Source organism: Mucilaginibacter sp. PPCGB 2223 (assembly GCF_001705515.1).
Taxonomy (GTDB): Bacteria; Bacteroidota; Bacteroidia; order Sphingobacteriales; family Sphingobacteriaceae; genus Mucilaginibacter.
The window spans coordinates 230,686-288,356 of the sequence record NZ_MDJS01000003.1; the positions used below are offsets into that span (position 1 = coordinate 230,686).

The 57,671-nt window shown below is 46.7% G+C and carries 54 protein-coding genes (2 of these 54 only partly in view); 24 read left to right on the plus strand and 30 right to left on the minus strand.

What is annotated here, in order from left to right:
- The 4 genes from BEL04_RS15805 to pgk form a co-directional block, all read right to left on the minus strand.
- Positions 1-218, minus strand: the start of a protein-coding gene (locus BEL04_RS15805) for a glycoside hydrolase family 10 protein (RefSeq protein WP_066005756.1). It extends 1,330 nt beyond the left edge of the window; only the first 218 of its 1,548 coding nucleotides appear in the window; the start codon lies at positions 216-218; its stop codon lies beyond the left edge, outside the window.
- A 114-nt stretch (positions 219-332) separates the two neighbouring features.
- Entirely contained in the window at positions 333-2,201 is a 1,869-nt protein-coding gene (locus BEL04_RS15810; protein ID WP_066006241.1) for a CocE/NonD family hydrolase, read from the minus strand.
- 73 nt (positions 2,202-2,274) lie between these two features.
- Complete coding sequence (locus tag BEL04_RS15815) at positions 2,275-2,805, minus strand: GNAT family N-acetyltransferase (protein ID WP_066005757.1); 531 nt, start codon at positions 2,803-2,805, stop codon at positions 2,275-2,277.
- 62 nt (positions 2,806-2,867) lie between these two features.
- The gene (gene pgk / locus BEL04_RS15820; RefSeq protein WP_066005758.1) at positions 2,868-4,058 is read right to left on the minus strand and encodes a phosphoglycerate kinase; all 1,191 of its coding nucleotides are present in this window, start codon (positions 4,056-4,058) and stop codon (positions 2,868-2,870) included.
- A 129-nt stretch (positions 4,059-4,187) separates the two neighbouring features.
- Here pgk and BEL04_RS15825 point away from each other — a divergent pair, with 129 nt between their 5' ends.
- Positions 4,188-4,877: a hypothetical protein gene (locus BEL04_RS15825; protein ID WP_066005759.1), complete on the plus strand. Its 690-nt coding sequence runs from the start codon at positions 4,188-4,190 to the stop codon at positions 4,875-4,877.
- Positions 4,878-4,964: 87 nt separating this feature from the next.
- On the opposite strand, the gene BEL04_RS15830 is transcribed toward BEL04_RS15825, so the two are convergent.
- The 7 genes from BEL04_RS15830 to BEL04_RS15860 all read right to left on the minus strand — a co-directional run bounded on the left by BEL04_RS15830 (position 4,965) and on the right by BEL04_RS15860 (position 10,408).
- Entirely contained in the window at positions 4,965-5,399 is a 435-nt protein-coding gene (locus tag BEL04_RS15830; protein WP_066005760.1) for a GNAT family N-acetyltransferase, read from the minus strand.
- Positions 5,396-6,391 (minus strand): type I glyceraldehyde-3-phosphate dehydrogenase, encoded by a 996-nt coding sequence (gap, locus tag BEL04_RS15835; protein WP_066005761.1) that lies wholly within the window; start codon positions 6,389-6,391, stop codon positions 5,396-5,398. The genes BEL04_RS15830 and gap overlap by 4 nt, the downstream gene beginning before the upstream one ends.
- 86 nt (positions 6,392-6,477) lie before the next feature.
- Positions 6,478-6,999 carry a hypothetical protein gene (locus tag BEL04_RS15840; RefSeq protein ID WP_066005762.1) on the minus strand — a complete coding sequence of 174 codons (522 nt, stop codon included), beginning with the start codon at positions 6,997-6,999 and terminating at the stop codon, positions 6,478-6,480.
- Positions 7,000-7,111: 112 nt separating this feature from the next.
- On the minus strand, positions 7,112-8,368 hold the full coding sequence (locus tag BEL04_RS15845) for an aspartate kinase (protein ID WP_066005763.1): 1,257 nt from the start codon (positions 8,366-8,368) through the stop codon (positions 7,112-7,114).
- Positions 8,368-9,168 (minus strand): DUF3298 and DUF4163 domain-containing protein, encoded by an 801-nt coding sequence (locus BEL04_RS15850; protein WP_066005764.1) that lies wholly within the window; start codon positions 9,166-9,168, stop codon positions 8,368-8,370. Before BEL04_RS15850 ends, BEL04_RS15845 begins: the two co-directional genes overlap by 1 nt.
- Positions 9,165-9,632 (minus strand): GNAT family N-acetyltransferase, encoded by a 468-nt coding sequence (locus tag BEL04_RS15855; protein WP_066005765.1) that lies wholly within the window; start codon positions 9,630-9,632, stop codon positions 9,165-9,167. Before BEL04_RS15855 ends, BEL04_RS15850 begins: the two co-directional genes overlap by 4 nt.
- Positions 9,633-9,718: 86 nt before the next feature.
- Positions 9,719-10,408 carry a YggS family pyridoxal phosphate-dependent enzyme gene (locus BEL04_RS15860; protein WP_066005766.1) on the minus strand — a complete coding sequence of 230 codons (690 nt, stop codon included), beginning with the start codon at positions 10,406-10,408 and terminating at the stop codon, positions 9,719-9,721.
- An 86-nt stretch (positions 10,409-10,494) separates the two neighbouring features.
- Here BEL04_RS15860 and BEL04_RS15865 point away from each other — a divergent pair, with 86 nt between their 5' ends.
- From BEL04_RS15865 to BEL04_RS15880, 4 genes are all read left to right on the plus strand, one after another.
- Positions 10,495-11,010 (plus strand): DUF4296 domain-containing protein, encoded by a 516-nt coding sequence (locus BEL04_RS15865; RefSeq protein WP_175404095.1) that lies wholly within the window; start codon positions 10,495-10,497, stop codon positions 11,008-11,010.
- The gene (locus BEL04_RS15870; RefSeq protein WP_066005768.1) at positions 11,011-13,365 is read left to right on the plus strand and encodes an endonuclease MutS2; all 2,355 of its coding nucleotides are present in this window, start codon (positions 11,011-11,013) and stop codon (positions 13,363-13,365) included.
- Between the two features lie 122 nt (positions 13,366-13,487).
- Complete coding sequence (locus BEL04_RS15875; protein WP_066005769.1) at positions 13,488-13,817, plus strand: hypothetical protein; 330 nt, start codon at positions 13,488-13,490, stop codon at positions 13,815-13,817.
- 99 nt (positions 13,818-13,916) lie between these two features.
- Complete coding sequence (locus tag BEL04_RS15880; RefSeq protein WP_066005770.1) at positions 13,917-14,492, plus strand: transposase; 576 nt, start codon at positions 13,917-13,919, stop codon at positions 14,490-14,492.
- 111 nt (positions 14,493-14,603) lie between these two features.
- Here BEL04_RS15880 and BEL04_RS15885 read toward each other — a convergent pair whose 3' ends face one another.
- Both BEL04_RS15885 and BEL04_RS15890 read right to left on the minus strand, forming a co-directional pair.
- Positions 14,604-15,797, minus strand: coding sequence for a hypothetical protein (locus BEL04_RS15885; protein WP_066005771.1), 1,194 nt, complete (start codon positions 15,795-15,797; stop codon positions 14,604-14,606).
- A gap of 13 nt (positions 15,798-15,810) precedes the next feature.
- Entirely contained in the window at positions 15,811-16,422 is a 612-nt protein-coding gene (locus BEL04_RS15890) for an RNA polymerase sigma factor (protein WP_066005772.1), read from the minus strand.
- Between the two features lie 475 nt (positions 16,423-16,897).
- On the opposite strand from BEL04_RS15890, the gene BEL04_RS15895 reads away from it, so the two are divergent.
- Positions 16,898-17,968: an SGNH/GDSL hydrolase family protein gene (locus BEL04_RS15895; protein ID WP_066005773.1), complete on the plus strand. Its 1,071-nt coding sequence runs from the start codon at positions 16,898-16,900 to the stop codon at positions 17,966-17,968.
- Between the two features lie 89 nt (positions 17,969-18,057).
- Here the strand turns inward: BEL04_RS15895 and BEL04_RS15900 are convergent, their stop codons facing one another.
- Positions 18,058-18,450 carry a hypothetical protein gene (locus BEL04_RS15900; RefSeq protein ID WP_066005774.1) on the minus strand — a complete coding sequence of 131 codons (393 nt, stop codon included), beginning with the start codon at positions 18,448-18,450 and terminating at the stop codon, positions 18,058-18,060.
- 123 nt (positions 18,451-18,573) lie between these two features.
- Between BEL04_RS15900 and BEL04_RS15905 the strand changes: the two genes are divergently transcribed.
- From BEL04_RS15905 to rnhA, 4 genes are all read left to right on the plus strand, one after another.
- Entirely contained in the window at positions 18,574-19,290 is a 717-nt protein-coding gene (locus BEL04_RS15905) for a CoA transferase subunit A (protein ID WP_066005775.1), read from the plus strand.
- Between the two features lie 132 nt (positions 19,291-19,422).
- Positions 19,423-20,046 (plus strand): hypothetical protein, encoded by a 624-nt coding sequence (locus BEL04_RS15910; RefSeq protein WP_066005776.1) that lies wholly within the window; start codon positions 19,423-19,425, stop codon positions 20,044-20,046.
- A 101-nt stretch (positions 20,047-20,147) separates the two neighbouring features.
- The gene (locus BEL04_RS15915) at positions 20,148-21,041 is read left to right on the plus strand and encodes an MBL fold metallo-hydrolase (RefSeq protein ID WP_066005777.1); all 894 of its coding nucleotides are present in this window, start codon (positions 20,148-20,150) and stop codon (positions 21,039-21,041) included.
- A 138-nt stretch (positions 21,042-21,179) separates the two neighbouring features.
- Positions 21,180-21,650 (plus strand): ribonuclease HI, encoded by a 471-nt coding sequence (gene rnhA, locus BEL04_RS15920; protein ID WP_066005778.1) that lies wholly within the window; start codon positions 21,180-21,182, stop codon positions 21,648-21,650.
- Between the two features lie 218 nt (positions 21,651-21,868).
- Here rnhA and fbp read toward each other — a convergent pair whose 3' ends face one another.
- The 6 genes from fbp to BEL04_RS15950 all read right to left on the minus strand — a co-directional run bounded on the left by fbp (position 21,869) and on the right by BEL04_RS15950 (position 27,939).
- A complete protein-coding gene (fbp, locus tag BEL04_RS15925; protein ID WP_066005779.1) occupies positions 21,869-22,918 on the minus strand; it encodes a class 1 fructose-bisphosphatase in 1,050 nt (349 codons plus the stop codon).
- Between the two features lie 21 nt (positions 22,919-22,939).
- The gene (locus tag BEL04_RS15930; protein WP_066005780.1) at positions 22,940-23,434 is read right to left on the minus strand and encodes a metallophosphoesterase; all 495 of its coding nucleotides are present in this window, start codon (positions 23,432-23,434) and stop codon (positions 22,940-22,942) included.
- Between the two features lie 48 nt (positions 23,435-23,482).
- Entirely contained in the window at positions 23,483-24,190 is a 708-nt protein-coding gene (locus BEL04_RS15935; protein ID WP_066005781.1) for a tRNA1(Val) (adenine(37)-N6)-methyltransferase, read from the minus strand.
- A 103-nt stretch (positions 24,191-24,293) separates the two neighbouring features.
- Positions 24,294-24,683 (minus strand): VOC family protein, encoded by a 390-nt coding sequence (locus BEL04_RS15940; protein WP_066005782.1) that lies wholly within the window; start codon positions 24,681-24,683, stop codon positions 24,294-24,296.
- 47 nt (positions 24,684-24,730) lie between these two features.
- Entirely contained in the window at positions 24,731-26,950 is a 2,220-nt protein-coding gene (gene purL, locus BEL04_RS15945; RefSeq protein WP_066005783.1) for a phosphoribosylformylglycinamidine synthase subunit PurL, read from the minus strand.
- 221 nt (positions 26,951-27,171) lie between these two features.
- Positions 27,172-27,939 carry an energy transducer TonB gene (locus tag BEL04_RS15950; RefSeq protein ID WP_066005784.1) on the minus strand — a complete coding sequence of 256 codons (768 nt, stop codon included), beginning with the start codon at positions 27,937-27,939 and terminating at the stop codon, positions 27,172-27,174.
- A 146-nt stretch (positions 27,940-28,085) separates the two neighbouring features.
- On the opposite strand from BEL04_RS15950, the gene BEL04_RS15955 reads away from it, so the two are divergent.
- Entirely contained in the window at positions 28,086-29,666 is a 1,581-nt protein-coding gene (locus BEL04_RS15955) for a M12 family metallopeptidase (RefSeq protein WP_066005785.1), read from the plus strand.
- Between the two features lie 53 nt (positions 29,667-29,719).
- Here the strand turns inward: BEL04_RS15955 and BEL04_RS15960 are convergent, their stop codons facing one another.
- The 3 genes from BEL04_RS15960 to BEL04_RS15970 form a co-directional block, all read right to left on the minus strand.
- Positions 29,720-30,310 carry a DUF4468 domain-containing protein gene (locus tag BEL04_RS15960; protein ID WP_066005786.1) on the minus strand — a complete coding sequence of 197 codons (591 nt, stop codon included), beginning with the start codon at positions 30,308-30,310 and terminating at the stop codon, positions 29,720-29,722.
- Between the two features lie 64 nt (positions 30,311-30,374).
- The gene (locus BEL04_RS15965) at positions 30,375-31,460 is read right to left on the minus strand and encodes a porin (RefSeq protein ID WP_066005787.1); all 1,086 of its coding nucleotides are present in this window, start codon (positions 31,458-31,460) and stop codon (positions 30,375-30,377) included.
- Between the two features lie 240 nt (positions 31,461-31,700).
- Entirely contained in the window at positions 31,701-33,320 is a 1,620-nt protein-coding gene (locus tag BEL04_RS15970) for an ammonium transporter (RefSeq protein ID WP_139113071.1), read from the minus strand.
- A gap of 376 nt (positions 33,321-33,696) precedes the next feature.
- On the opposite strand from BEL04_RS15970, the gene BEL04_RS15975 reads away from it, so the two are divergent.
- Positions 33,697-35,883 (plus strand): glutamine synthetase III, encoded by a 2,187-nt coding sequence (locus tag BEL04_RS15975; RefSeq protein WP_066005789.1) that lies wholly within the window; start codon positions 33,697-33,699, stop codon positions 35,881-35,883.
- A 330-nt stretch (positions 35,884-36,213) separates the two neighbouring features.
- On the opposite strand, the gene BEL04_RS15980 is transcribed toward BEL04_RS15975, so the two are convergent.
- Complete coding sequence (locus BEL04_RS15980) at positions 36,214-38,013, minus strand: chloride channel protein (RefSeq protein ID WP_066006242.1); 1,800 nt, start codon at positions 38,011-38,013, stop codon at positions 36,214-36,216.
- 155 nt (positions 38,014-38,168) lie between these two features.
- Here BEL04_RS15980 and BEL04_RS15985 point away from each other — a divergent pair, with 155 nt between their 5' ends.
- Complete coding sequence (locus BEL04_RS15985; RefSeq protein WP_066005790.1) at positions 38,169-39,350, plus strand: AIR synthase related protein; 1,182 nt, start codon at positions 38,169-38,171, stop codon at positions 39,348-39,350.
- A 152-nt stretch (positions 39,351-39,502) separates the two neighbouring features.
- Here BEL04_RS15985 and BEL04_RS15990 read toward each other — a convergent pair whose 3' ends face one another.
- A complete protein-coding gene (locus tag BEL04_RS15990) occupies positions 39,503-40,744 on the minus strand; it encodes a sodium:proton antiporter (RefSeq protein WP_066005791.1) in 1,242 nt (413 codons plus the stop codon).
- Between the two features lie 102 nt (positions 40,745-40,846).
- Between BEL04_RS15990 and BEL04_RS15995 the strand changes: the two genes are divergently transcribed.
- Positions 40,847-42,685 (plus strand): UbiD family decarboxylase, encoded by a 1,839-nt coding sequence (locus BEL04_RS15995; RefSeq protein ID WP_066005792.1) that lies wholly within the window; start codon positions 40,847-40,849, stop codon positions 42,683-42,685.
- A 75-nt stretch (positions 42,686-42,760) separates the two neighbouring features.
- Entirely contained in the window at positions 42,761-44,674 is a 1,914-nt protein-coding gene (locus BEL04_RS16000) for a gliding motility-associated C-terminal domain-containing protein (protein ID WP_066005793.1), read from the plus strand.
- A 6-nt stretch (positions 44,675-44,680) separates the two neighbouring features.
- On the opposite strand, the gene dprA is transcribed toward BEL04_RS16000, so the two are convergent.
- On the minus strand, positions 44,681-45,784 hold the full coding sequence (gene dprA, locus BEL04_RS16005) for a DNA-processing protein DprA (RefSeq protein WP_066005794.1): 1,104 nt from the start codon (positions 45,782-45,784) through the stop codon (positions 44,681-44,683).
- A 162-nt stretch (positions 45,785-45,946) separates the two neighbouring features.
- Between dprA and BEL04_RS16010 the strand changes: the two genes are divergently transcribed.
- Both BEL04_RS16010 and BEL04_RS16015 read left to right on the plus strand, forming a co-directional pair.
- Complete coding sequence (locus tag BEL04_RS16010; RefSeq protein WP_066005795.1) at positions 45,947-46,327, plus strand: BlaI/MecI/CopY family transcriptional regulator; 381 nt, start codon at positions 45,947-45,949, stop codon at positions 46,325-46,327.
- On the plus strand, positions 46,324-48,510 hold the full coding sequence (locus BEL04_RS16015; protein WP_066005796.1) for a M56 family metallopeptidase: 2,187 nt from the start codon (positions 46,324-46,326) through the stop codon (positions 48,508-48,510). The genes BEL04_RS16010 and BEL04_RS16015 overlap by 4 nt, the downstream gene beginning before the upstream one ends.
- 88 nt (positions 48,511-48,598) lie before the next feature.
- On the opposite strand, the gene rsmG is transcribed toward BEL04_RS16015, so the two are convergent.
- The 3 genes from rsmG to BEL04_RS16030 are packed head-to-tail and all read right to left on the minus strand — an operon-like array spanning position 48,599 to position 50,929.
- Positions 48,599-49,225 (minus strand): 16S rRNA (guanine(527)-N(7))-methyltransferase RsmG, encoded by a 627-nt coding sequence (gene rsmG, locus BEL04_RS16020; RefSeq protein ID WP_066005797.1) that lies wholly within the window; start codon positions 49,223-49,225, stop codon positions 48,599-48,601.
- Positions 49,215-49,820 carry an RNA polymerase sigma factor gene (locus BEL04_RS16025; RefSeq protein ID WP_066005798.1) on the minus strand — a complete coding sequence of 202 codons (606 nt, stop codon included), beginning with the start codon at positions 49,818-49,820 and terminating at the stop codon, positions 49,215-49,217. The genes rsmG and BEL04_RS16025 overlap by 11 nt, the downstream gene beginning before the upstream one ends.
- Positions 49,811-50,929 carry a glycosyltransferase gene (locus BEL04_RS16030; RefSeq protein WP_066005799.1) on the minus strand — a complete coding sequence of 373 codons (1,119 nt, stop codon included), beginning with the start codon at positions 50,927-50,929 and terminating at the stop codon, positions 49,811-49,813. The genes BEL04_RS16025 and BEL04_RS16030 overlap by 10 nt, the downstream gene beginning before the upstream one ends.
- A 116-nt stretch (positions 50,930-51,045) precedes the next feature.
- Between BEL04_RS16030 and tgt the strand changes: the two genes are divergently transcribed.
- The 6 genes from tgt to BEL04_RS16055 all read left to right on the plus strand — a co-directional run bounded on the left by tgt (position 51,046) and on the right by BEL04_RS16055 (position 56,235).
- Positions 51,046-52,176 (plus strand): tRNA guanosine(34) transglycosylase Tgt, encoded by a 1,131-nt coding sequence (tgt, locus tag BEL04_RS16035; protein WP_066005800.1) that lies wholly within the window; start codon positions 51,046-51,048, stop codon positions 52,174-52,176.
- A 5-nt stretch (positions 52,177-52,181) separates the two neighbouring features.
- Positions 52,182-53,273, plus strand: coding sequence for an LptF/LptG family permease (locus BEL04_RS16040; RefSeq protein WP_066005801.1), 1,092 nt, complete (start codon positions 52,182-52,184; stop codon positions 53,271-53,273).
- Positions 53,273-54,175, plus strand: a complete 903-nt coding sequence (locus BEL04_RS16045; protein WP_066005802.1) for a DMT family transporter — start codon at positions 53,273-53,275, stop codon at positions 54,173-54,175. The genes BEL04_RS16040 and BEL04_RS16045 overlap by 1 nt, the downstream gene beginning before the upstream one ends.
- Before the next feature lie 605 nt (positions 54,176-54,780).
- Entirely contained in the window at positions 54,781-54,921 is a 141-nt protein-coding gene (locus BEL04_RS24410; protein ID WP_175404097.1) for a hypothetical protein, read from the plus strand.
- A gap of 51 nt (positions 54,922-54,972) precedes the next feature.
- Positions 54,973-55,251, plus strand: coding sequence for a lipopolysaccharide assembly protein LapA domain-containing protein (locus tag BEL04_RS16050; protein ID WP_066005803.1), 279 nt, complete (start codon positions 54,973-54,975; stop codon positions 55,249-55,251).
- Between the two features lie 93 nt (positions 55,252-55,344).
- Positions 55,345-56,235 carry an NAD(P)-dependent oxidoreductase gene (locus BEL04_RS16055; protein WP_305777643.1) on the plus strand — a complete coding sequence of 297 codons (891 nt, stop codon included), beginning with the start codon at positions 55,345-55,347 and terminating at the stop codon, positions 56,233-56,235.
- A 207-nt stretch (positions 56,236-56,442) separates the two neighbouring features.
- Here BEL04_RS16055 and ispE read toward each other — a convergent pair whose 3' ends face one another.
- The gene (gene ispE / locus BEL04_RS16060; RefSeq protein WP_066005805.1) at positions 56,443-57,246 is read right to left on the minus strand and encodes a 4-(cytidine 5'-diphospho)-2-C-methyl-D-erythritol kinase; all 804 of its coding nucleotides are present in this window, start codon (positions 57,244-57,246) and stop codon (positions 56,443-56,445) included.
- Positions 57,247-57,413: 167 nt separating this feature from the next.
- Between ispE and BEL04_RS16065 the strand changes: the two genes are divergently transcribed.
- Positions 57,414-57,671: the 5' end (the start) of a thymidylate synthase gene (locus tag BEL04_RS16065; protein WP_066005806.1), read on the plus strand. It continues 564 nt past the right edge of the window; only the first 258 of its 822 coding nucleotides appear in the window; it begins with the start codon at positions 57,414-57,416; the stop codon falls past the right edge of the window.

Below are 57,671 nucleotides of genomic sequence, written 5' to 3' on the forward strand. Positions count from 1 at the left end.
TGATGTTCATCTAAAATCGAAACCAGTTCCTGTTGCTGCTCGTCTGATGTTTCATTCTGCTTTTTCGGCCAGTCGATATTCTCGACAGTCGCTATCCAGACACCACGGAACTCACGTTTGGGCTGGATGGGGTTTTCGGGCGGGATGATGACCTGGGCAGCGGTATTGCAGGAGCTTAACAGGCTTAGGATAAGTATACCGAATAAGAATTTGTGCATCGCGGTTAAAATAAAAATGTCATCCCGACATAGTGAGGGACCTTCTGTTCTATACTTATCTACAGCAGAAGATCTCTCCCGTTGGTCGAGATGACAAAACTAATAAAGTATTCTTTACAACACCCTCACTTTAATAAAGCTTGGGTTTGCACCCGATGTATACACCCGTTCGGTAGCTTTGACAAAATCCGAATCCTTAGCTTTCATGATATCCAGGAACTGTTGCGGGTTACGATCGATGAGGGGGAACCAGGTGCTTTGTACCTGTACCATAATGCGGTGCCCTTTTTTAAAGGTGTGCAGCACATCCTGCAGTTCCCATTTAACTTCGGTTACCTTGCCGGGGACGAATGGCTCAGGCTTGCTGATGTTGTTGCGGTACTTACCACGGATAGGCTCGCTGCGCACCATTTGCTGGTAGCCCGCCATTTTTACATCCTTACCTGTAAACTTATTGTTTGATGCGGTATCGGGGTAAACATCCAGCACCTTTACCACAAAATCCGCGTCGGTACCGGTGGTGGATACATGCAGGTTTGCCCAGATATTACCGGCGATGGTGACATCATGATCGAGCACATCGGTTTGATAGCTCAGTACATCTTTACGACCGGCCAGAAAGCGTTGATCGGCGGTCATGTATTCGCGCTGCATATCCATCGTCTGGTTACGGTCGGCAATGAACGGAACCGGGTTAGCCGGGTCGGATACATATTCATCGTAACTATCTTTACCTTTTTTATCAGGAGCGCTGAAAGACAGCTTTCCGCCCGGTAACAGGTAAAGGTTTTTCTCGGTAAAGGGGGCCGGCGGCCAAACGTTGTAGGTTTTCCAGGTATTGGTGCCGGTTTCAAAAGTATTTACCGGGGCAAGGGCTAATGGTGTTTCCTTCAGGTAATGGCTAAAAAAGTTAAACTCGATGTCGTTGCGGTAATGCGGGCCGGTCGGGCCGCCAAAATCAATATCGCCTAGATGATCGCCCGCACCGCGTGCCCAGCCGCCATGCACCCACGGCCCCATCGTAAAATAGATCGGCGTATGCGGATTGTTTTTGACAAGGGTTTTATAGGTATTGATAGCGCCATACAGATCCTCGGCATCGTACCAGCCGCCTGTAACCAGTACCGCTGTTTTGATGTCGTGGAGGTGATAAAGCACGTTACGGGCCTTCCAGTGATCGTCATAATCGGGGTGATCCATCATTTCGTTCCACAAACGGATGGTATCTTTATAATACTTATCGTTGGTGTTTTTCATCGGGCCCATCTTCATAAAAAAGTCGTAACCGTCTTCGGTACCCGGGTCAAACCTGCCGCCGCGGCGCTGGGTAGGCTTATCATCCTGACGGTTGGTAAAGCCCGGATAAAAACCAAAGTTGGCCACCAAAAAGAAAGCGCCGTTGTGCCAGCCGTCATCGCGCCATAAATCGGCAATCGGGGCCTGTGGCGATGCTGCAACTAAAGCCGGATGGCGGCTCAGCAACGCAGTGGTAGTATAAAAGCCCGGGTACGAGATGCCCCATACCCCTACCTTGCCGTTGTTGTTCGGGATATTTTTGAGCAGCCAGTCGATGGTATCGTAAGTATCGGTCCCCTCATCGATTTTTTTTGGCGATGAATGATCTTCCAGTTCGGGCGTCATCTCTTCGTAAATACCCTCGCTCATCCAGCGGCCGCGTACATCCTGGTAGACAAAAATGTATCCATCGTGCACAAAGGCTGATGACGGGCCAAGCGCACTTTTATAACCTGCACCATAAGGCGCAACGCTGTAGCAGGTGCGGTCCATCATAAAGGGATATTTCTTCGATTGATCCTTAGGCACGTATACCGATGTGAACAGCTTTTTGCCATCGCGCATGGGTATCTGGTATTCGGTTTTGGTATAGTTGTCTTTGATGTATTGTGCATCGGGCGCGGTAAAGCCCTGGGCGAAAGCACCGGTAGTTGCAAGGCCGAGAATAAAAACAAAGAGTTTTTTCATGAAATGATATTGAATGAATTCAGTATAATGGTAAAAATAAGAAAAGTATTGGTAACCCAAAGCTGCCGGCAGATCAATACCGGTACAGTACATGTGGCCTTAAAGGATGGCCTTCGGCAATATCCGGATGATCGAAAGTGCCCTGGTATTGCATCCCTATCTTTTGCATTACTCGTTCGGAGCGTTTGTTAAGTACCGCCGTGAAAGAATAGATATCCTTGATCTTTAGTATCTTTTTATTATAGTCAAGGCAGGCCAAAGCTGCCTCAGTGGCAAATCCCTGCCCCCAATCGTCAACGCTGTAACGCCAGCCTATTTCGACACAGGGCGTAAAATGGCTTTCGAAACAGGTAAGGTAAAAACCCGTAAAACCGATAAAACGGCCATCATCCTTACGCTGTACTGCATATAAACCGTAACCGAGATCATCCATCTGCGTGGCTATCCTGCCGATACTGGCCAGGGTTTCTTCATCATTCAGTACCGAAGGGAAGAATTCCATTACCCGTTCGTCCTTATTCATATCAATAAAAACCTGGTGATCAGACAGGATCCAATCGCGCAGCAATAACCGGGGTGTTTCGATGTAAATACGTGGTTCCATAACAATAACAAAGGCTGTACGGCATCAAAACCATACAGCCTTTACTGCTAAATATTGTTTCTTTATTCGTTGATGGCTTTAACGCCGGGTAGTTCTTTACCTTCCATATACTCGAGCAAAGCGCCGCCGCCGGTAGATACGTAGCTTACCTCATCGGTAAGGCCGAACTTGGCAACCGCAGCAGCCGAATCTCCGCCACCGATCAGCGAGAAGGCGCCTGCTTCGGTAGCTTTTACTACCGCATCGGCAATAGCTTTGGTGCCTACCAGGAAGCTTTCCATTTCGAAAACGCCCATAGGGCCGTTCCACAAAATAGTTTTCGATTCTTCAACCACCTTGCTAAAAGCCCTGGCAGTTTCGGGGCCGATATCCAGGCCCATCCAATCGTCTTTAATGGCCTTGGTTGGCGCTACTTCTTTGTTGGCATCGTTGGCAAAGGCATCGGCAATCACTGTATCGGTAGGCAGGTATAATTTAACGCCTTTCTCTTTTGCTTTTTGTACGATGGATGTTGCCAGGTCGAGTTTATCTAACTCCACCAGCGATTTACCGATCGTGCCGCCATCCGCTTTAGCAAAAGTATAAGCCATACCGCCGCCGATAATGAGGTTATCTACTTTATCCAGCAAACGCTCAATGAGTAATATCTTATCCGAAACTTTGGAACCGCCCATGATAGCCGTGAAAGGTTTTGCAGCGCCGTTCAATACCTTTTCGGCATTGTCAAGCTCAGCAGCCATCAGGTAACCGAAGTATTTGGCATCAGGGAAGAACTGCGCGATAACCGCCGTTGAGGCATGTGCGCGGTGTGCGGTGCCAAAGGCATCGTTTACATAAACATCGCCCAATTTCGAGAGCTTTTCGGCAAAAGCCACATCGCCTTTTTCTTCTTCTTTATAAAAACGCAGGTTTTCCAGCAATAAAACCTCGCCAGGCTGTAATGCCTTTGCTTTTTCTATGGCCTGTTCACCGATGCAATCGTCAGCAAATTCGACCTGCTGACCTAACAGGTCCGACAAGTGTTTCACCACGTGTCTCAGCGAGTATTTATCTGTCGGGCCGTCTTTAGGCCTGCCCAGGTGCGACATCAGGATAACCGAACCACCATCTTTCAATATTTTGTTAATGGTTGGCAACGCGGCCGTCATCCGGTTATCGTCGGTAATATTAAAGTTTTCATCGAGGGGTACGTTAAAATCAACCCTGATTAAAGCTTTTTTTCCCGCAAATTTTATCTGATCTATCGTTTTCATAGTTTATGTTGCCAATTAAAGTGAACGGGAGCCAAATTCTGAAATTATTACTAAAGCCGGTAATAAAACGTTAAAAAAATTACCCGGCACACCTGTTTATTCACAGTTAGGTAACACCTGCATAAATATATGGTACAACAATTGCCTTATTCTGCGCAGACGATAACCACCGGTATGAGAAACCTGTTGCTTTTTTCTTTTATTGTTTTGGCACTGGCAAGCTGCAAAAAACAAGTATATGATATTGATGGCCCCAATACACGCGATACGACATCAACCACGGCAACCCACACTGAAACAGGAAGCAATAACCAGCAGCAAGCACCCGCTGCCGGGCAGTTTACCGGCGCAAACGCCGTTATGCCCGATCAGCACCTCAGTATATCGCTTACCGGTGCTACTTTAAACATTGTGTATAACGAGGACGTGGTACTGCTGACGCAGACTGAAAGCCTGAGAAAATCGTATGCGGTACATTTTAAAGAAGATTTTTCGGCAAGTTACCTTAAAAACATGGATTTCCATTCGATGACTGCCGGCGGGGTAAACGCTTATAACTGGGTCGACGACAATTTGAACAACATCAACAAAACCATGAAAGATACGGTGATTAACCATGTTGCCGTGACCAAAATTGAGATTGTACGCAGCTTTAATTTTGAACACACTTTTGATAGTGCCGAAGCTGCGCTGGCCCAATACAATTTACTGCTGGCCGATAAAACACAATCCATCAGTTTTTCGGCTTATTACGATCCGACCAACCCTGGTACCATTACTATCGTTGGCAAATCAGGCATTGTATACGAGGGGAAGTAAACAATCCCGGTTATAACAAGCGGGGATTTATTTTCCCAATTCTGCAGTAATTTCCACAATACGGAATTGAAGCTAAAATCCCGGAGATTACTGGATCTTGAGGTACATTACATAATGTGGGCCGATACCCGGCACTTCAAACTCGGGCGAGATAACTTCGAAGCCGATATTCTGATAAAAACGCAAAGCTTTTTTACGGGCATTGCACCAGATATAGTTGGCCTTTTGCCCGCGCAGGTAAACGATGGCAAAATTGAGGAGCTGGTTTCCGAAATTTTTACCCTGGTACTCTTCTAAAGTAGCCATGCCACGCAGTTGGTAACCTACACCCTGATAGGGTTCGCGTGCTTCGGGGTGAAATGATGCCACACAAGCCAACGTATCACCTGCAAAATAGCCGAGGTGAAAGGCGCCTTCTACATCGTCGGACGGGAAACGCGGCTGGCCCGGTGGTAACTTTCCTTCGCGCAGTACGATGTTGCGGATATCGAAAACGTCGTCGAGAGGTATAAATTTTATCATTTCAGCAGACTTATTTCTTCTACCAAATTAGCCAAACGGCTCGAATATCCCATCTCGTTATCGTACCATCCCACAACCTTTACGAGGCCGCCTACTACCGAGGTGAGTTTTGAATCGAATATACAACTGTGCGGGTTATCCAGTATGTCGACAGATACGATCGGGTCTTCGGTATATTCCAGTATATCTTGCATCGGCCCCTGCGAAGCTTGCTTAAAAGCCGCGTTGATCTCTTCAACGGTGGGCGTGGTTTTCAGGCTGCAGGTAAAGTCGGTAAGCGAGCCATTCAATACCGGCACGCGGATGCCTGCCCCGCCTAACCTGCCTTTTAAATGCGGAAAGATGGAGGTGATGGCCTTGGCCGCACCTGTTGTTGTAGGTATGATAGATGCCGAAGCCGCACGCGCACGACGAAGATCTTTATGCGGGGCGTCGTGCAGGTTTTGGTCGCCCGTCATGGAGTGTACGGTGGTGATATAACCATCGATGATACCCCAGTTATCATCTAAAACCTTCACCATGGTAGCTACGTTATTGGTAGTACATGATGCGTTTGATAAGATAGACGAACGCAGATCAACCAGCCCGTCGTTCACACCTAAAACTACCGTAGGCACATCTTTATCGCCGGAAGGGGCTGAAATAATAACCTGCTTAGCGCCTGCCGCCAGGTGCTGGCCGGCAGCAGCCAGTGAAGTGAATTTGCCTGTCGATTCGACCACCAGGTCAATCCCCATTTTACCCCAGGGGAGTTGTGCCGGGTCTTTTTCGGCAATAACACGGATGCGTTTACCATTAATGATCAGGTTATCGGCGTCAAAATCAACCCCGCCTTTAAAACCGCGATGCACCGAATCGTACTTAAATAAATGCGCAAGGGTAGCGGTATCCGTCAGATCGTTAATGGCCACGACCTCAATATTCTGGTGTTGCAGTATCTGCCTTAGAAATATGCGGCCTATCCTGCCAAAACCGTTTATAGCTATTTTCATGGAGGGCAAAGGTATGAAACCCCCTCTAAATCTCCCCCTAAAAGGGGAGACTTTTAAAGCCGTTTTATATTCCCCCCTTTAGGGGGTTAGGGGGTAAACACAATACTGGCGCTTAGCCACGAGCCTTTCGGCCTGAATTTGTGTGGGTTGGCTGCATTGTTTAAAAACGGCACCTTATAATCTTCCAGGTTCATAGGGATGTCTTCTTCTATGCGCTCGCCATCGTCCCAAACCTGGTACTTGTATTCATATTTAGCTATCTTTTCGCGCTCGCCGTTTTCGAGTACGCTGTGTGTATGTGTGCAATAAGCCAGGGTGTTTTCGTTCAGTTCGGCCTGCCAGGCAATCCAGAATACGCCGGGTTCGGTATCGAGGCCGGTATCCTTGCCATAGTTATATATCTTGATAATTACATCAAACATAAAGCCTTGCGGCAGTACGTCGGGTATGTTTTCGAGGTATTGCAATAATGCATAGCCGTTATCGACAGAGCTCCGGCTCATTTCAGGCCGCACCATTGCTATTTTAATAAAATGTGTCAGGAAGCCACGGCTTGCCTTTAATTTTCCGGCCAGTAAACGCCGTTCGTTTTCGGTCAATTGGGTCATCTGGTTTTAATAACCCATTTACAAGCGATATGTTTCAGCCCCTCTACCCCCTAAGGGGAGACTTTCCCAATCTTTAAAAGCCTTTCCCTTTGGAGACGGTTGGGTGGGGCTATTATTTCACCACCATTTGCACCGTATTACGGCTCAGTTGCTCTAATAAAACTACTTTACCCGCGGTGAGGCCTTTCAGTAATTCCTGTTTATAGTGCCTCACGGTTATCAGCGTAAGCCCGTTGTTGTATTTGATGCGAAAATCCTGCTCAAACATTTTTAGAAGCTTTTCAAAACGTTCGGCGTCATAATCAAAACATACCGAAAAGCTACGCGCCGAGTTTTGCATGGTATTTACCTTAATATGGCATTGTGCAAACGCCCTGAAGATATCGCTCAAATGGTTTTCGGATATAAAGGAGTAGTCTTTTGTAGAGATTGACAGCAGCACCTGGTTAGGCTTTACAATGATTACCGGGGTGTCAAAAGTAATAAAATCGCTTTCGCGGATGATGGTACCGGCTTCATCGGGATGCATAAAGGGTTTTACCAGCAAAGGTATATTGGCGTTTTGCAGCGGTTTGATGGTTTTGGGATGAATTACGCTGGCGCCATAATAAGTCATCTCGATAGCCTCGGCGTAGGACAGTTCATCGTATTTTTTAGTGTCGGCGAATAATTTAGGGTCGGCATTCAATACGCCGGGCACATCCTTCCAGATGGTAACCGATTCGGCCTTCAGGCAAGCCGCAAATATCGAAGCAGTATAATCCGAGCCTTCGCGGCCAAGGGTGGTAGTGAAATTTTCGGATGTGCCGCCAACAAAGCCCGGGGTGATTACAACGCCTTTTTCCAACAGCTTCGGCAACTGCTGCTGTATACTTTTACAGGTATTGTCCCAGTCAACCATACCCTCGCGATAGGTGTTATCGGTATGGATACAGCCACGGGCATCCAGCCAGTGGCTTTTAATGCCGCAATGGTTTAAGTAAGCGTTGACGATCCGTGTTGATACCAGCTCGCCGATGGATACGATCTGATCGTAAATAAAATCGAAATCATCGTGAGGCTCTTCCTCTATCGCCCATTCTATCTCCACGAAAGTGTTATTCACCTCATCAAATACCGGGTGATTGGGTGCAAATAATTTGGCCATGATATCGTGGTGATATTGTTTGATCCCGTCGAACATCTCGTGCATCTCCTCGTTTTGCTCCACATAAGCGCGGGTGAGCTTCTCGAGTGCGTTAGTGGTTTTACCCATGGCCGATACCACGATGAGTAATTGTTTATCCTTGTTTTTGCGGATGATCTCGGCCAGGTTAATGATACCGGCAGCATCCTTTACCGATGCGCCTCCGAATTTGTATACCTGCATTATTTAATATATTGGCTAACAACCGTATGTGGTTTCAGCAAGGTTTTGATTGTTATGTATGGGATGAACAAGTTAGTCGTCCCGGCAGCATAAGGTTTGATCTCATACTCGTTGTATAAAAACCTGATACCAAGAGGTGTGATCAGGAAGTTATTGTTAAGCGAGAATTTATTACCCTTAAAAAAGTAATCGCGCGCAAGCGATGATGTATCCTTGAGGTTCTCGTTCTTGCGAAAGATACTATCGGCAATTTTTGTAAGCTTAGACAAATAGCCTCTAATAAAAATATCGTCCAGGTCTATCTGTTTTTGCGCGGCCGTGTTCCAATTGGTAAATATGGTTTGTTCGATCGGGTGCGCGTTGCCCGAAAAGGTTGACCCACCGGTTTCTAACGTAAGCAGGCTCGAATCCTGCCTTACAACCTGGCCATACAGGTTAAGGCTAAAAGGCAGAAGCGAATGTTTCTTTGTTTTTTTAAATGCCACATATTCGCCGATAAAACGTTTGGCGCGGGTTTGCAGGTCTTTATCGGGATGGGCATCGAACAGGGTCAATATCTTTTGGGTTACAGAATCGTTTAAAACATCCTGGTTATTAAACACAGGATATTTAATCATAGCCACGCTGCAGCCGCTGTCGGGCTTGTTACCGCAATCCTCGGCACGTTCTTTAATAACATGATAGGTATAATGCAACGTATCCGCAGTAATATTGGGTACAATCTTTGGCGGGTTGGGATGAAAGCATGCCGAAAATATCATCGCACAAAGCAAAACCGATATCAAGCTTTTTATTTTCATGCCTTGTGTACCTGTTGTTTGGTTAACGACGCGTTGAGCCAGCCGGCTTCGATACCTGCTTCGTATTTTTTGTAGAAATCGATGGCGGGCTGGTTCCAGTCCAGCACCTGCCAAACCATACCGCTAAAGCCCAGCTCTTTGGTTTCCTGTACGATGCGGTCGAACAGCAGTTTGCCCAGGCCTTTGCCGCGCATGTTCTCGGTAACGATCAGGTCTTCGAGGTACACGCGCCTGCCTTTCCAGGTTGAGTAACGGATGTAGTATAGTGCAAAGCCTGCAATGTAACCCTCTGCCTCAACCACAAAAGCTTTCCAAACGGGTTTGGCGCCAAAGCCGGCATCTTCAAATTCTTCAAGGCTTACCTCAACTTCGTGCGGAGCTTTTTCGAATACGGCCAGTTCGTGTACCAGTTCGAGCAGCCTTGGGCAATCTTCTCTTCTCGCTTCGCGTAGGTTTATTTGCATATAATTTTATCGTTTTACAATTTTTTCTCGCAAAGGCGCATAAGCCGCTAAGAAAAACTTTGCGCCTTCCCGCCTTAGCGTGCTTATTAATTATTTTTCCAATGCTTAATTACCCGCTGACCAAAAATGGTACTGCCTAAACGCACCATGGTGCTGCCCTGTTCAATGGCCAGCTTATAGTCGGACGACATGCCCATCGATACTTCTTTAAAATAATCATCCTTACGGAAGAAACTTACTTTAATGCCATCGAACAACGTCTTCAGCTCGTAAAATTCATCCTTGATCTGCTTCTCGTTTTCGGTATTGGTGGCAATACCCATCAGGCCAATAATGCGCACATTCTCCATCGCACGAAACTCGTCCGACCGCAACAATTCGATAAGCTCGTCATGGCCCAAACCAAACTTCGTATCCTCGTCGGCAATATAAACCTGCAGCAGGCAGTTAATTACCCGGGCGTTCTTTAATGCCTGCTTATTGATCTCCTGCAAAAGTTTCAGGCTGTCTACCGATTCGATCAGGCTGATAAAAGGCGCTATATATTTTACCTTGTTGGTTTGCAGGTGGCCTATCAGGTGCCATTGAATATCTTTTGGCAGCTTTTCGTGCTTTTCAACCAGTTCCTGCACTTGGTTTTCGCCAAAAATGCGCTGGCCGGCGGCATAAGCTTCCTCAATATCCTCAACCGGTTTTGTTTTGGATACCGCTACTAATTTCACCCCGACACGGCCTGTTTCGGCATTTAAATTTTTTATATTATCTGCAATACTCATTAATGCGTAATTTTACCTTTTAAATGGTGCTAAATTACAGAATGCGTTTTTATATCATCTTGTTTTTTTGTGCAGGATGTTTTTTTATGAGCTGCAACGAGAGCAGCGACTATCCCGGCGGACTGACCATGCCCCAGACAGCCGAGGTACTGACCGATATCCATATCGTCAACGGAAGCTTGTATAATATTAGCAATCAGCCAGATAGCATATTAAAACATGGCATGGGGCTGTATTCGGATGTTTTTAAACTGCACCATACCGATAGCGCTACCTTCAGGCGCAGCCTGCTTTATTATTCGCAGCATCCTGATGTTTTGTATGTGATATACGAGGGCGTGCAGCGACGTTTAAACAAAAAGCTCGATTCGCTGAAAAAGATCAAAGCGCACCTGGACGCCATCAAACACAAGGATCCGAACTTTGTGGCCGACTCGATCAAAGCTAAAAAGAAAGCCGACTCGCTTGCTGCAGCCAGGGCAAAACATATCCAGGATTCGATCATGGCTGCCAACAGGAAAAGTGCCGACGAGGCGAAGAAACTGCAACAGTTTCATAACTCCATCAAATTTAAAAACAGAAAACTCATACCGGTGCAATAAATGCTTTACCCCAATAACAGTGTAGATAAACTTGGTTTTACCGAGGTAAAGGAACTCATTAAAACACATTGCCTGAGCATCATGGGCCAGCAAATGGTCGACCGTATACAGGTAATGAGCAATTACGACCAGATACGCAAGTTTTTGAGCCAGGCACAGGAGTTTAAAAACATCCTGCAAAACGACTCACCCCTGCCAATACATCATTTTTTTGATATTAAAAGCCTGGCCAATAAAGCCCGGCTGGAAGGCGCATTCCTTACCGAGGAAGAGTTTTTTCAGATACAGGCGTCGCTTACCACGGTATTTGCCGTGATCAGTTATTTTAACGAACGCGAAGGCCGGTATCCCGATCTCGAAGCTTTATTTGAGCATCTGCCGATAGAACGGACTATCCTGAAACAGATTGACAGGGTGATCGATCAGAAAGGAAAGATCAGGCCGAATGCCTCTGCCGAGTTGATGGAGATCACATCGGGCATTGCCCGTGCAGAGCAGGAAGCGCGCCGCAAGATTGACCAGATATTTAAGAATGCCACCAGCAATGGCTGGACGGCCGATGGCAGCCTGACCGTGCGCGACGGACGCCTGTGCATACCACTGCTGGCAGAAAACAAGCGCAAGCTGAAAGGTTTTATTCATGATGAATCGGCGTCGGGGCAAACCGTGTATATGGAACCCGATGAGGTGTTCTCGCTCAATAATAAAATACGCGACCTGGAGTTTGAGCGCCGCCGCGAGATCGTGAAGATACTCACCGCCCTTACCGACGAGTTGCGCCCGCATACCCCGCTCCTGCTATCTTACCACAGCTTATTAACCAAGCTTGATTTTGTGCGTGCCAAGGCTTTGTTTGCGATAGATATTGAGGCGCAAATGCCTGTTTTACATAACGATGCCCGTATTAAACTGGTGAATGCCCGCCACCCGCTGCTGTTTTTAAGCTTTAAAAAAGAACACAAAACCGTGGTACCCCTTAATGTACAGATCGATGAGCAGGACCGCATCATCGTGGTATCGGGCCCGAACGCCGGCGGTAAATCGGTTTGTATGAAAACCGTTGGTTTGCTGCAAATGATGGTGCAGGCCGGTTTGCTGATACCTGCGCACGAAACCAGCGAGGCAGGCGTATTTAAACAGCTGTTTGTCGATATCGGCGATGACCAATCGATAGAGAGCGACCTCAGCACCTACAGCGCCCACTTGAGCAAGATGAAACATTTTGTAGAGCAGGCCAACGGTAAAACGCTTATCCTGATCGACGAGTTTGGTACCGGTACCGACCCGCAGTTTGGCGGCCCGATTGCCGAGGCCGTCCTCGAATCGCTCAACCATAAAAAGGTAAAGGGCATGGTGACCACGCACTATAGTAACCTAAAGATATTCGCCAGCAATACCGCCGGTTTACAAAACGCCTCCATGCTGTTCGACAACAAGGAGATGCGCCCGCTCTACATGCTCGAAGTGGGTAAACCAGGCAGCAGCTACGCCTTTGAGATTGCGCAAAAAATAGGTTTGCCGAAAGAAGTGCTTAGTTTGGCCAAAAACAAGATCGGCGACAGCCAGAAAAAGGTGGATACCCTGCTGATTGACCTGGAACGTGAAAAGAACGAACTATACCTGGCCAGGGTACAGTTAGAAAAGCAACAACGCCGTGCAAACGAACTGCTGCGCGAGAATGAAAAGCAAAAAGCTTATTACGAAGAGAACAAACGCACCCTGGTAAGCGAGGCCAAACAGGAAGCTAAAAACATCATCCTGAACGCGAATAAGCTGGTTGAGAATACCATCTCCGAAATTAAAAGCAGCAATGCCGATAAGGAAAAAACCCGCGAGCTTCGCGAAAAGCTGAACAACGAGGTAAAAAAGAACACCGTTAAGCCCATCGCACCTAAACCCACTGCCGAAGAGCTTAAGGTTGGCGACTGGGTGAAGCTGAATGACAGCGATACCACGGGCGTGATCATGGAGATCGCGCGCGATAACCTCATCATCGCCATTGGCGACCTGCGCACCGTGGCTAAAAAGAACCGGGTGCAAAAGGTATCGAAAAAGGAAGTGCCGAAAGAAGTGCGCCGCTCCTACTCTGGCGATACCGGATCGCTGGCAAATTTTAGTCCGGAGATTGATGTGCGGGGCAAGCGCGGCGAAGAAGCCTTGTACGAAATTGAAAAATACCTGGATAAAGCCATTATGATGGGCTTTGGCAATCTCAAGATCATCCACGGCAAGGGCGACGGGATCCTGCGCAAGCTCATCCGCGATTACCTGCGCAAATACAGCGAAGTCGACCGGATGGAAGACGAGCATGCCGACCGTGGCGGGGATGGGATTACGTATGTGTATTTGAAGTAGATGGAAGACGTGCGATGATTTCGGATGTCGTCCCCAATGGCTATCGGTGTGAAGTTAGGATTTTCGGAGGGAATAACCTTTTGAAAGCAGAGTCTGCGAGAACTTAAAAACTAATAAGGAAAATGCTAAATAAAAACTATTCCAAGTGGCCGCTGGCTTTTGTTTTCACGTTTGGTATTGTATTAATAATTTTAACAATTTATTCTACTATAATTTCCAGAAATCAAAATCTCGAATATCAATTTAATGGTAGAGTAGATAGCGTGTATTATACCAGTAAAGGAGAGCCTTATATTTTTGTAAAAAAGGTTAAGTATTACTTATCAGACAGGGATTGGGATTTTAATCAAAATAGAATCCAAAAAGGAGACTCAGTAATCAAAAAAAAGAATTCTATGATTATAAAACTTTTTAAATCAAACGCTAAAGCAATAATTGAAGGAGGTGAATAATCCGATGATTTCCTGTCCCCGCAGGGTCTCTCGACAGAGGACCCTGCGCCTGCATACATTCGAGCCACAATGTTTAAAAGATAATCGTTACTTTTAATCGTGGCTATCAGAACGCAGCATCAGTTAACCGAGCAAACCTGGTTCATTACTTTTACCTGTTATAAATGGTTGCCACTATTCGAAATTACAGACTCCTATAGTCTTGTTTATAACTGGCTGGCATTTATCCGCGAAAAGCATAGTATAGAGACCCTCGCTTTTGTGATTATGCCTAACCATGTGCATTTGCTGCTTTATATTCCGGATGAAAAACTTAACCTAAATAAGTTAATGGCAAATGCCAAACGTTTTATGGCTTATGGGTTAATTAAAAAGCTGCAAGAAGTGGAAAACAAACAGTTGCTAACCACGTTGTCAAACGCCTGTTCGGAAAAGGAGAAAGCAAAAGGCCAGTTGCATAAAGTGTTTGAGCCATCGTTTGATGCGAAAGCTATTTATAGTGATGAGTTTTGGGAGCAAAAGTTAGCTTACATTCATAATAACCCGGTAACCGGCAAATGGAGTTTGGGTAGTCAATCTACAGATTATCCTCATAGCAGCGCCGCTTTTTATATCGACGGAGTGGTACATCCTGATGCGGAGATAACTAATTATTATAGTCGATGGGATGAATAATATTTAGGGGCCATAGTCCGCAGGGTCCTCTATCGAGAGACCCTGCGGGGACACGAAGCGTGGCTATCAGAACGCAGCGTCAGTCCTCGCAATGACATGCAACTAAAAAACCTACCTCACATTCCAATCAAACCCCACCGCTACCCCGGCCGATTGCAGATCCACCTGCCCGAAACCGATCCGGGTTATCGGGAGTTTTAGATACGGCTGTACAAGCAACCCAAGCTTATTGTTGAGGCGGTGCCGGTAGTTAATATCGAGGTCCCATACCCCGAGAATGTGCCGGTTTTGGTTATTGATATCCAAATCGACAGCGCTTTTGGCCGGGTCGGGGAAGTCGAAACGGTAATCTTCCTTCAGCATCAGGTACGATGATAATCCCGTACCCACCGTGAAACTGCTATTGCCCCTGTTATACACCTGGTAATTGATATTGAGCGGGATATCGAGCACGTAGCAATCGGCATTAACCGTATTGGGTTTGGCGTTGCTTGTCCACAAGGCCGAACTCCACCCGGGGCTGTTCGTTCTGTAATTGCGTATACTGGTTTGGTAGGGTTTAATAGCGTACGAAGCGCCGGTACTGATACTTAGCTTCGACGTCAGTTTCAGCGAAAACTGTATGGCCAGATCGATGCCCGTACGCTCGTTGCTGAACGAATTAACCCCGTTCAGATCGGGCGCGGCCATAACAGCCAGTGCAAATCTGTCGTCTGCCGAGGCAGATGCTTTTACCGCATTTTTATGATCAGCAGTACCCCTATTTGCCGGATCGATGCTTGCCGATGCATTGATTAACAGGTTGTTAAGGCCCTCATCAAAATGCGGTTTTGTATCTGCAGCCGCAAGGCTAAGTGTTTGTGCCGCATCGGCAGGCCTGCTCCCGCTGTCGGCATAAGCGGTATTGTGTAATGCTTTCGGTACCCGGGTATGATGATGAGGGGGTTCGGCAGCGGCATCAGAAGCTATGATCTGATGTGATCCGATCATATTTTGCCCTTGGTTTTTAATGTGCTGGCCTTTACGTATAGAAGCAGGTGCATAAGCGATTTTATGCCCGCCATTAACCGGTGCTTTGCCCGGAGAATGCAATACAAAATACAGGCCTAAACATACCAGCAGCGATGCCGCCATACCGCCAGATATTTGGTATAACCAGATTATCCCGGCTTTTTTACGTGGTTTGTGTAACAGGATACTTTCCATGTTCTCCCATTCCTCTTCCTCGAAAAGCTGCCCGTTATCCTCGGTGGTTAGTTTGTTTTTGAACAGGAAATCTAATTCGTTATCGCTATGCAGGTTCATATATCAGCTAATTTTAGAGGGTAACATTTAGTTTAATTACGTCAATTGCACCTGTGGCATAATAGGTATCGGTGTCGGAGGCGCGGGGAAGTTTTGCTGCAGCAATAACCATTTTTTTGAGTTTTTCCCTTGCTTTAAACAGGTTTGATTTCGACGTACCATCTGATATGCCTAACAAAACACCAATCTCCTCGTGCGTATAACCTTCAATGGCGTACAGGTTGAATACCGTACGGTAAGCCTGGGGCAGCTTTTGAACCATGGCCAGCAGGTCGCCATACTCGAGCTTATGATCGGGCAGATCGTAATTGCCGGCATACTCCATATCGTCGATATTATCGGTATAAGCCGTTTTTAAATTACTGCGGTAGTAATTTATGGCGGTATTGATCATCACGCGCCCCAGCCAGGCCTTAAAAGGTTTGGTACAGTCGTACTGATCAAGTTTGGTAAAAACCTTGTAAAAGCCCTGGTTCATCACCTCCGATGCCTCGTAGCGGTTAACCGCATACCGCAGGCATATCCCCATCGCAAAACCATAAAAAGTTTTGTACAGCGCTTTCTGATCTTTCCGATCGTTTTTCAGGCAACCAGCCAGTATTTGTTGTAATTCTGCTTCTCCCATCGGGGGGTGTATTACTTCGTAATAAGATTGGTTTGACGTGGTCAACACAGCAAAACCCCGGGAATGGTTGCTTAGGTGAAAAAGTTTTTTTGCTAAGGGATAAGAAATTACAAAAGCCATAATTATTTGAAACCCAAGGCAACCCATAGCATATTGGAGTTGTTGTGCAGTTTGGTGGGATGCCAATAATACTTTAGCCGGGGCATTGCATTAAAACCACCGCGTATAACTAACCCGAAAACGGGCGGATGGCTTGTGGCCGCCGTCCGTTTTGTTTATGTTAGGATAGACCTCGTTTGGCTTTTTAGCAGATTTTCCGTATCTTGTAGGTTAAGCGCCAGGCTTATTAGCGATTATTGAGAGCAAAGGATAACGAAAATTTTCTTACAATTCCCCCCCTGTTGAATGACACTGAAGGACTGATTAATTTCACATTTGCACATTAAAACCTATCTTAGAGCCATAACACCACAACATGCGTTTTTTAAAGCTCACTATATTTTTACTGCTGTTTGCCCTGAGCGCCAGCGCGCAAAAGATCATCGACAGCCAGGACCCGCACATCCGTTACCAGGGGCGCATCGGCCGTAAGGACGGGGCGGCACAATTGTACTGGTCGGGCACCTCGATGGAGATCAACTTTACCGGCAGCACCGTTAAGGTTTTACTGAAGGATGAGCGCGGCGAAAACTACTTCAACATCATTATCGATGGTAAGATAACCGTTTTGCACCCCGATACGGCCAAACGCCTGTATACCCTGGCATCAAACCTGCCCGCCGGCAACCATACGCTGCTGCTGTACAAGCGCACCGAGTTTAGCGATGGCTACAGCATATTTTACAACTTCCAGTTAGAAGGCAAGGGCGAGATACTGAACGCTTCGCCGCAGAAAAATCGGGCCATCGAGTTTTACGGCAACAGCATAACCGCGGGCTATGCCGTTGAGGATTACTCGGGCGCCGACTCGTACCTGAGCCGTTATAAAAACAACTACATCAGCTACGGTGCGCTGGTGGCCAGGCATTATGATGCCCGGTACTCGTTCATTGCCAAAAGCGGCATCGGTGTGATGTTCGGCTACTATAACGAAAATATGGGGCAGATATTCGACCGCCTTAACCCGATGGACCCTGCCAGCAAATGGGATTTTTCCAGGTACACGCCCGAAGTGATCGTGATCAACCTTTTCCAGAACGATGCTTCGCTGATGCGCCAGCCTACCCGGCCGGAGTTTATCGCCAAGTTCCCGAACGGGCCGCCCGAAGCGCCCTATATCATTAACGCCTATAAAGATCTGCTGAAAAGCATCCGCGCCAAAAACCCATCGGCACAAATTATCTGCGCCTTAGGCAGTATGGATGCCACAAAAGAAGGTTCGCCGTGGCCGGGATATATCCAAAGCGCGGTTGACCAGTTGGGCGATAAAAAGGTTTTTGTGCACTTATTTGCATATAAAAACTCGCCGGGCCACCCAACCATTAAAGAGCACCAGGCCATGGCCGATGACCTGATCAGGTTTATGGATACCAATATTAAGTGGTGATTTTTGATGTCGAATTTCGAATGTTCAATCTCTAATTTTTAGAATATCCAAAGTATTTAAAAATTCGATATCCGAAATTCGATATTTCTCTATTCCGCATTATCGCCGGGCCCGGCATGGTCGTGATGGCTGTTAAGATGCTCGGCAGGGTCGATCGGTAATGATTGCTGGTAATTAGGCTCGCCCTCCTGGCCTGGCGCCTTAAAATTGTTATAGTCGGTATATTCTTCGGATGGTTCGGTTTTAGCGAGGTAAGCATTGGTATAGCCCGCATTTTGCGAGGGGTTGTTCTTATCGTCGCCGGTAGGCGGATGTACCTCCTGCCCGAATTTATGGCCACCCATGGCCTTACCCTCTTTAACAGGCTCGGTATGCGCGCCAAAGTTCAGGGCGCGTTTAAGGTTGCTTTCGCCGGGGTTTTTATTATCGTCTACACGGTGTGCTTCGGGTTTAGGCTGGTTGTACAGTTCATCGGGTTCCATAACGTTATAGTTTTACATATCATATAAAGTAATAGTTAAAAAAATGAATTGTTTTAGCTGGGCGATATTTTAGATCATACCAATGCCAATAAGTTTTAATTTAGCAGTACCAATTATAAAGTTATGAATAAAGTTGTTAGCGGTGCAGACGAAGCGATAAAAGATATTACCGATGGCATGACGCTGATGTTAGGCGGCTTTGGCATGTGCGGCATACCCGAAAAGTGTATAGCCGCCCTGGTAAAAAAGGGTGTTAAAAACCTCACCTGTATATCCAATAACGCCGGTTTGGATGATTTTGGCATCGGCCTGATGCTCAACAACCGGCAGGTAAAAAAAATGGTATCGAGCTATGTTGGCGAAAACGCCGAGTTTGAGCGGCAGCTATTGAGCGGCGAACTGGATGTGGAACTGATCCCGCAAGGAACATTGGCCACCCGTTGCATGGCTGCAGGCTATGGCATGCCTGCCATATTTACCCCGGCAGGCATTGGCACTGAAGTGGCTATCGGCAAAGAGATACGTAATTTTAACGGTAAGGATTATCTGATGGAGATGGCATTTGATGCCGATTTTGCGATTGTAAAAGCCTGGAAAGGTGATACCATGGGCAACCTCATTTACCGCTCAACCGCACGTAATTTTAACCCGGTTATGGCCATGGCAGGCAAAATTACCATCGCCGAAGTAGAAGAGCTGGTTGAACCGGGCGAACTCAACCCCGACCACATACACACCCCCGGCATCTACGTGCACCGCATTTTTAAAGGCGAGAACTACGAGAAACGCATTGAACAGCGGACGGTGAGAGCGAAAGAGTCGATAGTCGATAGACCATAGTCCATAGAAATGCGAATGGCCATCGACTATTGACCATCGACCATGGCCTAACATTTCTTTATTAGAAATATTTAAAACCTTTACGAAACCACAGTTGTTTTATAGATACAATCATTTATAAAGATAACTGTCATGAAAGATATAAAAGAGGTTAACTGGAGGGCCAGGGACGACCAGTTGAATAATGATGTTTTAAGGCGCCACCGCGACGAGGACATTCGCGATGACGACGCGATAACGAGCGACCGGGTGTCGGACTCGAAACTACCTGCCCCCGACCCAGACGACGATGATGCCGGTTTAAAAGATAACGATGTTACAGGCCGCGACCTCGACGTGGAAAACCGCGACGAGTGGGATGCTGCAAACGTAAGCGATGAACTGAACGACTCGGACCTTGACGATGACGACCAGTTAAATGCAGATCCGCACAGCGTTAAGAACGCCAAATTCGGCAGCCTGGTATCCGGGGTCAATCCGGATCAAAACCCTAACCCTGCCGAGGTACCGGCAGAGAATCAACCCAACAGAGAGGTAACACAACCAAGAAAGGATAATATGGAAAAAGGAAAGAATAATGAGTCGGATTTTAAGCATACCAAAGAGGTAACTCCGCCACAGCCCGAACACGAACGTAAAACTACATTGGATAATCTTGATCCAAGCAACGTCGGCATCGATCATACCCGCAAAACGGAACGTATGGTCGACCATGAACCCGGCGTAGCCGGCGACCGCAAGGCACCTAACCTGTAAGCGTAACCGATATATTACAAAGGGTTGCCCGATTTTGAGCAACCCTTTATTGTTTACGGCGGTATTATTGATGTATCTTTAACTAACCTTACCGTAACCAAATGAAACGCAGCGAATTTTTATACAAAGCCGGTATGTCGGCCGCAGCCGTGGCTTTATTGAGCAACAAAAGCTTTGCCTTTTTACAACAGCCTTATCAAATCAAAACCCTGCGTAACAACGTAGGCATCTTTACCGAAAAGGGTGGTACGATTGCCTGGCTGATCAATAAAGAAGGTATTGTGGTTGTTGATGCCGAGTTCCCCGAACAGGCCACGCATTTGATAACCGAACTAAAAACCCGCAGCGATAAGCCTTTTGAATGGCTCATCAATACCCATCACCACGGCGACCATACCAGCGGCAATATTTCGTTTAAAGGCATTGTAAAAAAGGTAGCTGCACATAAAAACTCGCTCATCAACCAAACCAATGTGGCGGTTGCGCAGCATAAAGAAGATCAGCAGCTATACCCAGATACAACTTTTACCGATACCTGGAAAATTAAGGTTGGCGACGAAAACATTAAAGCGCATTACTTTGGCCCCGGCCATACCAACGGTGATGCCATGATCCATTTCGAAAATGCCAACATCGTTCATACTGGCGACCTGGTGTTTAACCGCCGTTACCCGGTTGTTGACCCGAAGGCCGGCGCTTCGATCAGGCATTGGTCGGTAGCCTTACAACAGGCTCAAAAACAATTCGATAAAGACACCCAGTTTGTATTCGGCCATGCCTTCGATCCCGAAAAGGTAGTGGGTACGATGGACGATATCAAAGCCATGCAGAATTATATGGACAGGCTTGCTGACCTGGTAAGCGCACAGATCAAAGCCGGTAAAACCAAAGACGACGTACTGGCAATAACCGCTATACCTGGCGTTGATGACTGGCAAGGCCAGGGCATTAAAGCCAGTTTAGGAGCTGCTTATGATGAGATAAGCGCGGGGTAGGGCCCGCTTGCTAATAGTCGATAGACCATAGTCCATAGTTATAAAAAGCTCGTTTGTTTTTTGATTAAGACATAATTTGCCATCTTCGTGGTATAGTTCAAGGCTATGGTCTATGGACTATCAACTATCGACTAACTAATGATCGAAATTTTTACCGACGGCGCATCAAGCGGCAACCCGGGTCCGGGAGGTTATGGCGTTATCCTGCGTTCGGGCCGGCATTATAAAGAACTTTCGGAAGGTTTCCGCAAAACTACCAATAACCGCATGGAGCTTTTGGCAGTAATTAAAGCGCTTGAAGCTTTGAAAAATCCTGGTCAGCAGGTGATGATCTACTCCGACTCGAAATACGTGATCGACGCTATCGAGAAACGCTGGGTAAATGGCTGGCTGGCTAAGGGCTTTAAGGATAAAAAGAATAAGGACCTCTGGCTGCGTTATCTCGATCTGGCCAAACTTCACCACATTAAATTTACCTGGGTACGCGGGCATAACGGACATCCTGAAAACGAGCGCTGCGATCAGTTGGCGGTTAACGCCTATAAACAACCGGGGTTGCTGATCGACAGCGTTTTTGAAGCTGAGGCTGCACGGGGTGGCTTGTTATAAACGTATGCCTGCGTTAGCGATGGAAGCGCCCACCTGACGGCAGGCAGGGATACCGGCCCGTGGCCAATGCCTGTGTAGTATGAGCGTATAGCGCGGCCAGAGGCAACGCCCTAAAATAGCATAAAGTATTTGAAAATCCGCTTTTCCTAAGTAGAGATTGCTTCATACCTCGCAATGACGCGCGAAGAGAAAAAATCCGAAATCGAACATCCGAATTCCTACTGAATATTCACCACTCCTTCAAACGAGGTTTTGGTGATTTGCGGCGAAAAGCAGGCCATCATTTCTTCGGCACGCTTAACCATATTGCAGGAGCCTATGAATATAGCCGAGCGCTGGTGCAATTCGGTTACATCAAGCGTGAGGATACGCTGATACCCATTCGATGCAAAACCACCTGCCTGCTCAATAATAAAGGCCATCGGGTTGCACTCGTATACCAAACGCAGCTTACCGTTGGGCGCTTGTGCCGTGATTGGATAAATAAATATACCGCCTTTGATCATATTACGGTGCAAATCGGCCACCATTGAGCCGGTATAGCGCGAGGTATAAGGGCGGTTAGTCGCTTCGTCTTCAACCTGGCAGTATTTGATGTATTTCTTAACCCCGTCCGGGAAGTGGGTATAGTACCCCTCGTTTATCGAGTAGATATGCCCGTCCTTAGGGATGGTCATGTTTGGGTGCGATAAGCAAAACTCGCCTATTGATGGGTCTAAAGTAAACCCGTTAACGCCTTTGCCGGTGGTGTACACCAGCATGGTCGACGATCCGTAGATCACGTATCCGGCCGCCACCTGGTCAACACCTTTTTGCAGAACATCTTCCAATGTTGCCTTACCTTCGGTTGATTTACGGCGAAATATAGAGAAAATAGTACCCACGCTTACGTTCACATCAATATTTGATGAACCGTCGAGCGGGTCCATTGCTACAATGTACTTGGCATTTTTTGATATCTCCGAATCGATATACAGGTACTCGTCGTTCTCTTCAGATACGACGATACAGCATTCACCGCCGCTGCGCAGTGCCGATATAAACTGATCGTTGGCAAATACATCCAGCTTTTTTTGCGATTCGCCCTGCACATTGGTGCTGCCTGCATCGCCTAAAATGTCCATCAGCCCGGCTTTGTTTACTTCGCGGTTAACTATCTTAGCGGCAATCCCTATGTCCCGCAGCAATCGGGATAACTCTCCTTTGGCGTACGGAAAATCGGCTTGTTTCTCAATGATGAATTGTCCTAAAGTAGTAAGTCCTGTCATATACTTAGTGTATTTTATACATTATGTTTTACCCAACTCGATTACCTCTAAGGTATGAATTTTTTCTTCAGAAATGCAAAACCGAACCAATGTCTGCATCCTGTGCCATCCTTGTTTACCCGCTGCACCGGGGTTTATGTGCAAACAATTGATCTTTTTATCAAACATTATTTTCAGTATGTGCGAGTGCCCCGAGATAAACAAACCAGGAGGCTTAGTGTAAATTGTACGCTTTACAGCCGGGCTGTATTTATCCGGGTACCCGCCAATGTGCGTCATCCATACATCTACCTTCTCGCAGGTGAAACGCAGGTTTTCCGGGTATTGCAAACGGATGTCGGCTCCATCAATATTGCCGTATACTCCGCGTAACGGTTTAAAGGCCGCTAACTGATCTGCAAGCTCGATAGTACCAAAATCGCCTGCGTGCCATATCTCATCCACCTCCTTAAAATGCTTAAATACGGCATCGTCGAGGTAACCGTGGGTATCAGACAACAGGCCAATTTTCGTCATATCAGGGTGTAAGATACCTGTTATAAACCTTTAATATCGGTTCTGAGTTTAAAATATCGTAAAAAATCCACGCAAACGTTCCCGATATTCCTGGCTGTAAACTTTGATATCCTCATAAATAACAAACTGTTCATCGGCTTTTTTTGTTTGCGATGGCGATAAAATGATGATCTGCCGGTGCGGTTCCGAGTCGGCAAAGGAATGTATGCCGATAGTTTTTTGAAGGTGCAATCCGTTTTGGTTTGCCAATTCCAACACCAATCCTGCCGTAACCAAAGGGAGTATGAGCCAGCATTCACCTTCAGGGTTAAGATGCCGGGCGACATAGCTGATCAGGTCGTTAAAAAAAGTTTGATCGGCATGTTTGGCCAGGTTGACCTGTTTTGTTGAGGCCCCGAGCGAATTAATATAAAACGGCGGGTTGGATACGATGAGATCATATTTCTTTTCGGGATATTCATCAAAATATTGTTGAAAACTACCTGAATAGACTTGTGGTTTGCTTTTGAAAGGTGAGTCTTCGAAGTTACGACCAGCTGTCCGGGCGGCGGCCTCATCCAGCTCAACAGCATCAATCTGTGCTTCTGCAAACTTCTGGGCAAGCATCAAAGCGATTACACCGGTGCCGGTGCCAATGTCCAGCATGCTTTCGGGTTGCTCCTTTTCAACAAAAGCACCGAGCAATACGCCATCGGTATTGATCTTCATGGCGCAATTGCTTTGGTCGACGGTGAATTGTTTAAATTGGAATAACATAAGAAAAGCCGGATGTCATGGTGAGCCTGTCGAACCATCGTGCGGTTGGCCTTACCCGTTATCCTTCGACAAGCTCAGGATGACAGCCCACACAATAATATGGTTATTTCTCCACAAACTCTATCGGCAAGCCATCCGGGTCGGCAAAAAAGGTGTAGCGTTTGCCGGTAAATTCGTCAATGCGGATGGGCTCAACGGTAATGCCATTTGCTTCGATATGCTTTACGGCAATATCCATATCATCAACCTCAAAAGCTAAATGGCGCAGGCCTGCTGCTTCGGGATGCGATAGCCTTGCAGGAGGATTGGGGAACGAGAACAGCTCTATCTGATATTCACCGTCAACTTCCAGGTCGAGCTTGTACGAATCGCGCTCTTTTCGATAAACTTCGCGCACGATGGTAAAGCCTAATGTTTCCGTATAAAACTGTTTTGATTTTTGGTAATCCGAACAGATAATGGCGATATGGTGGACTTTATTGATCTTAAGCATTGGCCGGTTTTAAAGCCCTCCCTTCCGGGGAGGGTTGGGCGGGGCTATTACGCCCCTAAAATATTGTGCAGCACGTTATCGTAAACATCCTTAGCGCCTGCCGTACTACCAAACGATTCGCCATCTACCAGCAGATCGCCGCTATTTACCGTACCCAGTAAACTAAATTCGATCTCTGAAGTCGACAGTAGTTCGATAAAGGCTTCCTGTTGCTCCGGTTTAACCGAAACCACTACCCTGCCCTGCGCTTCGCCGAAAAGGAAAGCATCTTTACGGATAGCTTCATCGCTTTCGACAGCAAAACCTAAGCCGTTTGGCATAGCCGATTCTAACAGCGCAATGTACAAGCCACCATCGGCCACATCATGCGCCGATACGATCAGTTTTTGTTTGATGAGTTGTTTGATCACCTGGTGTGTAGCATATTCTTTTTCCAGGTCGAAATATGGTGCGGGCGCTGCCAATATTTTATGGTACGATGCCAGGTATTGGCTCGATGCGATATCGTTTTGCGACTCGCCCACGAGATAGATCAGGTCACCCGCCTGTTTAAAGTCGGAAGTCATCAGGTTATCCAGGTCGTCCATTACGCCCAGCATACCGATGGTCGGTGTCGGGAATACCGGGCCGTCGTCTGTAGATTGGTTATAGAAACTCACGTTACCGCCGGTTACCGGGGTTTCGAATTTGGTACACGCTTCGCCCATGCCTTTTATTGCGCCAACAAACTGCCAGTATACCTCGGGCACGTAAGGGTTGCCAAAGTTTAAGCAGTTGGTGATAGCTACCGGTTCGCCACCGGCGCAGGTGATGTTACGTGCGGCTTCGGCCACAGCAATAGCGGTACCTTTTTGCGGGTCGGCGTATACGTAGCGCGAGTTACAGTCAACCGTGATCACGATGGCCTTATCGGTACCTTTTACGGCCACAACAGCTGCATCGCAGGGGCGGTTGGTGGTCATGGTGGCTGTACCTACCATGCTATCGTACTGGTTGCTTACCCAGCGTTTTGAGGCGATGTTGGGATGCGACACCAAATGATCGGCAACAGCTTTCAGATCAGCCGGTTGTGCAACATCATCTATTTTAAATTGCTGATTTTTTGCAAAGTAGGCAGGCTCTTTATACTCGCGTTTGTAAACCGGTGCGCCGCCGCCTAAAACCAGGTCGTCGGCAGGTACATCGGCAACCAGTTCGCCGTGCATATAGTAATGTAAGCGTTTGGTATCGGTAACCTCACCTATAATCGCACAGTTCAGGTCCCATTTATCAAAAACGGCTTCTACCTCTGCTTCGCGGCCTTTGTGCACCACGATGAGCATCCGCTCCTGCGACTCCGACAGCAATATTTCGAAAGGCTGCATATTTGCCTGGCGGGTTGGTACTTTATCCAGGTCGATGCGCATACCATGCTCGCCCTTGGCCGACATTTCGGAGTTGGAGCAGATGATACCCGCCGCGCCCATATCCTGCATACCAACTACGGCGCCGGTTTTGATAACTTCGAGGGTAGCCTCTAACAATAATTTTTCCTGGAAAGGGTCGCCCACCTGTACGGCAGGCAAATCGTTCACCGAATCTTCGGTAATATCTTTCGACGCGAAAGCCGCGCCATGTATGCCATCCTTACCCGTTGCCGAGCCTACAATGTATACCGGGTTGCCTACGCCGTATGAGGTTGCCGAAACGGTTTCGCCGGCTTTGACTATACCTGCCGAAAACGCGTTAACCAGCGGGTTGATATTATAGCAATCGTCAAAAAACAGTTCGCCGCCCACGGTTGGGATGCCGAAAGCGTTACCATAGTCGCCGATGCCTTTTACCACGCCTTTAACCAGCCATTTGGTTTTATCGAGTTTGAGGTCGCCAAAACGGAGCGAGTTTAGCTGTGCGATAGGCCTTGCTCCCATCGTAAAAATATCGCGGTTAATACCGCCAACGCCTGTTGCCGCTCCCTGGTAAGGCTCCAAAGCCGAGGGGTGGTTATGGCTCTCTATCTTAAAGGCGCAGCCAATGCCGTCGCCCAGATCAACCAGACCGGCGTTTTCCTCACCTGCTTTGGCCAGCATGCGCGGCCCGTCTTTAGGCAGTGTTTTTAACCAGGTGATAGAGTTTTTATACGAGCAATGCTCGCTCCACATTACCGAAAAGATGGAGAGTTCGGTAAAGTTGGGGGTACGCCCCAGTATCTCTTTTATCCTGTCAAATTCGTCGGGAAGTAAGCCTAAATTTTTAGCGGTATCTACGGTGGTTAATTGCTGCTCCACAAGGTATGGGGTTTTGTTTTTAACGATGCCGCAAAATTAGGAAAATGCCTTGGTTTAGAAAGTTTAATTTGCCTGATTGTTAGGAAAACGTGGTTATGCACAATGCGGGTGTTAACTGCTGTTAACTGTGTTTAATTTGGTTACTAAAACTAAAAAATGACTAATGAACCAATGACCAATGAACCAATGACTAATGAACTAATGACCAATGAACCAATGAACTACTTCATCATCCTGAAACTAACAGGCAAATGGTAGCGGATGCGGACAGGCTGCCCGTCTTTTATACCCGGCTGCCATGCGGGCGATTGCTGCAGTACGCGTACCGCTTCCTCGTCGAAACCATGCCCGGCGGGTTGCTCAACGGTGATGTCTGATATGCGGCCGTCTTTTTCTACAATAAAACTTAGCTCTACCCTGCCCGATATTTTTTTCTGGCGGGCATCTTCGGGGTAAACCAGGTTCTTTTGCAGGTAGTTCATCCAGCCTTGTGCGCCGCCTACAGGCAATGGCTTCTCATCGGCATTGGCTGGCGAATAAACCGTTTTATCCTCAATAACACTAATCCGGTTGGCTTCGCTTCCGCCTGTTTCGGATGGTAATACATTTACTGTACCGGCAGGGACGCGGCTTGTTTGTGGTTGCGGGTTGGCCTGCACAGCCGGCGCGGGCGAATAGGTATGCCCATTGCGGGTGTGATGATGTGAATGATGTACAGGCGCTGCAGCCTCCGGCCGGGCTATTACAATAGGCTGCAGGACAGTGGTTACTTCGCGGCCGATCGGCCGGGCTGCTATAGGCGCAGGTTTAAGCAGCAAAAAAGCGCCAAAGGCCACTACGCCAAAAAAACCGAACGTTACCGCCAACGCCTTAAGCACTGTTGCCGAATAATGCTTACGCAGCTCGTAAGCCCCATAACTTTTATTGCGGTTGGCAAAAACAAGCTCCAGCCATTCGTCGCCGTATATATCTACATTGTTGATAGCCATAACGGTATAGGTTTATATTACTAATATACGTTTTTATTTGGCAAATATTATGAAAAATTTAATTATGATCATTGCTAAACACGCACGCACTGCTATAATAATATTATTTTATAGTAACTTTATAATATATTTAAAGAAAAACAACTATGAAAAACAAAATTTTATTCATCGCTTTTGTATTACTGACAATAGCTGGTTGCAAAGAACAAAACAATGTAGGTTTAACTGGTCCACAAGCAACATCACTTGTAAAGACCGAGGAAGCATTTCCAGGACAGAGAGGCCCTGAATTAACAGGCTATTACAATGGCGCACCTGTTAAATACATGCGAATCAACGGAAAAAACGTTTTTCAAGGCGACATTATATTAAATAACCTTGATGATCCTAATTCACTCCATACTTCGAGTACCGGACGGGCCAGTTATTTTTACAAATGGTTTCAGGGGATAGTTTATTATACAATTGATCCTGGCCTTCCAAATCAGACGAGGGTTACAGATGCAATTAATCATTGGCAAACATTTACCAATATTAGATTTGTTGCCCGTACCACTGAAGCAGACTATGTAACTTTTGTAGACGACCCTAATGGATGCTCATCGAATGTGGGGCTTCAGGGCGGTCAGCAATTCATCAATATAAATATCAATTGTACTACAGGGAATGTAATTCACGAAATAGGACATACAATTGGCTTATGGCACGAGCAAAGTCGGATGGACCGAGACGATTATATCACAATAAATTTGGGGAATGTGACCTCAGGTTACGAATTTAATTTTGACACGTATCAAGCTCAAGGTGGTGATGGGTTTGACCTATATGGCAGCAACGGACTTGATTTCGGTTCGATAATGATGTATGGCCCATATGATTTCTCAAGTAACGGTCTCCCGACAATTACCAAGAAAGACGGTTCATTATATACCGTTCAAAGAACGGCATTATCGAATGATGATATTGCGGGTGTAAATTACATGTACTCTAAATCTAATCTGGCGCGCATTACTTGCGGTATTAATGGTGGCATAATGGGAATTGGCAAAGCACAAAGTACCCTACGTGGAAATGGTATTTTTAGTTACAATACTGCAAATGGTATCTGGACACAAATTTATGGCACAGCTGTATATATCGCTCTTGATCAAAATAAGATACCGCTGGTGATAGATAACGCCGGTAATATTTTTCAATTAACCACCTCAGGTATTGTTTCGTCCCAATTTCCCGGAACAGCTACCAGCATCGCAGCCGGTAGTTTTATCTGCATAACCGGAACAGTACCAGACGCGAGCGGCAATTATGCAATATATCAATATAATGGAAGTAGCTGGACATCAATAGGCAGATCTGGCGTGCGGGTTGCTGTATCCGGCGCAGGTCAGATATGGGTTGTAAATGCAGCTGGAAGCGTTGTCAAAAAAAGTGGGTCTACTTGGACGGCTGTTTCCGGAGTTACTGCAAAGGATATAGCTATTGGTGGTGACGGAACTGTTTTTATGCTGGGAACTACTCCGGATGCTAATGGCAATTATACTCTGTATCGTAATACCGCGGCCTTAGGTACCCAATTAATTCCAAGCGGATCTTGTGTTAGTGTTGCTGTAACTCCGCAGGGCGAGCCATACATAGTTACGAGCAATGGCAATTCATATCACGGTGTTAAGGCCGGAAACCCATCAGGCACATCATACTCGTGGACACAGGTAAATACAATACAATAATTTACCGCATAGTAATACGCAAGACGACATAATTTCGTCTTGCGTATTACTCCTTACCACTTATCCGTAACAATCACCTTCTTTCCATTGGTGGTTTTCACTGGTTCGCTCTCCAACTGCTTTTTAAACCTCGCACCGAATTTGATACCGAAGGCCGCGCATTCGTCCAGGTAATGGGCGGCATCTTTACCATCTATCTTTTTATTGAGCTCTTCGGCAGGTATCTCAACACCGGGCTTGGGTACCAGGTTATTGTAACGATCTTTATAATAAGGTATAAAAACAAAATTGCTCAACCAATAGCGATATCTTCCGTCCTTAACCTCTATACGTAGCTTAAAGGTTATTTTGCCGTCATCGTGTTTGGTTAGCGATGTCGTACTCTGTACCGCAAAGAAGCCCGTAACATCTACAGTTTTAGCGTTAGCATCCTTATCGGTGATTTTAAAATTTGCGCTGTTGGCCGGCATATCAAAAAAATCCAACGCACGCACCAACAACACATTTGCTCCCGAATGCCCGCCCGCATTCACATGGTAATAAATATACTTACCATGCTCGTCGGTCGCCAGCGAATCCTTTTGCGCAACAGCCATCCGGGCAAACCCGAGGCAGAGTGTTAAGGCCAATATTACTCTTTTCATACCCGTAAAAATAAAGCCGCCCCAATATGCTCAGGGCGGCTTCTAATTTATAAATAAATTTTGTTTAGAAAGCGTAAACAGCAGCTACGCCGATTTGCTGGGCAGCTTGTGTTGGTTTGCCGTTGCTGTTCAGGAACATGTTTTTAGAGCCGTTATCAACCCTGAATTCAGGAATGAAAGTTAACGGGCCCGATTTAACAGCAGCAGTTACTGTTAACGCAGTTACCGATTCGCCGGGAACAACACCCGAATAAGTACCGCCTAATGTACCTTTATTAGCCGAGAAATATTCGCCGCGTAAGCCTAAAGTAACTGTCTTTGATACCGCTAACTGAGGGTACAGGGCAACACCGGTAAAACCACCGTTGCCATAAGCTGGCGATGATTTCAGGCTTGGCTGTGAGAAAGTAGCAAAGTTTAAGCCTAATTTAAAGGCGTCGGTTATCTGGTAGTTGGTAGTTAAATCAAACTCGGTACCTGAGTAGTAACCAGAGATAAAGTTCAGGTAAGCGGTCCAGTTTTTAACAGGCACAACCATTAATTGCGCACCAAAAGTCGATACGTCGCCGGTTGACTGGTAAGTATTCCACGAATCGTTAAACATACCTGCCATTAAGCTTACTTTATCGCTGAAAGCGTAAGTTAACTTAACACCTGCATTTTGGAACGGGCCGTTGGTGAACAGGTACGAAGTTGAGTAGTTAAAATTGCCTGTCGGCGAGATCACCTCGTAACCAATAAATGTAGCCATGTATCCACCGGTAACATTCAATTTATCGGTTAGGTCATAACTTACATACAGGTTTTGGATGTGGTAACTATTGGTAGTTTCGTCATACGCACCTGCCGCATTAGGAAGAGATTGCGCCTGGCCACGCGGACCAAAAGATAACTCGCCTACAAAAGAAGCTTTGCCGACTTTCTTTTTCACGCCAAGATCTATCATACCGATAGATATCGAGTTAGCTTCGTTGTTGAAGCTGGTTGGGATGTTGGCAAATTTTTTGCCTGCAAAATCGTATTTATAATACGCATCAACAGAGCCGGTGATCACCAGCGGGGCATCGGAAGTAACCTTAATCGAGTCCTGCGCTTTAGCGGCAAGTCCGGATACGGCAAGGGCACAAATAAGTAATAATTTCTGTTTCATGATTGTTTGTTTAGTTGAATTGAGTGATTGATTTTATTAGATTGCTTTAAGGTATTAGCTTGTTTCGTGCCAGTATTTACCCGGCTACGTAATTGATTATTTTTCAATTACATATTATTAAAAAAAGTAAGGCCAGTTGGAAATTGAGCTTATCGTATCGATATCATCTATCAATATGATAACCTTTTTGGATTAATATAACAGCGCCAATGCTTTGGCATCAGCGCTGTTATTGTTATATTATTTCACCAGTTCGGGTGAGGCTAATTTTGCCAGGTCGATATCTGTTGAGGTCTTATCAGGATATGCTTCAACACCGTGCTCAAACACGTCCAGACCACCAGGACCGGTTTCACCGTGCTCTTCAACGCGCAGTCTCCATGGGTTCGGTAATTTGTTGATCACCCACATCATTACGAATGATACCACAAAAGTTACCAGGGTGATACTTGCACTGCCTATAAACTGCGCTTTCAACACCGCGGTACCACCACCGTATAACAGGCCCGATAAAGCCGAACCTGCAGGGTAGCCGCCCAATTTAATACCAGGGCAGGCAAATAAGCCTAATGATAAAGTACCCCAGATACCTGCAAAACCGTGTACCGGTACAGCGCCGATAGGATCGTCAATACGCAGGTACTCTAACAGGTAAGTACCCAGGAACACTACAAAACCGGCAACCAAACCGATTAATACGGCGCCCAGCGGGCTAACCCAGAAGCAAGGGCAGGTAATAGCAACCAAACCGGCTAATAAACCGTTCAGGGTAAAACCCAAATCGAATTTACCTTTGGTCGGGCCAAACCATAATGCAAATACCATAGCGCCCAAACCACCTGTACAGGCTGCAATAGTAGTATTGAATGCGATACGGCCGATACCATCAGCATCCATTGCCGATAAGGTAGAACCAGGGTTAAAACCATACCAGCCGAACCACAGTAAGAACGCACCCACAGTAGCTACAGGCAGGTTATGCGGAGCCGGCATACCGCCGTCTTTGCTGTCGCGCATAAACACCCGGCCAATCCGTGGCCCTAAAACCATTGCACCAGACAGCGATATGACACCACCTATAGTGTGTACTACGGTCGAACCTGCAAAATCGTGGAAAGGCTGACCTAATGATTCGAAGAAACCACCTTTGCTGCCCATAGTGGCTAACCAGCCATCCGGGCCCCAGGCCCAGTGACCAACGATAGGATAAATAAAGCCGGTTACACCTATACTGTATAATATATCGCCGCGGAAAGAACAACGACCGATCATCGCGCCCGAAGTGATAGTTGAGGTCGTATCAGCGAAAGCGAACTGGAAAACCCAGTGAGCCAACACAGGGATACCTGTTGCCTCGTAAGTTTCGGGCACACCTTTCAGGAAGAACCAGTTGGTGATGCTGCCATCTTTGTTCAGGCCACCGAAACCGATAAAGCCGTTGCCATGACCGAACATGAACGCGTAACCTATGGCCCAGAACAGGATACCGCACAAGCAGGTATCAAAAATACACTCCATTAACACGTTCACGGTTTCGCGCTTACGTGCAAAACCTGCCTCCAGCATCACGAAGCCTGCCTGCATACCAAACACCAGGAACGCGGCTACCAGTGTCCAGGTAGTGTTTACCGAGTTCATGATAGAAGTTTCGATAGCTGTCGGGCCTGCGGTTGCTGCGTGAGCCTGTGTACCTACCAAACCTGGTAAGGTGATCATGGCTGCCAGGATGATGAGCAAACCTAAAATTTTACCGGAGAAAATGGTGATACCATATCTCCATTGCTCCGCCGTAATGGCCGACCAGCTAAACGAGGGCTTTCTCTCCCCGCTGCCTTTAAAAAAGGGCAGCCTTTTTTTCATAGTTGTTACGTTCATTTGTTTGTTTATTTAGTTTGATTGATAAGTGAGTTACGTTTTTATTATGTGTTTTGTAAAAATTTAGCTGTGTACTATATGTAAAAGAACAAACTTGATAGAAATTATAGATTTTTAATTCATTTTTCATCATTTTTTCACTTGTTTTCCAAGAAATCATGTGATTATTTGAATTATTTGATGAAATTATGAGTAATATTTTAAAAAAACAAGATAATCAGTAAAAAAATTTAAAAAAAATTGAATTTTAATCACAAAATCCGTCAACACTGCACTTTTTTTATTTTTAGCCAAAAAAATGCATAGATTATGCAGAGTTTCCTATTTTTGAGGTATAATGCTCACCAATTAACCTATAAAAATGCCAAACATCCGATTTCAGGCTTTACAAGCGGTACTTACACGCACAATTCCGGAAGTAAAAGCTCCGGGAGCAAAAATTTCTGATTTTTTTGCCTCAAATGTTTTCGATAAAAAGAAAATGATGGATTATTTATCCAAAGAAGCATATCAAAGCATAGTGAGCGCCATCGAAATTGGCGAACCTATCCCCCGCGATATGGCAGAGCAGGTGGCCTCGGCCATGAAAGCCTGGGCGATGGGTAAAGGCGCCACACATTATACGCACTGGTTCCAGCCGCTTACCGGCACCACTGCCGAAAAACACGATGCCTTTTTTGAGCCCGCTGCCGATGGTACCGCCATCGAGCGCTTTTCGGGCGATGCACTGGCCCAGCAGGAGCCTGATGCATCAAGCTTCCCGAGCGGCGGTATCCGTAACACCTTCGAGGCACGCGGCTATACCGCGTGGGACCCCTCATCGCCGGCATTCATCATCGAAAGCAACAATGGCAAAACCCTATGCATCCCAACGGTATTCGTATCGTACACAGGCGAAGCCTTAGATTATAAGGCTCCTTTGTTAAAAGCATTGAATGCTCTGGATAAAGCCGCCGTTGATGTTTGCCATTATTTTGATAAAAGCATCGAAAAAGTTAATGCCAGCCTGGGTATTGAGCAGGAGTATTTCCTGGTCGACCTGGCATTATTTAACGCCCGGCCCGACCTGTACCTGACCGGCCGTACACTGTTCGGCCACATGTCGGCCAAGGGGCAGCAACTGGAGGATCACTATTTTGGTTCGATACCGGAGCGCGTATATGCCTTTATGCTCGACATGGAAACCGAGGCTCTTAAATTAGGTATACCTTTAAAAACCCGCCATAACGAGGTTGCGCCATCGCAGTTTGAATGCGCACCTATTTACGAAGAGATCAACCTGGCCATAGATCACAACCAGTTACTGATGGATGTGATGGACAAAGTTGCCAAACGCCATAACTTTAAGGTATTGCTGCACGAAAAACCCTATGCGGGAATCAATGGCTCGGGCAAGCACAACAACTGGAGCATGATTACCAATACCGGTAAAAACTTGTTGTCGCCGGGCAAAACACCTAAAAACAACCTGATGTTTTTAGCCTTTTTTGTGAACACCATTAAAGCTGTGTATGAGTATGCCGACCTGCTGCGTGCGTCAATCAGTTCGGTAAGCAACGACCACCGTTTGGGTGCAAACGAGGCTCCTCCGGCTATCATATCTATATTCCTGGGCAGCCAGCTAACAGAGGTGCTGGATGAGATAGAAACTTCACGCATCAGCAAAAAAATTAAGGATGATGCCATGCTATGGCAGGGAATCCCCAAAATACCGCAGATTTTACGCGATAATACCGACCGTAACCGCACTTCGCCTTTTGCCTTTACCGGTAATAAATTCGAATTACGTGCCGTAGGTTCATCAGCCAATTCATCCAGCCCGATGACTATTTTGAACCTTATTGTGGCCCACCAGCTGCGTCGTTTTAAAGTTGAGGTTGATAAACTGATCAAAAAAGGCGAGAAAAAGGATATCGCTTTGCTTACCGTGATCAAGAAATACATTAAAGAATCAAAATCGATCCGGTTTGAAGGCAACGGCTATAGCGAAGAATGGGAAAAAGAAGCTGCGGCACGTGGCTTATCCAACATCAAAACCACACCCAAAGCTTTGGATGTATTACTGACCGAAAAAGTGGAAGACCTGTTCGAAGAAACCGGCGTTTACACCCGCCGCGAATCGCAGGCGCGCCATGAGATATTGCTGGATAGCTTTTACAAGAAATTACAGATCGAAGCACGCCTGATCGGCGAGTTAGTAACCAACGTAATTATCCCAACAGCGGTGAATTACCAGTCGAAACTGATCGAAAACGTAAAAGGTTTAAAAGATATCGGTTTAAAGGCCGACACTTACGGGCCGCAACTGGATATCATCACCCGCATATCGACCCACATCACCTTTATTAAGGATAATGTGGAGCAGATGATCGAAGAACGTAAAAAAGCCAACGCCATCGAAGATATCCGCGAACGCTCTATCGCATACGACGAGAAAGTGAAAAGCTTCTTCGACCCTATCCGCTATCATGTGGACAAGCTGGAGTTTTTAATAGACGACTCGATGTGGCCGCTGCCGAAATTCAGGGAGTTGCTGTTTATTAAGTAATCCCCCCAGCCCCCTAAAGGGGGAGCTATAAAAACTAATGGTTATTGGGTTTAGGCCCGGTAACCATTTTTTTGTGGCTTATGATTTGAACGTGGACATGAGTTTTTAAAAAACTGTGTCAATTTCGACGAATATGAATGGGGCAGGCGTGGGCATGGGGAGAATCTTCTTTGAAATACATGATGACTATACTAATAGCCGAAGATTTTTTCGTACCCGCAGTCAAGGCACAACCCTGCTCAAGAGATAGTTCTCAGTCACGCAATCGCTCATTCCCTTGCCATGCTCCTTCGAAATGGTACTTTTTAATTGTATTCAAGCAACCACACACTACCCTTCCCTTAACCCAAATATATCGGTATCGCGCTGCTGCTGTACCATAACTTCGCGGTAACGCACAAACAGGCGCGATTTGGAGATAAAACCTTTGAACCGGCCATTGGCAACTACCGGCAAATGCCAAACATCGTACACGTCGAACAGGTTCATTACTTTGGTTACTTTATCGCGTTCATCAACCACAGCAGGCGGAATCATCATGGCATCGGCAACGGTGAGTTTCTGATTGTGCCCGTCATCAAACATATATCGGCGCACATCATCCAATAAAACCACGCCTTGCAGTTCATCATTATCATTCAGTACCGGGAATATATTGGCGGTGCTGCCGGCTATCACTTTAAACAGTTCTGTTAATGCCATAGTGGCTTTAACCGGGGTGTATTCCGTGTTAATCACACTCTCCAGGCTTATCGCGTCGAGCATGGTATGATCGGCGTCGGGGTGTATATCTTTTTCAGTTACCAGGTGGTGCCAGTACATATTATGCGGATTATAGGCCATCGATATCATATACGAAATGGCCGAGACGATCATCAGCGGGATGAACAGAACATAGCCGCCGGTAATTTCGGCAATCAAAAATATAGCGGTAAGCGGCGCGTGCAGTACACCGCTTATTGCTCCGGCCATGCCAACAGCTATAAAATTACTGGTATTTAAATGCAGCAGGCCCGTTTGGTTTACCGTAAAAGCCACAAACAAACCTAAAAATGCACCCGTAAACATACTCGGCGCAAAGGTACCGCCGTTACCACCTGCGCCGATGGTAATTCCGGCAGCCACAATCTTTAGCAGGATCAGCCCGGCGATAAAAACGATCATCGCCGTAGGGTGCTCCAGCCAGGATGTGAACAACGACTGATCTTTTAACGCATCGATATGACCATCCAATATAGCTTGCAAATAATGATATCCTTCTCCCAACAAAGGCGGGAATACAAGGATAATTAATCCTAAAACCAGCCCCCCTGCAACGGCCCTCACATAGCGGTTTTGCTTTTTAAGGATGCCTTTCTCGAGGTAACCGCCAACCTTGGCGATATAAATGCACATTACTCCGCTTAGCAAGCCCAGTATCACGTAAAATGGCAGTGCGCGCATCATCCAGCCTTCGGTAACCAGGTGGAACAATTGCTGCGAATACAAAACCTTGGCAACCACCACGCCCGTGGCCGACGCTATTAATAAAGGTATAAAAGTAGGTATACTGATCTCGCCGATCAGGATCTCTATCGCGAAAAGCACGCCTGCTATCGGGCTGTTAAATACGGCTGCGATACCTGCAGCCGCGCCTGATGCCAGCAGCACGGTTTTCTCAAACGGGCTCAACCTGAAAAAACGCCCTGTGTTTGAACCGATTGCAGCGCCGGTACAAACTATAGGCGCCTCGAGGCCCGACGAACCGCCAAAACCTACCGTAAGCGAACTGGTAATGAGATGCGAATAGATATTGTTAAGCGCGATGTTCGACCGGTTTCTTTTGATATTGCCCAAAACGCTGCCTATCCCTTTTTCGATTTTATCACGGTTGATAAGATGCTGATAGAGTACAGTCAGTAAAACACCTACCGCAGGCAGAAAGATATACAGGATATGAAACAGGTGCGAAGCCATGTTATGGCTCACGTCTTCCATCAGGTGTACCAGGTATTTTAACAAAACCGCTGCCAAACCGGCAACAAGGCCAACAAAGGCGCTGGCATACAGCAAAAAATTACGCTGCTCGTTGCGCCGTATACGCCAGTTATTGCCGGCATTAAAAATTGAAGTAAAGGCCGATTTTAACATAGGATAGAGTAAAGCGTGCAATTTAGGCATTCCGTACCGGAAAATATGTAATAAACCATTTTTTAGCCAGTTATCAACACCGGTACTGTGCATAAAAAACGTTGAATTTTAGCCGCATGAGCGAAAATGGATAGCGAAAATGATTAAGTTTGCGCATGTTTTCCTCGCAACGATACGACCAGCGCGGTGTTTCGGCTACAAAAGACGACGTACACGCGGCCATCCAGAAGATCGACAAAGGCATTTTCCCAAAAGCATTCTGCAAAATTGTGCCCGATATTTTAGGCGGCGACCCCGAGTATTGCAACATTATGCATGCCGACGGCGCGGGTACCAAATCATCACTGGCATATACCTACTGGAAAGAAACCGGTGATATTTCGGTTTGGAAAGGCATTGCGCAGGATGCTATCATCATGAACCTCGACGATCTGCTATGCGTTGGCGCTACCGACGGCATTATTTTATCTTCCACTATCGGCCGTAATAAAAACCTGATCACCGGCGAGGTAATTGCTGCCATCATCAACGGTACCGAGGAAATACTGGAAGAACTGCGCGGCCAGGGCATCGGTATTTACTCAACCGGCGGCGAAACCGCCGACGTGGGCGATCTGGTACGCACCATCATTGTCGACAGTACGGTTACCTGCCGCATGAAACGTGCCGATGTAATATCCAATCACAATATCAAAGCCGGCGATGTGATCGTAGGCCTGGCATCATACGGGCAGGCCACTTACGAGCACGAATACAACGGCGGCATGGGCTCCAACGGTTTAACCTCGGCACGTCACGATGTTTTCGACAAGTCTGTTGCAACCAAATACCCCGAAAGCTACGATCCAGCCGTACCCGAGAACCTGGTTTTTTCAGGCTCAAATAAGCTCACCAGCTTAGTCGACCTGGATGATGACCAGACCATCTCGGCCGGCAAGCTGGTATTATCGCCTACCCGCACCTACGCCCCGGTCATCAAAAAAATCCTCGATGCTTACCGCAGCCAGATACACGGCATGGTGCATTGCAGCGGCGGCGCGCAAACCAAGGTGCTGCACTTTATCGATAACCTGCATATTATTAAAAACAGGTTGTTCCCGGTACCGCCGCTGTTTAAGCTGATACAGCAGGAAAGCGGTACCAGCTGGCAGGAAATGTACAAGGTATTCAATATGGGGCACCGCATGGAACTTTATGTACCTAAGGAAATCGCTCCCGACCTCATCAAAATATCCGAAAGCTTTAATATACCTGCACAGGTTATCGGCCGGGTTGAGGCATCGCAGCAAAAACAGGTAACCATCAACTCCGAGTTTGGGGATTTTGTGTATAATTGATTGGTCCATTGTCTATGGCTGATAGACCATAGCAATGCAAGTAAAAAACTGTGATCTGCGGACTATCGGCTAAATAAGGCCGTTCCCCTGTGGGTCGCGTCATCCGCTTCTACCGCTAACGCAACTTCGGGTAGTGCATCATCTATTTAGAACTACGCCTTCTTCAGCAATCTTCGCGTAAAACTTCCGATGCTTAAGCCCTGCACCAGGATAGAAAACACTACGATAATATAGGTTATCAGTACAAACTCATCGCGGTGCATTTCATTCCCCAGCGAGAGGGCCAGCGCAACAGATAGACCTCCGCGCAAACCGCCCCAGGTCAGTATAGCCACAGCATGGCGCTCAAACCTTATTTTATACTGCAGGAGTTGTATGGGGATATACACCGATACCCACCTGGCCAGCAAAACAATACCGATGCTGATAAAACCGATCAGCAAAACGGTGACGTTTATTTTAATGACCAGCATTTCGAGGCCAATCAGTAAAAACAAAACGGCGTTCAAAATTTCGTCTACCAGCTCCCAAAACTTGCCCAGATAATCGCGGCTGGTATCCGACAGCACTTCGTCCTTTACCTTATTACCGGTAATAATGCCGGCTACCACCATGGCCAGCGGGCCAGATACATGCAAAGTATCAGCGGCCAGATACCCGCCCATCACAATCGCAATGGTCACCAAAACCTCAACCTTGTAATCGTCTATCAAACGCAGTGCATAGTAACCTGCATAACCCAGCAGAATACCAAAAACAAGGCCCCCTATAGCTTGCTGTAAAAAAAGTTTGCCGATATCAAAAATATCTATTGCCGAAACGCCCTCCCTGGCTGCCGTTAATAAGGTTACGAAAACCACTACCGCTACCCCATCGTTAAACAACGATTCGCCTGATATTTTAACCTCAAGCGATAAGGGGATTTTTGCTTCTCTTAAAATAGCCAGCACCGCGATAGGGTCGGTCGGTGATATAACCGCGCCAAAAAGCAGGCAGTAAATTAGTGGGATTGGCAGATTGAACATCCTGAACAAGCCCCAAACTGCGCCCCCGACAATAGTGGTAGAGATCAATATACCGAAAGTGGAGAGGACAATCACCGGCCAGCGCTCCCGCTTCAGTTTTGCAGCATCAATATGTATCGATCCTGCAAAAAGCAGAAAGCTCAGCATAAAGTTCATCAGCACGTTCCTGAAATCGATCGAACCGGCCAGTTGCGTCGCTTTATCAGACATGAGCGGGAAAAATTTACCCAACGCTGCGAGGATCATTGAGCAACCTAATGAGAGGATCATAATGCCGATGGTGGGCGGCCATTTGATAAACTTATGATTCACATAAGCGAATACTGCGGTAAGTACAATGGTAATAGTTAATATTTCGCTGATGTTCATAGTCCTTTAAGATACTAAAATACCGCCATTATCTATAATAACCCAATAAATTGGCTAAAAGCCTTATTTAACTTAACTTCGGGCCTTTAAGTTTACCGCCTGATGGGTTATCAAAGTTTACGCGAATGTATCACCGATCTTGAGAAACACGGTCACCTGATCAGGATCAGGGAAGAAGTAGATCCATATCTCGAAATGGCCGCTATTCACCTGCGTGTATTTGAGCACAAAGGCCCGGCCTTGTACTTTGAGAACGTAAAAGGAAGCAAATTCCCGGCGGTATCCAACTTATTCGGCACATTAGACCGGTCGAAATTTATGTTTCGCGATACCCTGGAGAAGATCAAAGTATTGGTCGACCTGAAAAACGATCCCATTAAGGCGATTAAACATCCTTTTCAATATCTCCATGTAGCGGCCACAGCCCTGTCGGCCTTACCGATGAAGGTTGGCAAAAATGCACCCGTCAGTTTTGGCCAGACCAAGATCAGCGCACTGCCGCAGATTGTGAACTGGCCGATGGACGGCGGACCCTTTGTGACCATGCCGCAGGTTTATACCGAAGATATCGATAAGCCCGGCATTATGAATGCCAACCTGGGTATGTACCGCATCCAGCTTGCCGGTAACGATTATGTACAGGACCAGGAAGTTGGCCTGCATTATCAATTGCACCGGGGCATCGGCATACATCAAAGCAAGGCCAACACCAAAGGGCAGCCTTTAAAAGTGAGCATTTTTGTAGGCGGGCCGCCCTCGCACCCGCTGGCAGCAGTAATGCCTTTGCCCGAGGGCTTATCCGAGATGACCTTTGCCGGCGCCCTGGGTAACCGCCGCTTTCGGTACTTTTATGACGACGAAGGTTTTTGCATTTCGGCCGATGCCGATTTTGTAATTACAGGTACAGTATTTCCGCAGCAAAATAAGCCTGAAGGGCCTTTTGGCGATCATTTGGGATATTACAGCCTGACGCACCCTTTTCCGCTGATGAAGGTAAGCCGGGTTTATCACCGCAAGGATCCTGTGTGGAGCTTTACCGTTGTTGGCCGCCCGCCGCAGGAAGATACGAGCTTTGGCGCACTGATTCACGAGATCACCGGCTCGGCCATCCCAAAGGAAATACCCGGCCTGCACGAGGTACATGCTGTAGATGCAGCCGGGGTCCACCCCCTGCTGTTCGCCATTGGCAGCGAGCGCTATACGCCATATCTTAAAGAACGCAAACCCCAGGAAATACTCACCCTGGCCAACCACATTTTAGGCAGCAACCAGCTCAGCCTTGCCAAATACCTGTTTATCTGTGCAAAGGAAGACAACCCATCGCTTGATGCACATGATATTTCTGGATTTTTACAGCATGTATTGCAGCGCATCGACTTAAGCCGCGACCTGCATTTTTACACTAAAACGACCATCGATACTTTAGACTATAGCGGCAGCGACCTGAACTCGGGAAGTAAAGTGGCAGTAGCAGTGGCCGGAGAGATCAAACGCGAATTATGGCGCGAATTGCCGGCCTCATTCGGTTTACCACGCCCATTTCAGAACTATAAAGTGGTGATGCCGGGTATTTTAGCTGTAGAAGCACCGGCCTACATCAGCGAAAGCGAAACAGAAAAAGAGATAGCTATCCTGAACGAAGATCTTAAAAACAAAAACCTGGATAGCCTGCCACTGATGATATTATGCGACGATGCCGGGTTTACTGCCGAAACCATCAACAACTTTGTTTGGGTAACCTTTACGCGGAGCAACCCAAGCCACGATATATACGGCATTAATGCTTTTACCGAACATAAGCATTGGGGCTGCCGCGGCCCTTTAATTATTGATGCGCGAATTAAGCCCCACCATGCCCCGCCGCTCATTAAAGACCCGGCAGTTGAAAAACGGATCGACAAACTGGGCGAAAGAGGCGGGCCGTTACATGGCATCATCTAAAGCAACGGAGATTTATTTTTTAACTTTAGCAACCAAATACAACCATTTTACAGTATCATTAGCGTCATCTGCTAAATGAAAAAGATCTGCCTTATTGTTACTTTTTTACTGCTTTCCGTATTTGCATGCGGCCAGAGCTTTTACGTTGTTACCAGCGACGGCTATTTAAAAAAAGTAAGCCTTGGCCCGGCAGGCGCAACATCAACAGATATCAGCACATGCAATAGCGCCCTTGCTTTTGGTTCCATAGCGCTTTTTAAAAACACTATTTACCAGGCCAACGGTTTACAGATATTACAAGGCACACTCACGCCCAACAGCGTCGCCAATTGTTCGGCGATACCTGCGGTTGCCCTCCCCTTAGGTAATGCGTTAACGGTAGATAGTACCGGTGTGCTGTACATGGATAGCGGCACTGATATTTATAAAATAGACCCTAAAAACCCGGTTCTTACCCATTTAGGTCAAATACCGTTTATATCCGGCGGCGATCTTGTGTTCTATAAAGGCGACCTGTACCTGGCATCAACAGTAGGCATCGTCAGGATCGACCAGGTCAATACAGCAAACAGTACCTTGCATATCCCTATCTCCCGAAACATTTATGGGCTGGTTTCGATAGCGTACAGCAGTACCCACAACAAAGTGTACGCGCTGGCGGTAAGCGGTAATTCGACCGACCTGCTTGAGCTGGATATGGAAAATAAAACCGTGGTTGGTACCACCGCTACTTTACCATATGTTGTATATGATGCCGCCAGCGATGTGGAAAGCGGAGAGATACCTAAGATCGTCATCGACTCGGTGCGGCAAATAGTCACCTGCCCTTACCATGGCAAGGTTGGCCTGCAGGTAGTGTGCCAAAACCCACTGGCTGATTATCAGTACATATTAAATGATGCGATCATCAATACAACGGGCATCTTCCAGGTTGCGCCCGGCACCTACGATCTGAAAGTAAAATCGACTACCCAAACCAAGGATACTACGATAATTGTTACGGCGCAGGATTTTGCCAAACCGGTAATCACAATCAACAAAACCGATGAGAATTGTGACCAGAAGGGGCAGATCGGGTTTAACATCGGTAACGCAAACCAATACACCATCCAGGATGCATCGGGCACTTATCCTGCCGATCATGTTTTTACCGGCCTGACTGCCGGCAGTTATAGTTTTTACGTCCTTAATCATTTGGGCTGCACTGTGGATACCATCACGGTAACGGTAAACAGGGTGAAATGTGCGATCAATATAACGGCAGCCACCACTACGAAAAATTGCGCTGCCTTACATGCCGGGGATATACAGGTTACTGCCGCATCGCACGCCACGGCATCCAATACTTATACTTTAAATGGCATTACCAATACAACGGGTATATTTACAGCGATTAATCCGGGCAGTTATACCCTGCATATCGCCACATCCGAAGGGGTTACCAAAGATACGACCCTTATTATACCCGATTTTTACCTTCGTAAACCGACGGTTACTTATACCAAAACCGACTTTATCTGCGATGTACCCGGGAGCATAACCATTACCGCCAGGCTGGCCGATAGCACCTATCGTATCCAATCAGGCTCATCTCTCTTTGCATCAGGCCATAAATTTACCGAGCCCGCAGCGGGTAATTATTTTTTTAGCGTAGTTGATAGCCGGGGCTGCCTGATGGATACGCTTTCGGTAAACATCAATTTTATAAAGTGCGACCCGGTGGTATTCCCCAATACCTTTACACCTAATAAGGATGGCATCAACGACATTTTTTTACCGATGCAGGGCGGCGTGGCCACAAAGTTTAAGTTCTCGGTTTTCGACCGGTTCGGAGCATTATTGTTCAGCTCGACCGATTTACACACCGGTTGGGACGGCACTTATAAAGGCGCGCCGGCGCCGCTGGGCACTTATTACTGGATAGCCACTTATTACGATCAAAACAACCTTTACCGTACGCAATCGGGTTCGGTTTTACTGGTGCGATAGGCTTTGCTAATAATTTACACTGTAGGTTTTACCGGGCAGCGAGCGGATATAACCCTGCATTTCGAGATTCAGCAGGTTCATGGCCAATTGACTCAACGGCAGGGCGGTTCTGATAGCCAGATCGTCGATACCTAAGGCCCCGGCATTTTGCTGTATCGCTTCGAATATGATTCGTTCGCCCGCAGGCAGGTCGATCGGTAAAGCCAGCTGCGCTTTGGCAGGTTTATCGTCACTTACTTTTTCCCAGCCTAAAATATAGGCCAGGTCGGCACCCGAAGTAAGCAGCGCCGCCTTATTATTCCGGATGAGGAAATTACACCCTTCGGAAAATTCGTCGTTAACCCTTCCGGGGAAAGCAAAAACATCGCGGTTGTAGGAGTTGGCGATCTCGGCAGTGATCAGTGTACCGCTCTTGATATTGGCCTCGATCACTACAGTAGCATCGGCAATACCCGCTACAATGCGGTTACGCCGTGGGAAATGCTCTCTAGCCGGCAATGTACCCGATGGAAAATCTGTCAGCAAACCGCCATTTGCCAGCATCTTTTCGGCAACCGACCGGTTTTGCGCCGGGTACACCCTGTCGAGCCCGTGGCCGAATACCCCTACCGTGGGGATATTGAAATTTAAACATTCTTTGTGTACGGCAACATCAATGCCATAAGCCAGGCCGCTTACAACCAATACGTCATACGGTTTCAAATCTTCAATCAGGCCATGGCAAAGCTGCCGCCCGTATTCGGTGGGTGTACGGGTTCCAACTATACTGATAATGCGGGCATTGTTCAAATCGGCATTACCCTTATAATAAAGCAGCGCAGGCGAATCGGCACAGTTTTTTAGCCGTTTCGGATAGTCGGTATCAGTATAAAATATTACCCGGATGTTGTTCTTTTCTACAAAGCGCAGCTCTTGCTCCGCCCGCCGCAGGGCCTCGTCAAAATTAAACTGTCCGACGGTTCTGGTATTGATGCCCGGTATCTGCAGCAGCTTTTTGGCGGGTGTTTTAAAAACCGCTTCGGCGCTGCCGCAATAGCTTACTAAAACTTTAGCCAGATGATCGCCTATGTTTTTGGTAAAGGTTAAGGCAAGTTGGTGGAGTGTTGACATAGCGTTACGCAACTAAAGTATCGTTTTTCCTGTTTATTGCCAAAAATTTTAGTAAAACATCTGTAGCATGAATACTTTTTCAAAATAAACTATAAAAATAGTTTGCAAACTACGTTTATAGTTTATACCTTTATATAAACCAAACTATAAATATAGTTACAAATGGAGCAAATTAAAGAATTAACCAAGGCCGAGGAGCAGGTGATGCGTATACTTTGGCAACTGAAAGAGGGCATTGTGAAAGACGTGATCGACCAGATGCCGGCGCCGAAACCGGCTTATAACACGGTATCCACTGTGATCAGGGTGCTGGAAGGTAAAGGTTTTATCGACCATAAGGCTTACGGCAACTCGTACGTTTACTTTCCGCTCATCAGCGAAGAAACCTACAAAAACTTTGCCTTCGATAAAGTGATGAACAACTATTTCAGCAACTCGTACACGAGCCTGGTATCTTTCCTGGTCAAAGAAAAAAACCTGAGCATTAACGAGCTCGAAGAGCTGACCGAACTGGCCAACAAACTTAAACAACAGAAAAAATGAGTTGGATACATTACCTGGTAGAAGCCAACCTGTACCTGGCTGCCTTCTACGTGCTGTATTTATTGTTTTTGCGGAGAGACACGCATTACCAGTTAAACCGTGCGTACCTGTTAAGTACGAGTTTGCTGGCCTTTGTCATCCCTTTTATACAATTGGGTTTCCTGCAAAAGCCTGTTATAACTGCACCTGTTGCACAGATAAGCCTGGGCTCGCTCAGTCAAACCGAAGTGCTGTTTGCACCCGTAACCAGCACTACCGCTCCTGCTCCGTGGACATTTGATGACTACCTCCTATTGTGTTATAGTATTGTGGCCCTGGCGTTGCTCATTCATTTATGCATCAGGGTTTACCTGCTGGTTTCTCTTTCAAAAAAGGGTTCGCGCAGCAGCAATGCCGGTTTTAATATCATCCAGCTACACCAGGGCAGCGCCGCTTTCTCGTTTTTTAATAATTTATTTATCGACGACAGGCTGGCCACATCGCAAATTATATTGTACCACGAGCAGGTGCATATCAGGCAAAAGCATAGCTGGGATATCATTTATTTCGAAATTTTAAAGATCATCAACTGGTTTAACCCGGTAGTTTACCTGCTGATAGCCTCAATAAAGGAAGTACATGAGTTTATTGCAGACGAAGCGACCGCGCGCCTCGAGAATAATAACGACGATTATACCGACTTCCTCATCAGCAATGCCTATGGCATTACCCAAAGCTCTCTAACCAATTCATTTTTCAATAAAAACCTGTTAAAAAGAAGAATAACTATGTTGTATCAAAAAAAATCGGGTAAGGCGGCAAGGCTGAAGTACCTGCTCACCATACCATTGGTATGCGGCCTGCTGTGTGTCTCTACGTTGGCCTTTACTACAAAAACTTATGCCCTGGTTATTGCGCCTTATAAGATGGCTGATAAAGTTATTACCTCCGGCCAGGCCAAAAGTTCTGCCCAAGAAGATTACGCTCGTGGCTGGCATACCGCGGAAGCAGAGTATAAAAAAACACATTCAAGACAAAACAAGGCGGGCGACCCTGTTTTCACTGCCGTCGAGGTTCAGCCTGAGTTTCCGGGTGGTGAAGAGGAATTAAAAAAATACCTGTCGAGAAACCTGCACTATCCCGAAAAGGATAAAGCCAACAAAGTGCAGGGAAAAGTATATGCCCGGTTTGTAGTTGAGGCCAATGGCAGCATATCGGCCGTGAAGATTTTAAAAACACCATCTCCGGCGATGGGTGACGAGGTAAAACGCCTGTTAAAAGCATCGCCGAAATGGAAACCCGGCACACAAAACGGCAAACCGGTAAGGGTTGAGTTTACTGTACCTGTCGATTTTGAATTAACATCAACATACCTGAAATCAGGTCCGCCACCGGCTCCCCGACCGACACCCGCAGGGCCGAAAGAGGCAAAACCTGTACCCGACAATGTTACGGTAACAGGCGACGACAGTCATGCCAACCCCAATGCCGTTTATAGAGCTGTTGATGTACAGCCCGAATTTCCGGGCGGTACTGAGGGTCTGGCTAAATTCATACAACAAAATATGAAATACCCCGCCCTGGCCAAACAAAATAATGTGCAGGGCAAAGCATATATCAGTTTTGTGGTTGAACGCGACGGCAGCTTAGGCGATATTAAAGTAGTACGCGAACCCGGCAGCGGTACCGGTGATGAAGCTGTACGGGTAATGAAACTATCCCCTAAATGGACACCCGGGGTGCTCGGCGGCGAAAAAGTGAGAGTGATGTTTACATTGCCTGTTAATTTTTCGTTGGGCGACAGAACCGCAAATAAAGGATACGATGAACTTTACAAGTATATCCAAAAATATGTAAGATACCCTTCGGCAGCGAAGGACAAAGATATCCAGGGCCGTACATTTGTACAGTTTTTTGTTAACGCCGATAAGCACATACAGGACATTAAAGTTATAAGGACGCCTGATGATGCGCTTAGCAACGAGGTAATACGGGTGCTGCAAAAGCTTGCTATACTACCCAACGCCCAGGCCAGCGTTACCTATGTTATACCGGTCTACTTTTATATTAACCATGGCGATGGCGATAACAAAAACACCGATAAGCCATCAGCAAGAGCTGATGATGCCAAAGCTACCCCTATGACACCCAAAGCGGGCGACAGGGTTATGCTTGATGAGGTGGTTGTCACTACTTTTAAGTAAATCGCAGTAAACCTTACATAACAAAAATGCCGGGTAAATAATCCGGCATTTTTATTTTATGATACACAATAAGAGTTTAATAATTTATTTATCCTTTTACATAAATAACCTGCTTGGTTTCAAAAAACTCCTCGTCAAAATAATCCTTTAAATAGAATTGCCGGACTGTTAACCCAGATTCGGCAATTTCTTGTGTTAAGTCGCCGCCTTTAAGGTATAAAATGCCGTTTGCCAGGGTATTTTTTGATTGCTTGCTAAACTTATCTTTAACCCAGGGATAAAAATCCTTCAGTTGGGTAACCGCTCTCGATACGACAAAATCGAACTTACCGGGTATCTGCTCAGCACGGCTGTGGGTGGCTTTTACGTTTTGGATACCTGCGCCTTTGGCCACTTCCTGCACTACTTTTATTTTTTTACCGATGGAATCAACCAGGTGAAACGATGTTTCGGGAAACATGATCGCCAGCGGTATACCGGGGAAACCGCCGCCTGTACCTACATCCAATACCTGCTCGCCGGGTAAAAAGCTCATCACTTTGGCAATGCCGAGCGAGTGCAGCACATGGCGTTCAAAAAGCAGGTCGATATCCTTACGCGAAACCACGTTGATCTGCTCGTTCCAATAGGTATACAGGTCAAATAATTGTTCGAACTGGCTTTGCTGATGTGATGTTAAAGCAGGGAAGTATTTGGTTATGATATCAGATCTCATCGCGCTTATTCACGTTAACAATGTTGCCCAGCAGGTAACGCGCCCTGAAAAGCTGAGCCTTAACCGTACCCAGCGGCAAATCGAGCTGCTCGGCAATTTCTTCGTACGACAACTCGTCGAAGTAGCGCAACACGATAAGATTGCGGTAACGGGGCGGCAAGCTATCGATGAGTACCTTCAGCGTTTGCGATTGCTGTTTTTTCATCGAAGCCTCTTCGGGGTTCAGCGTGTCGGCCCTGATCTGCAGCGGGCGTTCGTCGCCATCGTCGTCAACCATGCCGCTGATCGATGTGGTATTCAGTTTTTTTTTGCGGATAAAATCGATACAATTGTTGGTGCCCACCCTGAACAACCATGTACTGAAGGCGAACTCGGGCTGGTACTTATCTAACTTTTCGAAAGCTTTGGCAAAGGTTTCAACCGTGAGGTCCATGGCGTCTTCCTTATTATTTACCATTTTAAGCGCCATAAAATATATCGAATCCTTATAGCGGTGCATCAGGTCGGCATATGCCTTTTGGTCGCCTTCGCGGGCCCGCATAACCAGCTTAAAATCGTTTTTAGCGTTATCGGTAAAATTGTTGTTTACTTCCATTGCCTGGTTTTAGTAAAGGTACCTATTAAGCCAAATATGTTTAAATAAAAATAATAAAATATGTCTAAGAGCGGCAAATACCATACCATATCGGCACAACGCAGTTTCTTAAATACGCTGTTGTATATCCAGAATTGGAAACCGAGCCTGAACACAAATAAGCCCAACGCAACCCAGGGCACAAAGTTGAGCGCAATGCACAGCAGCAACAGCACATAAAATAAAAATCCGCTGATGGCGTCGAGGCTTAAAAAGCGGCGGTGCTTGTTCTGATAAAGTTTACCTACGCCCATATGCCTGCGTTTTTGGCGGTAATAAGCGCCGAACCGGTTTTTGGCATCGCTCCAGGTATGCGCATCCGGGTGTATTTCGATGGCGGTATTATCGCTGGTAGCGTTTTGGTTCACGAAAAGGTCGTCATCGCCCGACATGACGTGCATGTGCGAAGCAAAACCCTTATTTTTAAAAAACAGCGTTTTGGTGTAACACAGGTTACGGCCGATACCCATGTATGGGTCGCCTCCCAGGGCTGCGGAGAGGTAGTTAATAGCGGTTTTTACGGTTTCGAACCTTATGAAGGTATTTAAAAAACCCTTACCTTTTTTATAAGGCGAATATCCGAGGACAATGTGCGTGCTGCCGGTTAGGTTGGCCGTCATCCGGCTTATCCAATGCGGCGAGGCGGGCTGGCAATCGGCATCGGTAAATAACAAATTTTCGTTTTTAGCTGCTTTTATCCCTAATGTAAGCGCGAATTTTTTCCCGGTTTTAAAGCGGTCGTGCTCGGTGATGGTTACCACTTTAAGTTTAGGATATTGCTTTTCGTACTCCAGCAGCAGCATATCGCTTTCATCGTAAGAGCAATCGTTAACAACAACCACTTCAAAATCGGGATGATCCTGGGCCATGATCACCGGGATGTTTTCCTTCAGGTTTTCGTATTCGTTGCGGGCCGAAATGATTACCGATACCGGTACGTGCCCCTGTGGCATATCTTCGTTGGGTTTATAACCTGCCAGTCGCTTATGGTTAACTATAAGGAAGTACAGCTGGGCGATAAAACAGAACAGGAACAGGATAAAAAGCAGTAATGGTACGTATACTTCCAAAATGAGCCACAAATTTAATAGGGTGCAAATTTCTTAAAAATCAACGAAATATCAGTTTTGTTGATAAAATAATTCCGCAACTAAATAAGGGCATTATTTTCTATTTTTGCAAATAAATGCAATTTAAATTAACTACTACCGATCCGCTATCAAAAGCCCGCGCGGGCGAGATCACAACGGATCACGGAACGATACAAACGCCGATATTTATGCCCGTCGGCACAGCCGGAACGGTAAAAGCCGTGCACCAGCGCGAGCTTAGGGACGATATCAAAGCACAGATCATCTTAGGCAATACTTATCACCTATACCTGCGCCCGGGCCTGGATACGCTCGAAAAAGCCGGGGGCCTGCACAAATTTAATGGCTGGGACAGGCCGATTTTAACCGATAGCGGCGGTTACCAGGTATACTCGCTGACGGAAGTGCGCAAGATAAAAGAAGAAGGCGTTACCTTCCGTTCACATATCGATGGTTCGAAACACCTGTTCACGCCCGAGGGCGTGATGGATATACAGCGCACCATAGGCGCCGATATTATTATGGCTTTTGACGAGTGCACGCCCTACCCCTGCGATTATGGATATGCGCGCCGCTCGCTGGATATGACGCACCGCTGGCTTAAGCGCTGCTGCGATCGTTTCGACTCGACTGAGCCTAAATACGGCTACAGCCAAACCCTCTTCCCAATTGTGCAGGGCTCGGTTTATAAGGATCTGCGGATCAAATCGGCCGAAACGATAGCCGGATTCGGGCGCGAGGGCAATGCCATAGGCGGGCTATCGGTAGGCGAGCCTGCCGAAGAAATGTACGCCATGACCGAAGTGGTGTGCGATATACTGCCGGGCGATAAACCCCGTTATCTGATGGGCGTGGGCACGCCGGTGAATATCCTCGAAAACATTGCTTTAGGCGTGGATATGTTTGATTGTGTGATGCCTACCCGAAATGGCCGCAACGGCATGTTGTTTACACGTAACGGCATCATCAACATCAAAAACGAAAAGTGGAAGAACGATTTCTCGGCGATTGACGAAGAAAGCGATTTGTATGCCGATACATGCTATTCAAAAGCCTATCTTCGTCACCTCATCCACTCGGGCGAAATGCTTGGCGCGCAGATAGCTACGCTGCACAACCTGCATTTTTACCTGTGGCTGGTAAAACAGGCCCGCGAAAAAATTATTTCGGGAGAGTTTTACGACTGGAAAAATAAAATGGTGAAAACACTGGCTCAACGCTTATAACGCATATGTTCAACAGGTTTGTAAAAACTTACGATCGCTATATCATCCGCAAGTACCTGGGTACCTTTGTGTTTACCATAGCCATTTTTGTGGTGGTGATCGTGGTTTTTGATATTTCCGAAAAGCTCGATAACTTTTTAAAGAATAATGTCACCCTTAACGATATCATCTTTCAATACTACGCCGGCTGTATCCCGTTCTATATCGATATGCTGTCGCCGCTCATTAACTTTTTGGCGGTGATATTTTTTACCGCCAAGATGGCCAACCAAACCGAGATTGTGCCATTCTTATGCGGAGGTGCCAGTTTTAACCGTTTTTTAAGGCCTTATTTTATTTGCGCCACACTCATTTTCACGGTATCATTCTTTGCCGATATCTTTTTGATACCGTACACCAATAAGCTAAAAACCACCTTCGAGAATAAGTATATCGTCATAGAGGACCCGACCAAGAGCGATGTGCACATCCAACTGGATAAGCACACTTTTGTATACATGCAAACCTTCGACCCCAATATACATACGGGTTACCAGTTTGTGCTCGAAAAATTTAACGGTGATGAGCTGAAGGAGAAGCTTACTGCCAACCGCATCACTTACGATTCGTTAAAAAACAGGTGGACGATACATGACTATGCCGTGAGGTATGTTAATGGCCTGCGCGAAAAAATGGTTTGGCAGGGCGCCTCAAAAGATACTGTTTTAGACATGCGGCCGGCCGATTTTGTACTGCACGATAACATTTATACAGCCATGTCGACCGCCGAACTGAATAATAATATCAAAAAGGAAACCATCCGCGGGACGGGTGTTGTAAACAATATGCTGTTTGAAAAATACAAGCGTTTTGTATACCCGCTGGCGTCGTATGTGCTTACGCTGATCGGCGTGGCGCTATCGTCGCGCAAGGTGCGCGGGGGCGTCGGGCTGTCGCTGGGGATAGGCTTCTTTTTGTGTTTTGCCTATATCGTAGTGGAGCAATTTGCCTTTGTTTTTTCGGTAAAGGGCGGCCTCCCACCTATCATCGCAGTGTTTATACCTAACCTGGTATTTGGATTTTTAGGCTATTACCTGCTACGTAAAGCCCCCAAATAATGGCTGCAAAAAGTGTACGAACCGGCCTCAACAAAAATCTCCTGATCCTCCATTTTACTGTTTTCATCTGGGGGTTCACGGGTATTTTGGGTGCTTTAATTCACGTGCACGCAGTGTACCTGGTATGGTACCGGGTGCTTATCGCATTATGTACTTTGTTCCTTTATTTCAGGGTGAGCAAGGTGCAGTTCAGGGTGGATAGGGCTACTTTTTTAAAGCTGTTTTTTACGGGCGCGCTGGTTGGCGCGCACTGGATATTATTCTTCGAATCCATCAAAATTGCTACCGTTTCGGTGACGCTGGTATGCCTCTCTTCGATGACTTTGTTCACCGCTATTTTCGAACCGCTCATCAACAAAAAGAGAATTTCCCGGCTCGAAATACTGGCGGGAGTATTGATCATATGCGGCATCGTGATGATCTTTAAATTCGAAACCCAATACACTATGGGTATCATTACCGGCCTGCTGAGCGCCAGCTTTTCGAGCCTCTTCGGTATTATTAATTCGCGCCAGGTGAAGAAAACAGAGCCGCCGGTCATCGCATTTTACGAACTGGGCGGGGCTATATTCTGGATAACTTTATTCCTCCTTTTTACCGGCGGTTTTAACAGAGATATGAAGCTTATCCCGTCTGATATCGGCTACCTGCTCATCCTTGGTACCGTGTGTACATCCCTCGCTTACGTGGCCGGCGTATCGGTAATGAAGGAGCTTTCGGCCTTCCGGGTAGCGCTCGTCACCAACCTCGAGCCGGTTTACGGCATTATTATGGCCTTTGTTTTTTTTGGCGACCTGGACAAAATGACAGCGGGTTTCTGGGCAGGGGCCATCGTTATCCTCTCTACTATCTTTCTGTACCCGGTGGTACAAACACGGGTAGCCAATCGCAAAAAAGCTTAAATTCTCTTTCAATTTTTCCTCGTCAGGAATTCTCCCACGAGTAGGGGATAAGATTTTTGGTATACGGCCGGCGTATTTTAAGGCGATTTAAGCCCTTAAAATTCAACCGGGAGTATAACAGTATGATTATCATCCGGATAAATAAACCTGCGCAAAATCGACAATTTTCTAAGTGTATTTAAGGCCACCCGACAAAAGGCCATTAAACGGCTGTTTACTGGCAAAATAAATGCGTTTTTTTTCTATCACAAGTTAAAAATTGCATTTTATTCAAATATTATAATTATTTTATAATCAGATATTTATTACCATTATTAAAAGTTATATGTTAGATAAAGTGGTACTTTTGTAAAAACCAAAAACTAAATATTTTAGCACAAAATACAACTCATTGATAAAAGCACCAAAAAAGTCATTTTACTTAATGATTTTCAGATAATTAGGAAGTATAAAATAAACAAAAACTTTTTCGGCCTGAAATCGGGTAGTTAGTGTACCGAAATTGAAAGACGATTTTTAAATTTTCGAGGGGCTGTACCCTCCCATTTTTGGGCGGAAAAAATTTGGGCGATTTCGGGCGGATTTTTTGAAGCAAAAATTTGAGCATGAAAAATGCCGCTAAATTTTTGCGTGAAAATTTTGGCCTGGAATTGAGGGGCAAAAATGGAGCGCCGGCCTTGAACGGGGGAACTCAATTTTACAATGAGATGAAAAATTGTCAGCGCCTGATTAAAACGGAATTTTGATCGGGATTTAAAAAATCAGATATTCGTTAAAACAGATCAATCCCAAAAACCATGCGCATCAAAACCATCGTCCTTATCATTGTTACCATCTTGCTAACGGTTATCATTATGCAAAACACGAGGCCCATCACTTTCAATATTTTGTTCTGGCAGGCGTCGGTTTCGGGCCTGGTGATGATGGCCGTGGTTGCTATCATCAGCCTGATCATCGGCATCATGATCGGCCGGCCGACCAGGGTACGGTTTGACGACTCTCACCCATCGATGGATAACCCGACCGGCAAAGCAGCCGATACACTAAGCGATGAGGATCGGGATTATATTAATTAACAGAGTTCTCGGTTTTCTGTTGCCGGTTATCAGTTACCGGACAGGGGATAAATGTAAAAACTGACAACCTCAAACTGACAACAGACAACTAACATCACTATGAAAAAAATAGGATTTATAGGGCTCGGAAATATGGGTACGCCCATGGCTCAAAACCTCATCAAAGCGGGGTACCATTTACAGGTTTATAACCGTACTATCAGCAAGGCCGACGAGCTTGAACAAGGCTCGATCAGCAAATGTAAAACACCGGCCGATGCGGCGGCTAATGTTGCCTTTGTGGTGAGCATGTTGTCGGAAGATGAGATAGTGAAAGAGGCGACTTCGGGAACGGACGGTTTGCTGCGAACTTTGCAAAAAGGAGGCGTACATATTTCGATGAGCACCATCTCACCCGAGACATCCGAGGAACTTGCCAAACTGCATGAGCAGGCCGGTAGTACTTACATTGCCTGCCCTGTGTTCGGCCGGCCGGAAGCCGCCGCCGCAAAGAAATTATTTGTATGCACATCGGGCAATGCAAAAGCCAAAGAGGCTGCCCGCCCGATACTCGAAGCGCTTGGCCAGAGCGTGACGGACTTTGGCGAAGCTGTAGGCGCGGCCAACGTTTTAAAAGTGACGGGGAATTTTATGATCATCGGCGCACTCGAGCTGATGGCCGAAGCGTTTACCCTTGCCGAGAAGAACGGACTGGACCGTGTACAGGTCGCTGATTTTTTTGGCTCAACTTTGTTCAATGCGCCTATCTTTCACAATTACGGCAGGCTCATTGCCAACAAGCAGTACCAGCCCGTGGGCTTCAAAGCCAAATTAGGCTATAAAGACGCCCGCCTTGCGCTTAAACTATCGCAGGCAAGCCAGACTCCCATGCCGCTGGCTACACTCGCTCATAACCGTTTATTAACGGCCGTAGCCAAAGGCGATGGCGAACAGGATTGGGTACAGGCGTTTGGCAAGGGGGTGAGTGATGATGCGGGTGTGTAGTCGGGAGTCTTGAGTCCATGGTTGATAGTCCATAGACCATGGCCATGTTATCACAACACCACATTATCACGGTCTCATTCACTTACCCGTCATTGCGAACGGTAGTGAAGCAATCTCTACAAAGGACAGTCGATGCTTGCAATCGGACCTGTATAGCTTAGAGATTGCTTCGTTCCTCGCAATGACGCGCGGAGATCTGAGAGTTAATCATACTTCGTAAAAAACCTGATTATCGGCTTCCAAAAATTTCAGATCAGGTTTCTCTTTAAATATCCCGAAGACGGATGCTCCGCTCCCGCTCATACTGGCGTATAGCGCGCCGGCCTTGTACAGGTCGGCTTTTACGCCACGGATCTGCGGGTGGTTGATGAAGATGTGCTCCTCAAAATCGTTTTTGATGTGGTTGCGCCATTCGGCTACCGGTAACTGAACAAGCTCTTGCAGCGACCGCGTTACCGGGGCGGGTTTTACGCCCCGGTATGCTTCGGCGGTGGATACGTGTACCGGCGGCATGACGAGCGCGATATGATATGACAACAGCTCGACCGTTGCCGGCTCGAACTCATCGCCTTTGCCGAAAGCGAATACGGGCTTGCTTTCGATGAAGAAGGCACAGTCGGCACCCAATTGACGGGCGTAGCCTATCATGGCTTCGGTTGATAAGCCGAGGTTGAACTTCTGATCGATGAGACGGATAAAGTAACCGGCATCAGCCGAGCCGCCGCCCAGACCCGCGCCTATGGGGATATGTTTGTGCAGATGGATCTTGATGGGCGGCAGATCGTGGTCCCGCTTCATCAGGTGGTACGCCTTTACGCACAGGTTATCTTCTACCCTGCCCGGTATCCCCAATCCGGATGATTCGAAGCTGAGCTCATCGCTTTCGATCACTTCGAGCACGTCGTTAATTTTGATGGGATAAAATATAGTTTCGAGATTGTGGTAACCGTCGGGACGACGAGCGGTAATGTTTAAACCGATATTGATCTTGGCGATTGGAAAATTGATCATGCAGAATGATTAACACGGCGGGTTTTTATGCACATCCGTTGGATAGCAAAATTAGTTTATTTTCTTTTGTGTTTGGAATAGACCATAGTCGATAGCCCATAGACCATGGTAAAACCAAATTAAAACTATGGGCTATCTGCTATGGTCTATGGACTAAAAAGAATAACATGAAACAATACCTCGACCTGATGCGCCACGTGATGGAGAACGGCGCCCAAAAGCACGACCGTACCGGTACCGGTACCCTGAGCGTATTTGGTTACCAGATGCGTTTTAACCTGCAGGAGGGTTTTCCGCTGGTGACGACGAAGAAGCTGCACCTGAAATCGATCATCCACGAACTGATCTGGTTTTTGAGCGGCGATACCAATATCCGTTACCTGAAAGAGAACGGCGTGCGCATCTGGGACGAGTGGGCCGATGCC

Excerpts from the sequence above, each read along its gene's own strand:
- BEL04_RS15855 (WP_066005765.1), bottom strand. The coding sequence starts at position 9,632 with ATGCAAATAAACCTACGCGAAGCGAGAAGAGAAGATTGCCCAAGGCTG.
- BEL04_RS15995 (WP_066005792.1), top strand. The coding sequence starts at position 40,847 with ATGGGTTATCAAAGTTTACGCGAATGTATCACCGATCTTGAGAAACAC.
- BEL04_RS16045 (WP_066005802.1), top strand. The coding sequence starts at position 53,273 with ATGGCTGCAAAAAGTGTACGAACCGGCCTCAACAAAAATCTCCTGATC.
- BEL04_RS15940 (WP_066005782.1), bottom strand. The coding sequence starts at position 24,683 with ATGCTTAAGATCAATAAAGTCCACCATATCGCCATTATCTGTTCGGAT.
- dprA (WP_066005794.1), bottom strand. The coding sequence starts at position 45,784 with ATGTCAACACTCCACCAACTTGCCTTAACCTTTACCAAAAACATAGGC.
- BEL04_RS15990 (WP_066005791.1), bottom strand. The coding sequence starts at position 40,744 with ATGAACATCAGCGAAATATTAACTATTACCATTGTACTTACCGCAGTA.
- BEL04_RS15845 (WP_066005763.1), bottom strand. The coding sequence starts at position 8,368 with ATGCAGGTATACAAATTCGGAGGCGCATCGGTAAAGGATGCTGCCGGT.
- BEL04_RS15980 (WP_066006242.1), bottom strand. The coding sequence starts at position 38,013 with ATGTTAAAATCGGCCTTTACTTCAATTTTTAATGCCGGCAATAACTGG.
- BEL04_RS15860 (WP_066005766.1), bottom strand. The coding sequence starts at position 10,408 with ATGAGTATTGCAGATAATATAAAAAATTTAAATGCCGAAACAGGCCGT.
- BEL04_RS15985 (WP_066005790.1), top strand. The coding sequence starts at position 38,169 with ATGTTTTCCTCGCAACGATACGACCAGCGCGGTGTTTCGGCTACAAAA.
- BEL04_RS16015 (WP_066005796.1), top strand. The coding sequence starts at position 46,324 with ATGAGTTGGATACATTACCTGGTAGAAGCCAACCTGTACCTGGCTGCC.
- gap (WP_066005761.1), bottom strand. The coding sequence starts at position 6,391 with ATGAAAATAGCTATAAACGGTTTTGGCAGGATAGGCCGCATATTTCTA.
- BEL04_RS15885 (WP_066005771.1), bottom strand. The coding sequence starts at position 15,797 with ATGAACCTGCATAGCGATAACGAATTAGATTTCCTGTTCAAAAACAAA.
- BEL04_RS16025 (WP_066005798.1), bottom strand. The coding sequence starts at position 49,820 with ATGGAAGTAAACAACAATTTTACCGATAACGCTAAAAACGATTTTAAG.
- BEL04_RS15950 (WP_066005784.1), bottom strand. The coding sequence starts at position 27,939 with ATGGCTATCAACAATGTAGATATATACGGCGACGAATGGCTGGAGCTT.
- BEL04_RS15815 (WP_066005757.1), bottom strand. The coding sequence starts at position 2,805 with ATGGAACCACGTATTTACATCGAAACACCCCGGTTATTGCTGCGCGAT.
- BEL04_RS15875 (WP_066005769.1), top strand. The coding sequence starts at position 13,488 with ATGCTAAATAAAAACTATTCCAAGTGGCCGCTGGCTTTTGTTTTCACG.
- BEL04_RS15970 (WP_139113071.1), bottom strand. The coding sequence starts at position 33,320 with ATGAAAAAAAGGCTGCCCTTTTTTAAAGGCAGCGGGGAGAGAAAGCCC.
- fbp (WP_066005779.1), bottom strand. The coding sequence starts at position 22,918 with ATGACAGGACTTACTACTTTAGGACAATTCATCATTGAGAAACAAGCC.
- BEL04_RS16040 (WP_066005801.1), top strand. The coding sequence starts at position 52,182 with ATGTTCAACAGGTTTGTAAAAACTTACGATCGCTATATCATCCGCAAG.
- BEL04_RS15955 (WP_066005785.1), top strand. The coding sequence starts at position 28,086 with ATGAAAAACAAAATTTTATTCATCGCTTTTGTATTACTGACAATAGCT.
- rsmG (WP_066005797.1), bottom strand. The coding sequence starts at position 49,225 with ATGAGATCTGATATCATAACCAAATACTTCCCTGCTTTAACATCACAT.
- BEL04_RS15830 (WP_066005760.1), bottom strand. The coding sequence starts at position 5,399 with ATGATAAAATTTATACCTCTCGACGACGTTTTCGATATCCGCAACATC.
- BEL04_RS15935 (WP_066005781.1), bottom strand. The coding sequence starts at position 24,190 with ATGTTATTCCAATTTAAACAATTCACCGTCGACCAAAGCAATTGCGCC.
- BEL04_RS15900 (WP_066005774.1), bottom strand. The coding sequence starts at position 18,450 with ATGGAACCCGATGAACTGTACAACCAGCCTAAACCCGAAGCACACCGT.
- BEL04_RS15930 (WP_066005780.1), bottom strand. The coding sequence starts at position 23,434 with ATGACGAAAATTGGCCTGTTGTCTGATACCCACGGTTACCTCGACGAT.
- BEL04_RS24410 (WP_175404097.1), top strand. The coding sequence starts at position 54,781 with ATGAAAAATGCCGCTAAATTTTTGCGTGAAAATTTTGGCCTGGAATTG.
- BEL04_RS16000 (WP_066005793.1), top strand. The coding sequence starts at position 42,761 with ATGAAAAAGATCTGCCTTATTGTTACTTTTTTACTGCTTTCCGTATTT.
- tgt (WP_066005800.1), top strand. The coding sequence starts at position 51,046 with ATGCAATTTAAATTAACTACTACCGATCCGCTATCAAAAGCCCGCGCG.
- BEL04_RS15890 (WP_066005772.1), bottom strand. The coding sequence starts at position 16,422 with ATGGGAGAAGCAGAATTACAACAAATACTGGCTGGTTGCCTGAAAAAC.
- BEL04_RS15965 (WP_066005787.1), bottom strand. The coding sequence starts at position 31,460 with ATGAAACAGAAATTATTACTTATTTGTGCCCTTGCCGTATCCGGACTT.
- BEL04_RS15905 (WP_066005775.1), top strand. The coding sequence starts at position 18,574 with ATGAATAAAGTTGTTAGCGGTGCAGACGAAGCGATAAAAGATATTACC.
- BEL04_RS15810 (WP_066006241.1), bottom strand. The coding sequence starts at position 2,201 with ATGAAAAAACTCTTTGTTTTTATTCTCGGCCTTGCAACTACCGGTGCT.
- BEL04_RS16010 (WP_066005795.1), top strand. The coding sequence starts at position 45,947 with ATGGAGCAAATTAAAGAATTAACCAAGGCCGAGGAGCAGGTGATGCGT.
- pgk (WP_066005758.1), bottom strand. The coding sequence starts at position 4,058 with ATGAAAACGATAGATCAGATAAAATTTGCGGGAAAAAAAGCTTTAATC.
- BEL04_RS15850 (WP_066005764.1), bottom strand. The coding sequence starts at position 9,168 with ATGAAAATAAAAAGCTTGATATCGGTTTTGCTTTGTGCGATGATATTT.
- BEL04_RS15910 (WP_066005776.1), top strand. The coding sequence starts at position 19,423 with ATGAAAGATATAAAAGAGGTTAACTGGAGGGCCAGGGACGACCAGTTG.
- BEL04_RS15840 (WP_066005762.1), bottom strand. The coding sequence starts at position 6,999 with ATGACCCAATTGACCGAAAACGAACGGCGTTTACTGGCCGGAAAATTA.
- BEL04_RS15915 (WP_066005777.1), top strand. The coding sequence starts at position 20,148 with ATGAAACGCAGCGAATTTTTATACAAAGCCGGTATGTCGGCCGCAGCC.
- BEL04_RS15975 (WP_066005789.1), top strand. The coding sequence starts at position 33,697 with ATGCCAAACATCCGATTTCAGGCTTTACAAGCGGTACTTACACGCACA.
- BEL04_RS15960 (WP_066005786.1), bottom strand. The coding sequence starts at position 30,310 with ATGAAAAGAGTAATATTGGCCTTAACACTCTGCCTCGGGTTTGCCCGG.
- ispE (WP_066005805.1), bottom strand. The coding sequence starts at position 57,246 with ATGATCAATTTTCCAATCGCCAAGATCAATATCGGTTTAAACATTACC.
- BEL04_RS15870 (WP_066005768.1), top strand. The coding sequence starts at position 11,011 with ATGCTTTACCCCAATAACAGTGTAGATAAACTTGGTTTTACCGAGGTA.
- BEL04_RS15895 (WP_066005773.1), top strand. The coding sequence starts at position 16,898 with ATGCGTTTTTTAAAGCTCACTATATTTTTACTGCTGTTTGCCCTGAGC.
- BEL04_RS16050 (WP_066005803.1), top strand. The coding sequence starts at position 54,973 with ATGCGCATCAAAACCATCGTCCTTATCATTGTTACCATCTTGCTAACG.
- BEL04_RS15825 (WP_066005759.1), top strand. The coding sequence starts at position 4,188 with ATGGTACAACAATTGCCTTATTCTGCGCAGACGATAACCACCGGTATG.
- BEL04_RS15865 (WP_175404095.1), top strand. The coding sequence starts at position 10,495 with ATGAGCTGCAACGAGAGCAGCGACTATCCCGGCGGACTGACCATGCCC.
- rnhA (WP_066005778.1), top strand. The coding sequence starts at position 21,180 with ATGATCGAAATTTTTACCGACGGCGCATCAAGCGGCAACCCGGGTCCG.